Source organism: Pseudomonas corrugata, from assembly GCF_050920615.1.
Lineage (GTDB): Bacteria > Pseudomonadota > Gammaproteobacteria > Pseudomonadales > Pseudomonadaceae > Aquipseudomonas > Aquipseudomonas corrugata.
On the sequence record NZ_CP130434.1, the window covers coordinates 3,611,307 to 3,668,977 of the forward strand.

49 protein-coding genes and 2 pseudogenes (2 of these 51 cut by a window edge) are annotated in these 57,671 nt (G+C 59.3%); 25 read left to right on the plus strand and 26 right to left on the minus strand.

Annotated features, from left to right (window positions below; genetic code table 11):
- The 3 genes and pseudogenes from QZH45_RS16235 to QZH45_RS16245 all read left to right on the plus strand — a co-directional run.
- On the plus strand, window positions 1–1,287 hold the 3' portion of the coding sequence (locus QZH45_RS16235) for an FAD-dependent oxidoreductase (protein ID WP_432783448.1). 1,143 nt of this gene lie to the left of the window's left edge; the window shows 1,287 of its 2,430 coding nt (coding positions 1,144–2,430); its start codon lies off the left edge, out of view; it ends in the stop codon at window positions 1,285–1,287.
- Between the two features lie 60 nt (window positions 1,288–1,347).
- Entirely contained in the window at window positions 1,348–2,265 is a 918-nt protein-coding gene (gene folD, locus QZH45_RS16240) for a bifunctional methylenetetrahydrofolate dehydrogenase/methenyltetrahydrofolate cyclohydrolase FolD (protein WP_432783449.1), read from the plus strand.
- 321 nt (window positions 2,266–2,586) lie between these two features.
- Window positions 2,587–3,432 (plus strand): annotated as a pseudogene (locus QZH45_RS16245) (integrase); the annotation flags it as partial.
- Between the two features lie 543 nt (window positions 3,433–3,975).
- Here the strand turns inward: QZH45_RS16245 and QZH45_RS16250 are convergent.
- From QZH45_RS16250 to QZH45_RS16265, 4 genes are all read right to left on the minus strand, one after another.
- Window positions 3,976–5,052, minus strand: a complete 1,077-nt coding sequence (locus QZH45_RS16250; RefSeq protein WP_432783450.1) for a TniQ family protein — start codon at window positions 5,050–5,052, stop codon at window positions 3,976–3,978.
- An 82-nt stretch (window positions 5,053–5,134) separates the two neighbouring features.
- A complete protein-coding gene (locus tag QZH45_RS16255; protein ID WP_432783451.1) occupies window positions 5,135–6,058 on the minus strand; it encodes a hypothetical protein in 924 nt (307 codons plus the stop codon).
- Between the two features lie 125 nt (window positions 6,059–6,183).
- A complete protein-coding gene (locus QZH45_RS16260) occupies window positions 6,184–7,047 on the minus strand; it encodes a TniB family NTP-binding protein (RefSeq protein WP_432783452.1) in 864 nt (287 codons plus the stop codon).
- Window positions 7,044–8,861: a transposase gene (locus QZH45_RS16265; RefSeq protein WP_432783454.1), complete on the minus strand. Its 1,818-nt coding sequence runs from the start codon at window positions 8,859–8,861 to the stop codon at window positions 7,044–7,046. The genes QZH45_RS16260 and QZH45_RS16265 overlap by 4 nt, the downstream gene beginning before the upstream one ends.
- Window positions 8,862–9,181: 320 nt before the next feature.
- Between QZH45_RS16265 and QZH45_RS16270 the strand changes: the two genes are divergently transcribed.
- Window positions 9,182–9,589, plus strand: a complete 408-nt coding sequence (locus QZH45_RS16270) for a hypothetical protein (protein ID WP_053194004.1) — start codon at window positions 9,182–9,184, stop codon at window positions 9,587–9,589.
- A 71-nt stretch (window positions 9,590–9,660) separates the two neighbouring features.
- On the opposite strand, the gene QZH45_RS16275 is transcribed toward QZH45_RS16270, so the two are convergent.
- From QZH45_RS16275 to QZH45_RS16290, 4 genes are all read right to left on the minus strand, one after another.
- Window positions 9,661–9,876 (minus strand): hypothetical protein, encoded by a 216-nt coding sequence (locus QZH45_RS16275; protein ID WP_147460419.1) that lies wholly within the window; start codon window positions 9,874–9,876, stop codon window positions 9,661–9,663.
- Between the two features lie 347 nt (window positions 9,877–10,223).
- Complete coding sequence (locus QZH45_RS16280; RefSeq protein ID WP_053194006.1) at window positions 10,224–10,550, minus strand: AtuA-related protein; 327 nt, start codon at window positions 10,548–10,550, stop codon at window positions 10,224–10,226.
- Window positions 10,550–11,911, minus strand: coding sequence for an acyclic terpene utilization AtuA family protein (locus QZH45_RS16285; protein WP_053194007.1), 1,362 nt, complete (start codon window positions 11,909–11,911; stop codon window positions 10,550–10,552). The genes QZH45_RS16280 and QZH45_RS16285 overlap by 1 nt, the downstream gene beginning before the upstream one ends.
- Window positions 11,912–13,204, minus strand: a complete 1,293-nt coding sequence (locus QZH45_RS16290; protein ID WP_024777079.1) for a CitMHS family transporter — start codon at window positions 13,202–13,204, stop codon at window positions 11,912–11,914.
- 131 nt (window positions 13,205–13,335) lie between these two features.
- Between QZH45_RS16290 and QZH45_RS16295 the strand changes: the two genes are divergently transcribed.
- On the plus strand, window positions 13,336–14,232 hold the full coding sequence (locus tag QZH45_RS16295; protein WP_053194009.1) for a LysR family transcriptional regulator: 897 nt from the start codon (window positions 13,336–13,338) through the stop codon (window positions 14,230–14,232).
- 11 nt (window positions 14,233–14,243) lie between these two features.
- On the opposite strand, the gene QZH45_RS16300 is transcribed toward QZH45_RS16295, so the two are convergent.
- From QZH45_RS16300 to QZH45_RS16330, 7 genes and pseudogenes are all read right to left on the minus strand, one after another.
- Window positions 14,244–15,107, minus strand: coding sequence for a methyl-accepting chemotaxis protein (locus tag QZH45_RS16300; protein ID WP_392397810.1), 864 nt, complete (start codon window positions 15,105–15,107; stop codon window positions 14,244–14,246).
- Window positions 15,102–16,202 (minus strand): annotated as a pseudogene (locus QZH45_RS16305) (HAMP domain-containing protein); the annotation flags it as partial. The pseudogene QZH45_RS16305 and the gene QZH45_RS16300, both read right to left, overlap by 6 nt.
- A gap of 65 nt (window positions 16,203–16,267) precedes the next feature.
- Complete coding sequence (locus tag QZH45_RS16310; RefSeq protein ID WP_237140502.1) at window positions 16,268–18,664, minus strand: efflux RND transporter permease subunit; 2,397 nt, start codon at window positions 18,662–18,664, stop codon at window positions 16,268–16,270.
- A gap of 95 nt (window positions 18,665–18,759) precedes the next feature.
- On the minus strand, window positions 18,760–19,839 hold the full coding sequence (locus QZH45_RS16315; RefSeq protein WP_053194012.1) for a WD40/YVTN/BNR-like repeat-containing protein: 1,080 nt from the start codon (window positions 19,837–19,839) through the stop codon (window positions 18,760–18,762).
- A gap of 76 nt (window positions 19,840–19,915) precedes the next feature.
- Window positions 19,916–21,253 (minus strand): DUF1329 domain-containing protein, encoded by a 1,338-nt coding sequence (locus QZH45_RS16320; RefSeq protein ID WP_392397811.1) that lies wholly within the window; start codon window positions 21,251–21,253, stop codon window positions 19,916–19,918.
- Window positions 21,254–21,295: 42 nt separating this feature from the next.
- Window positions 21,296–22,942: a DUF1302 domain-containing protein gene (locus tag QZH45_RS16325; protein WP_055135056.1), complete on the minus strand. Its 1,647-nt coding sequence runs from the start codon at window positions 22,940–22,942 to the stop codon at window positions 21,296–21,298.
- A gap of 94 nt (window positions 22,943–23,036) precedes the next feature.
- Window positions 23,037–23,804 (minus strand): coniferyl-alcohol dehydrogenase, encoded by a 768-nt coding sequence (locus QZH45_RS16330; protein ID WP_024776432.1) that lies wholly within the window; start codon window positions 23,802–23,804, stop codon window positions 23,037–23,039.
- 275 nt (window positions 23,805–24,079) lie between these two features.
- Between QZH45_RS16330 and QZH45_RS16335 the strand changes: the two genes are divergently transcribed.
- A complete protein-coding gene (locus QZH45_RS16335) occupies window positions 24,080–25,903 on the plus strand; it encodes a sigma-54-dependent Fis family transcriptional regulator (RefSeq protein WP_024776431.1) in 1,824 nt (607 codons plus the stop codon).
- A gap of 125 nt (window positions 25,904–26,028) precedes the next feature.
- On the opposite strand, the gene QZH45_RS16340 is transcribed toward QZH45_RS16335, so the two are convergent.
- The 4 genes from QZH45_RS16340 to QZH45_RS16355 form a co-directional block, all read right to left on the minus strand.
- Window positions 26,029–26,691 carry a TetR/AcrR family transcriptional regulator gene (locus QZH45_RS16340; RefSeq protein ID WP_053194016.1) on the minus strand — a complete coding sequence of 221 codons (663 nt, stop codon included), beginning with the start codon at window positions 26,689–26,691 and terminating at the stop codon, window positions 26,029–26,031.
- 81 nt (window positions 26,692–26,772) lie between these two features.
- Window positions 26,773–27,708, minus strand: coding sequence for an alpha/beta hydrolase (locus tag QZH45_RS16345; protein WP_053194019.1), 936 nt, complete (start codon window positions 27,706–27,708; stop codon window positions 26,773–26,775).
- A 20-nt stretch (window positions 27,709–27,728) separates the two neighbouring features.
- The gene (locus tag QZH45_RS16350) at window positions 27,729–29,171 is read right to left on the minus strand and encodes a coniferyl aldehyde dehydrogenase (RefSeq protein ID WP_053194021.1); all 1,443 of its coding nucleotides are present in this window, start codon (window positions 29,169–29,171) and stop codon (window positions 27,729–27,731) included.
- A 340-nt stretch (window positions 29,172–29,511) separates the two neighbouring features.
- The gene (locus QZH45_RS16355) at window positions 29,512–30,753 is read right to left on the minus strand and encodes an OprD family porin (protein ID WP_053194023.1); all 1,242 of its coding nucleotides are present in this window, start codon (window positions 30,751–30,753) and stop codon (window positions 29,512–29,514) included.
- Between the two features lie 255 nt (window positions 30,754–31,008).
- Between QZH45_RS16355 and QZH45_RS16360 the strand changes: the two genes are divergently transcribed.
- The 11 genes from QZH45_RS16360 (at window position 31,009) to QZH45_RS16410 (ending at window position 41,794) form a co-directional block, all read left to right on the plus strand.
- Entirely contained in the window at window positions 31,009–31,956 is a 948-nt protein-coding gene (locus QZH45_RS16360) for a LysR family transcriptional regulator (protein WP_024776426.1), read from the plus strand.
- Window positions 31,957–32,047: 91 nt separating this feature from the next.
- The gene (locus QZH45_RS16365; RefSeq protein WP_024776425.1) at window positions 32,048–32,851 is read left to right on the plus strand and encodes a putative hydro-lyase; all 804 of its coding nucleotides are present in this window, start codon (window positions 32,048–32,050) and stop codon (window positions 32,849–32,851) included.
- Window positions 32,852–33,016: 165 nt separating this feature from the next.
- The gene (locus QZH45_RS16370; RefSeq protein WP_053194025.1) at window positions 33,017–33,556 is read left to right on the plus strand and encodes a hypothetical protein; all 540 of its coding nucleotides are present in this window, start codon (window positions 33,017–33,019) and stop codon (window positions 33,554–33,556) included.
- A 39-nt stretch (window positions 33,557–33,595) separates the two neighbouring features.
- Complete coding sequence (locus QZH45_RS16375; RefSeq protein ID WP_024776423.1) at window positions 33,596–34,516, plus strand: LysR family transcriptional regulator; 921 nt, start codon at window positions 33,596–33,598, stop codon at window positions 34,514–34,516.
- Between the two features lie 138 nt (window positions 34,517–34,654).
- Complete coding sequence (locus QZH45_RS16380) at window positions 34,655–35,416, plus strand: hypothetical protein (RefSeq protein WP_231995029.1); 762 nt, start codon at window positions 34,655–34,657, stop codon at window positions 35,414–35,416.
- Window positions 35,407–36,279, plus strand: a complete 873-nt coding sequence (locus QZH45_RS16385) for a fatty acid desaturase family protein (protein ID WP_053194027.1) — start codon at window positions 35,407–35,409, stop codon at window positions 36,277–36,279. The genes QZH45_RS16380 and QZH45_RS16385 overlap by 10 nt, the downstream gene beginning before the upstream one ends.
- A 3-nt stretch (window positions 36,280–36,282) precedes the next feature.
- Entirely contained in the window at window positions 36,283–37,038 is a 756-nt protein-coding gene (locus tag QZH45_RS16390) for a metal-dependent hydrolase (protein ID WP_053194029.1), read from the plus strand.
- Between the two features lie 96 nt (window positions 37,039–37,134).
- On the plus strand, window positions 37,135–38,514 hold the full coding sequence (locus QZH45_RS16395) for a UDP-glucose dehydrogenase family protein (protein ID WP_053194030.1): 1,380 nt from the start codon (window positions 37,135–37,137) through the stop codon (window positions 38,512–38,514).
- Between the two features lie 175 nt (window positions 38,515–38,689).
- Entirely contained in the window at window positions 38,690–39,397 is a 708-nt protein-coding gene (locus QZH45_RS16400; RefSeq protein WP_024776418.1) for an HPP family protein, read from the plus strand.
- 134 nt (window positions 39,398–39,531) lie between these two features.
- Complete coding sequence (locus tag QZH45_RS16405; protein WP_024776417.1) at window positions 39,532–40,638, plus strand: enoyl-CoA hydratase/isomerase family protein; 1,107 nt, start codon at window positions 39,532–39,534, stop codon at window positions 40,636–40,638.
- 4 nt (window positions 40,639–40,642) lie between these two features.
- Window positions 40,643–41,794: an acyl-CoA dehydrogenase family protein gene (locus QZH45_RS16410; protein ID WP_024776416.1), complete on the plus strand. Its 1,152-nt coding sequence runs from the start codon at window positions 40,643–40,645 to the stop codon at window positions 41,792–41,794.
- Window positions 41,795–41,972: 178 nt separating this feature from the next.
- On the opposite strand, the gene QZH45_RS16415 is transcribed toward QZH45_RS16410, so the two are convergent.
- Window positions 41,973–42,899, minus strand: coding sequence for a Gfo/Idh/MocA family protein (locus QZH45_RS16415; protein ID WP_024776415.1), 927 nt, complete (start codon window positions 42,897–42,899; stop codon window positions 41,973–41,975).
- Between the two features lie 258 nt (window positions 42,900–43,157).
- Between QZH45_RS16415 and QZH45_RS16420 the strand changes: the two genes are divergently transcribed.
- From QZH45_RS16420 to QZH45_RS16430, 3 genes are all read left to right on the plus strand, one after another.
- Window positions 43,158–43,586 (plus strand): DUF2628 domain-containing protein, encoded by a 429-nt coding sequence (locus QZH45_RS16420; protein ID WP_024776414.1) that lies wholly within the window; start codon window positions 43,158–43,160, stop codon window positions 43,584–43,586.
- Window positions 43,587–43,842: 256 nt separating this feature from the next.
- Window positions 43,843–44,841, plus strand: coding sequence for a response regulator (locus QZH45_RS16425; protein WP_024776413.1), 999 nt, complete (start codon window positions 43,843–43,845; stop codon window positions 44,839–44,841).
- A 3-nt stretch (window positions 44,842–44,844) separates the two neighbouring features.
- The gene (locus QZH45_RS16430) at window positions 44,845–45,798 is read left to right on the plus strand and encodes a GGDEF domain-containing protein (protein WP_024776412.1); all 954 of its coding nucleotides are present in this window, start codon (window positions 44,845–44,847) and stop codon (window positions 45,796–45,798) included.
- Between the two features lie 4 nt (window positions 45,799–45,802).
- Here QZH45_RS16430 and QZH45_RS16435 read toward each other — a convergent pair whose 3' ends face one another.
- Window positions 45,803–46,672 (minus strand): LysR family transcriptional regulator, encoded by an 870-nt coding sequence (locus QZH45_RS16435; protein WP_024776411.1) that lies wholly within the window; start codon window positions 46,670–46,672, stop codon window positions 45,803–45,805.
- Between the two features lie 115 nt (window positions 46,673–46,787).
- On the opposite strand from QZH45_RS16435, the gene QZH45_RS16440 reads away from it, so the two are divergent.
- Window positions 46,788–47,396 (plus strand): LysE family translocator, encoded by a 609-nt coding sequence (locus tag QZH45_RS16440; RefSeq protein ID WP_024776410.1) that lies wholly within the window; start codon window positions 46,788–46,790, stop codon window positions 47,394–47,396.
- Between the two features lie 137 nt (window positions 47,397–47,533).
- Here the strand turns inward: QZH45_RS16440 and QZH45_RS16445 are convergent, their stop codons facing one another.
- Entirely contained in the window at window positions 47,534–48,436 is a 903-nt protein-coding gene (locus QZH45_RS16445) for an MBL fold metallo-hydrolase (RefSeq protein WP_418323290.1), read from the minus strand.
- Window positions 48,437–48,793: 357 nt separating this feature from the next.
- On the opposite strand from QZH45_RS16445, the gene QZH45_RS16450 reads away from it, so the two are divergent.
- The 3 genes from QZH45_RS16450 to QZH45_RS16460 are packed head-to-tail and all read left to right on the plus strand — an operon-like array spanning window position 48,794 to window position 52,715.
- Window positions 48,794–49,267, plus strand: coding sequence for a (2Fe-2S)-binding protein (locus tag QZH45_RS16450; protein ID WP_053194039.1), 474 nt, complete (start codon window positions 48,794–48,796; stop codon window positions 49,265–49,267).
- Window positions 49,268–49,279: 12 nt separating this feature from the next.
- A complete protein-coding gene (locus QZH45_RS16455) occupies window positions 49,280–51,517 on the plus strand; it encodes a xanthine dehydrogenase family protein molybdopterin-binding subunit (protein ID WP_069018226.1) in 2,238 nt (745 codons plus the stop codon).
- A gap of 49 nt (window positions 51,518–51,566) precedes the next feature.
- Entirely contained in the window at window positions 51,567–52,715 is a 1,149-nt protein-coding gene (locus QZH45_RS16460) for a MalY/PatB family protein (RefSeq protein ID WP_024776406.1), read from the plus strand.
- 139 nt (window positions 52,716–52,854) lie between these two features.
- Here QZH45_RS16460 and QZH45_RS16465 read toward each other — a convergent pair whose 3' ends face one another.
- Both QZH45_RS16465 and QZH45_RS16470 read right to left on the minus strand, forming a co-directional pair.
- Window positions 52,855–53,259, minus strand: a complete 405-nt coding sequence (locus tag QZH45_RS16465) for a VOC family protein (RefSeq protein ID WP_024776405.1) — start codon at window positions 53,257–53,259, stop codon at window positions 52,855–52,857.
- Window positions 53,260–53,465: 206 nt separating this feature from the next.
- Window positions 53,466–53,966 (minus strand): CinA family protein, encoded by a 501-nt coding sequence (locus QZH45_RS16470; RefSeq protein ID WP_053194044.1) that lies wholly within the window; start codon window positions 53,964–53,966, stop codon window positions 53,466–53,468.
- A gap of 167 nt (window positions 53,967–54,133) precedes the next feature.
- Here QZH45_RS16470 and QZH45_RS16475 point away from each other — a divergent pair, with 167 nt between their 5' ends.
- Window positions 54,134–54,745: a Yip1 family protein gene (locus tag QZH45_RS16475; protein ID WP_053194046.1), complete on the plus strand. Its 612-nt coding sequence runs from the start codon at window positions 54,134–54,136 to the stop codon at window positions 54,743–54,745.
- 63 nt (window positions 54,746–54,808) lie between these two features.
- On the opposite strand, the gene ligD is transcribed toward QZH45_RS16475, so the two are convergent.
- Together ligD and QZH45_RS16485 are read right to left on the minus strand one after the other, a co-directional pair.
- A complete protein-coding gene (ligD, locus tag QZH45_RS16480; RefSeq protein ID WP_055136074.1) occupies window positions 54,809–57,406 on the minus strand; it encodes a DNA ligase D in 2,598 nt (865 codons plus the stop codon).
- A protein-coding gene (locus QZH45_RS16485; RefSeq protein WP_055136075.1) for a carboxylate-amine ligase crosses the window boundary here: on the minus strand, window positions 57,403–57,671 show its 3' end. 895 nt of this gene lie beyond the right edge of the window; the window shows 269 of its 1,164 coding nt (coding positions 896–1,164); the start codon falls outside the window, past its right edge — the gene reads right to left on this strand; its stop codon occupies window positions 57,403–57,405. Before QZH45_RS16485 ends, ligD begins: the two co-directional genes overlap by 4 nt.

Here is a 57,671-nt window from a genome sequence, read left to right on the forward strand (position 1 = left end):
CGCTTTGGCAGCTACGCGAACCTTTCCTACACCGTCACCAAATCGCTTGAGCTGTACGCCAACGAATACCAACTAAGTTGCCCGAACGAATACGCGATGCGCCCGGCGTGTCGCGAGGTCAAGACCACGCCAATTTACGAAATCCTTAAACACAAGAATGCCGTGTTCGGCGCTTATTACGGCTGGGAGCGTGCCAGCTGGTTTGCACAATCTGCCAATGCCCCTGTCGAGAACTTCAGCTACAGCCGGGGCAATTGGGATGCCGCAGTTCGGTCGGAATGTGAAGCGGTGCAAAATCGCGTGGGTATCCTCGACCTGAGCGCCTTCACAAAATTCGAGATTTCTGGAAAGGATGCTCGCTCATTTCTGGATCGGATCAGCCCCAACCAGGTTCCTGCCAAATGTGGGGATGTAGCTCTCGCCCATGTACTTACCCCATCAGGAAGCGTGGCGTGGGAGTTCTCCATGACCCTCCTGGAAAGCGGCGCGTTTTACCTGATGTGCCCGGCGGCTTGTGAGCTGCTGATTGAAGATTGGCTGCGACAACGGGCAGCGAGATACGCGAATATCTCCATCGCGAATATCACCAGGGACTGGGGCACACTCATCCTGGCGGGCCCTAGAGCACGAGAAGTGCTTTCCAAACTCACCGACACCGATCTGAGTAATGAAGCATTCCCCTGGTTTACCGGCCAGGAGATCCAGGTCGTTGGCGCTCCCGTACGCGCGTTGCGGATGAACTTTGTCGGCGAATTGGGATGGGAACTCCACCATCCACTCCAACACCAGCAAGCACTTTACGAAGCACTCGTTTGGGCGGGTGAAGCGCATGGAATCGTCGACTTCGGGCTACGGGCGATGGACTCGATGCGCATCGAAAAGGGCTATCAAATCTGGGGCCGCGAACTGACAACAGAGTACTCGGCGCTGGCTGCCAACATGGGCTACTTCATCAAGACCGATAAGGGCGATTTTGAAGGGCGTGCGGCAGTGCTGGCAGAAAAAGAGAAGCCGAGTACCCATCGTCTCGTACTGATGGAAGTGCAAGCGGGCCTTGCTGATGCATTGGGTAGCGAGCCAATTTTCCATCAAGGGAAACTGGTAGGGCTTACGACATCAGGAGCCTTTGGTTATCGCGTTAATAAGAGTTTGGCCATGGGCTTTATCAAGCGCGAACTGGCGTCCCTGGATACTGAACTCACCATCACAATTCTGGGTGAAGAATGCTCCGCGAAAGTCATTCGTGGGTGCCTTTACGATCCTAAAGGCGAACGCCTTAAATCTTGATTATGCAGCTGCCTTCAAGAACGTGGAGGCAGCTTTCTGACCGCTAATGGGTAGGACGAAATGACCACTACACAACCTTTGGATAACGCGCCCAATGCAGAGGCCTCCATAATCGATGGGAAGGCGTTTGCCGAAATCTTGCGCAAGAATGTTGCCGTCGGTGCGAGGGCCTTCAGGGAGAAACGCGGCAGAGCACCAGGGCTGGCTGTCGTACTAGTCGGGAGCGATCCTGCCAGCCAGGTTTACGTGAAAACCAAAATGAAAAAGGCGCTTGAGTCCGGGATTGACTCCTTCCCTCACCTACTCGAAAGCGACACGTCCGAAGCGGACCTGCTGAACCTGATCGATAAGCTGAACAATGACCGCTATGTGCACGGGATTTTGGTGCAGCTTCCGCTGCCCGCCCATATCGATGAATCGAAGGTTATTGCGGCCATAAATCCGGCCAAAGATGTCGACGGTTTCCATCCGATCAACGTGGGTCTGCTGGGTCAGGGTAAAGCCAAACTAATCCCCTGTACGCCTCTCGGATGCCTGATGATGTTGAAGGATCAGATCGGTGACCTCAGTGGCAAAAAAGCGGTAATTGTCGGCAGGTCTAACATCGTTGGAAAGCCAATGGCGAATTTGCTCTTGCAGGAAAACTGCACGGTCACGATTGTGCATTCCCGAACGCAAGATCTCATCGCTGAATGTCGTCAGGCCGACATCCTGGTGGTAGCGATTGGACGGGCGGAATTTATTGATGCAAGGTCGATCAAGCCCGGTGCTGTGGTCATTGACGTTGGCATCAACAGAGTCGAAAAGAATGGTGTTTCGGTACTGGTTGGTGACGTCGATTTCAACTCTGCCAAGGAAATCGCCGCGGCCATGACTCCTGTTCCAGGAGGCGTTGGTCCAATGACCGTAGCATGTTTGATGAGAAATACGCTGGCAGCGGCAGAGGCGATTGAAAGCAATGCTGCGGCTCGCTACTGATAGTGCGGAGCGCTCAGACTTGATCTGACAGTTAGCGGACCTCCAGTCGTGCCTGTCAGATCGAGCTTTGCTAATCACTGCTGTTTGCCAGACTCACCGTCCATCAAAAGAAGTCCTTACATCTCTGGTGCCACAGGCTGCTATCGGCCCAGAGTGTGTAAAAACGCCTACGCTTACGATATCTTGAAAATCGCACAGTTCCGCTCCAGCAATCCCAGATCCAGCTATATTAGGTCTGATAATAGAATGTTATCCGCCGTTATTTCCGAAGACGGAAATTTCAGTCTGATGAACGTACTGAATAACACCGATTAGTTAGCGCTGGTCGAGGCAACGCCGCTGGACCTGCAGCCCTTGGCGATTCATGCCCAGCAGGCTGCTGCGGCGTTCATCGCGGTCGGCACGGCGGCCAACACGTTACGCAGCTACCGCAGTGCCCTCGCCTACGGGTCGGCCTACCTGCAACTGCGTTATGGCCAAGCGCTGGGCGACGCACCTCTTCCCGCTACCCTGCCACTCCAATTCATCTTCGATCATTAGGCCTGTCCGCGAGAAAACTGTACGTGGGCGCACTTGCTGCCGCTGCCGCTGGCGATCGACGCCGCTCTGCTCACCGCCCGGGTTAAGGGCGGACTGGGGCACTAGCCTTCAACACAGTCAGTTACTTCCTTTCGGTGATCGGTAAATGGCATCGGCTCAACGGCTGGTACAATGCATGCGAGGAAACAGCGCTGAAAACCTTGCTGCGCGACGCGCCCAAGGCGCGCCAACGCGTGGTGGTGCACTAGAAAAGCGCGACGGTGCTCGAGCCGTCGCAGGTGCTGCTGTCCACCTGCGACGACGGCGCGCGTGATCGTGCCCTGCTCCTGCGGGCCTGGGGTGACGGCGGGCGCCGGCGTTCCGAGGTGGTGCCCACTGGATACCGACACTTTGTTGAACGCCTTGGGCTCGACCAAAACTGACACCGTCGGGGTGCGCCGCGAGAAGCCGTTGCGCGGGCCGGCGGCACACGCCCTTACCGCTTGGTTGGCCGCGGCACCAGCCACAGAGGACCTACTGTTTCGCCGGATGTATAAAGGTGGGAAGGTCTCCACTGGCGGTCTGTCGAGCGACCAAGTAGCGCGCATTGTTCAGCGCCGAGCGCAATTGGCCGGATTGGAAGGCGATTGAGCGGCGCACACTCTGCGCTCGGGCTCCGTGACCGAGGACGGCGCCAGGCCGGATCGCTGCTCAGCAACCGTGCTACTGAATTGCTGTCGGACAAAGACACTTCAGACACTGAGTAAATTGTCGGCGTCTCTAGTATAGAGCCCCCGCAGGTTATCCCGGAGCAGACGACGCACGTGGAGAGACGGCAATAGATGTAGAGGTTACAGCTCTGCCAGTTACAATATTTAGCCCACGTAATAAATCAGCTGTTTGGTCTCAGCACTTAAAACTGATTGAGCTGGCAATCGCCATGCATCGCGCCAATTGCAACATGAAACTTGACTACCACGCCGCAAAAAAATCAACAAGCGACACCAACCACTCCCCCCCGGACATCTATTCCCATAAAATCCCTCACCCAAATGTCAGGATATATACGCTATTTAATAACCGCCAACCATATATGATTAAATGAAAAGCATAATTACCTGATTTTTCAATCAAAAGCGGATATCTCAGTCTTGATGTACTTAAATCGCTGCACACCTCAGTAGAGGTAGATTAGTAACCTTCAGCGAACCTACTTTTCATAATATTCTCATAAGAAAAACTTCGGACATGTTTAGAAAGGCCGGCTAAAAATAACCGTATATGCCTAAGGAAGGCTTCCGAACTACCGCATAATTGATGACGTGCCAATATTTGAAAGTCCATAATCCACAACGCATGAAAGAGCTCACCTATTCCTTTGATATCTACGTCACGTATAGTAAATGGAACAATAAAGGAATCAGTAAAATCCGACAAGGACTGAGATGGTGAAACACCCAAGATTAGGCCAATCAAAAGAAGCGCAAATACTCTGGCGAACACATCACAATCTTCACAGCCTGCACGCAAGGCGGAATCTTGATCAGGAAACCTCGACAATGGCATTTTGTACTCTCTGAATCGTCCAATGCCGTAATACACGCCAGGCCTACGAGGATACAAAACATGATTAAATACAAAAGCACAAAAACTCAAGACGTCTACACTGTCAAACTTAATCTGAGACCCATAGATTTCCACGCGATCCTCTTTATGTGCACGTCTGATAAGATTCTGAGTTTTCAATGCGAAGCGTATAGCCTTACTGCCAATTGAATTATATACCAGCGGGAGTTGCAGATTCCTACAGGACTCATCATGCCGGCCCCACTCAGCCGAATTTGAAAAAGCTGACCAAGCTTTATCAAATTCAAAGTCCAATTGATCCATACGAGTCAATACGATTTTGTGTATTGGGCAAATGGGTGCATATAAATAACACCACGATTTTCTCCAGCAAGGTAGACCGCCTGCGACTATATCTGACTTCAAACATTCCAAGCAATATACTTGCCGCTCACGACAAGGTAACAGCCACATGCACTCCGGCCGGAAGTACCATATAAGCTGATTTGCATCAAACGAATACCTCGCAGCGAACTTGGCCAGCCCCATCACTGAAAAATCGTAGTCCCGCGTGGAATCAAAACACTCCATTACTTCATCAACGTGAATGGGACGAGGGAGATGTTGCTTCATTGATGCTCTATAAATCCAAGAGGAGAAGCATTCATCGGGTTCACATTTTGGATAGCCATTGATTTTCATGTCTCGAATACTCAATATAATCAATAACCAGGTGGTGATTTATCGAAAATAACACGGACTACATAATTGCCAAGTCGAACGCTCATAGCGTAATTATCCTTTTGATGCCAGGTTCAATTCGAACCTGAACTGAAATGGAACGTTCAAATCCATTCAAAAACAATCTAAAATTGTGAGGTATTTCATCCCCGACCGTGCCAAACAAACGGCCTACATCAAGATACTCCTGGACCGTGAATAGCTTTAAAAACTCATAACCAAACAAGTAAGGGTTGTTCGGAAATTCAACCCCAACTGAGCGAAGCTTTTTGATAACAAGAGCCATTTCACCATCGGGGATCAGGTCTAAGATCCAGCCGGCGATGAGCAACGCGATGAATCGCTCTCTGGGCAAACTTTCTCCAGGTCCCTCTAAAAGGATGTCGTAAAGTTCGGCATTTACAGAAGCATGTCGCCTTTTTTTGTACCCCGCCAAATAAATCGCGTATCCCGCTGGGTGATGAAACGTGAGCACCTTTAATGATAAAATATAGAGCGCCTCAAGAAAATTGCACAGCGAGCCAATACTGGTATTTCGACGATAATTTATTAGCCATCTGCACAGTCGATTGGCTACGCAAGCTCTCAACCGAAGAAATAACGGTGCATCCCATCGCTGGATGGATTTTTCCTGCTGGATGAACTCACTGAAACAGTTCCACGCTTTTGCCAGTGAGGGCCTAACGGAACCTATCGAAAGTTCTACCATGTGCTCAGCACAATTGATTGAGAAAGAATAGCACCAGCTTTTTCTCCAGCTAGGCAACCGTCCTTGAGCTATGTCTCTTTCAATACAAAGCGCACAAAAATGCAATCTATTTTTCCAAGGCGTAAAATCTTTAGCTGTAGGCTTGAAAAAAAGCCATGCCCTGTCCGCGTCTATCCGCAAGATCTGACACACTGAAGCAAAAAAAAATGAGGAACGATCAAAGTCTGGATCTTCGGTTAGTACGCGGTCCGGATTCAATAAATGGAAACCATGAACACTTTTGAGATACGCGTCTAATTCCGGCAAACATTTAGAGCAACGATACACCCAAGATGTGAATGTTTCGTCACACCCAGGCTTTATTAATCCAGAGAATATTCGCATCAGTACAACCAAGGGTTAGCAATCGTTTTAGACAATGCCTCTATATCGATATGTTCTTTTCCCGACTTTATAGTATATGCTGCAGCATTCTGGATCAGTTCAATCACACTATCCATCCTGCCGCCAGTTGCAATCAGAATCGCTTGCATTAATTCTTCTTGGTACAAAAATGAGGGCTCTCTCAAAGGAATCCATTCCTCCAGTTCAAACAAGAAGGATCTAAAATCAGGGGCTTCTTCCCAATCTTTCAACTGATACTGATAAAACCTGCGCTTGAATTCATTATTAAAATTCAACGCAGTCGATGCCGCCGCGGTTCCAAATGCAATTATAGAAACACCAAATTCTTGGCCTGAAAGCCGCTTTAGCATTGACAGCGTCAAACGCTGATCAGTTTTATTGCGTAGTAATGCATCGTGCAGTTCGTCGATTACAATTCCCCATTTGTTCCTTAACCTTATGACTTCGGAAATCTCCCTCGGCAAATCCAGCCCTGACTTTCCAAATGAAGGTGTATCAATCGGAAGCCCCATTGCCTTGGCCAGTTCCATGCGAAAGTTTTTCTTGGTTTTTATCTCTGGATCTTCCGCCATAGAAACATAGACCAATCCTTCAGATTTTTTTATTCGACTCTTCATCTGGTTAATGATTGCTGTCTTCCCTGACCCACCTTCACCAACAACTAATAAACACGGCGCACTGATTCGCCCTCTCGCGTCTCCCATATTATTTATCATCTTGAAGATAGTTTCGGCGGGCTCATAATCAACCCAAACACCACGTTGGATTAGGGCGATCCTAACGTCATTCGCCAAGTGCGCTAAATTCCGGCGATCAGCTCTCAGATGAGTGTACTCATTCATTTTTCCGTATCCTCATTTACTCTGAATCGCGTCGGCGGTTTCGAGTAATCGGGTTTTTCTTTCGCACTGGGCTTCTTTTCTACCGATCCTAATCCTTGAAATCTTTGATATTCAGCTTGCGCGGCTTGCTGTCGAAGCGCGTTCTTTTTCTTTATAGCGCTATTTTTACAGAGCGTTTGATTATCACGCCGAAGCCCTACTGCCAATGGATCGTCAAGTGTTCCCGCACGGACGGGACTGCTGTAGAATTTAGAAGCTCGATACTCTTCATAAGTTAAATCCATCTCCATTAAATTCGAATAGCCCACCTTAGAGTAAGAACCATCTATTTTTATCCATATTTGCCGCATGCTGAAAGGATCATATTTTATCTGAACATTTTTTTGCCCGTAAAACGGCTTAAGTATTGGATCCCAATATAGCTTGCCGAATAGTAAAACCCCTTCCGGTTGAATTGTACGACTTTCCTCTGGCATAAAACGTAATTTGAATTGTAAGGGGTCGTCCACCAATGGGGGGAAAGGTGTCATGCCAGTGGGTTTAAAATAATCTTCCCAAGCACGTTTTGGAGATTTTTTCAGTTCAGAGTGAATAGTTGAGTGGTAAATATTCACTTCACGTGCAAACCAGACCGAAAAATCATAGAAAGTCATTGTCGCATTTTTTTCACTATCTGCCCCGCGGCGCGCTACGGCGTTAGACATGGTCGTCCCTTTCAATAGATGAACTTTAGAGATCATTAAAGTCCCTATCAGACGCTCTACATGCCCGCCAAAATGTTTTTTGCCAATGGGCCGCAATTTATGTTTGATGCCGACCCCATTACATGCATGAACGAAATTATTAGCTGTGAATTCCGCTGCATTATCCATATGAAGGAGCCTTGGAACTCCAAAGAATGGGTACACGAGATCCCCTAGGCCCAAGCGCTGGAGATAATCAGTCTTTGGGAAGACGGCATGCGTCAATGTGCAAGCTACTGATAACGAAGATGGCACATGGAGACTGAGGTAATATCCGAGAATAACTCTGGTGTGCACATCAATAGCAATAGTTAACCACGGCCGTCCTATTACATGTAAGCGGTCGTTGGACAAGAGCATCACATCAACCAGCGTATGGTCCATCTGTACAAATTCTAACGGTGTGTGTGTTTTGAGTTTTCCGCGGTAGCTGCCGAATTTGTCTCTTGCCGCCTCCGCTCCTTCCTTCGCCCGGAATAACTCCTCAGTTGACAACAGCATATTGATACGTGACCTCAGCGTACCTCTGGAGGGCAACTTCAAGTTGCGTTCAACACATAGGTTTTCCAACTCTCGATAGACCTGGCTGTAGGTGCAACCTTTGCCTTGGAACGTCGCCACAGCTTTCTTAATAACTTCTTCTAATTGCTCACTGAGCAGACGAGCCCCCTTTTGCCTACCACGATTATGGATCAACAGCGAATACACACCGACGTCTTCGTCATGCTGTTTCATCAATTTATACAGATGTGGCTTTGTTACCCCCAGCTGAATCGCAGCATTCGACAGAGTAATTTGTCTATTCTTCAGTTTCGATATAGTTTCAAATCGACGCCCTGCTTCTGAAAGACGCTCTTCAGAGATACTCTCTAATACTTCATCATTTTCAATAGGCAAGCCAGCAGAATCAGCGCTCTTGATAAACTCTATACTTTCCAAATGGACAATTTCAACTGCACCAGAAGAACTATATCGAATTTTTAAACTTATAGAATCAACAGCATCGCAGACAATTGCCAATTTTCCGTTGGCGATTACCTGTAGTCCTTTCTTAATCGTCACTGCCGACATGACAGCACCAATTCGCGCGATAGGTTAATTTCAGTCTAGTTGAAAATGATAAATTTTCCTGTTTTTTACTTTTTATTATCATTTTTTAGTGGCAAATGTTCTAACTTGTTGTTTTTTATAGTTATGTACACCTATCATTTTTAACTGTTTTCGACAATTGCCCCAGCGCTCACCGATTCCGACCAAGACAACTGACGAAGCTATCCAATCCCTTGAGACGCACCTCACACACCACAAGCCCAGCGCTTGTCCAACGCGAAAGTCCGTGCAAGCCTTGGGCAGCATCTGGAATCGTTTCCCCTTTGTCTGGACCACTCATCATGCCGCGTCTCTTACCCTTGGCTTTATTCCTCCTGGCCAGCCAGGCCATGGCGCACCCAGCCCTGAAGGACACCGAGCTCTACACCGAAAAAGCCAGCGACTGCCAGGATGTCGACCTGGCTACCTGGCAGCACCCAGCTCGAACCGTACTGGAGAGAAACGGCATCAAGCTGGAACGGGTTCAGCTATGTAATGGTGGGCGTTATCCGATCTTTCTGGGTGACGTCCCGTACGATCCTCAGGGTCAGACCAAGGATTTCTTTTACCCCTTGTATGAGCAACTGCGAAAGGCAAACGGCAAGTGGCCCTATGTACTGGTTGCCAGCAATTACGGCGAGATGGTGTACGTCAGCTATCCGGGGAGCGATTCGATCTCCCTGGCCTACGAAAACTTTGAGGCGCCTTAGCGCTGGCTGACTGCTCTTGGCAACGGTCTTATCCAGTCGCTGCCGTTCTACCCTGCCCCAGCCTATTGAATTCACTGGATTTTTGCTCGGGTGCATGCCGCTATCCAGACGTAAGCTTGCCAAGCTTGGTCTATAGATTTTCCATAGCCTTTAACCTCCCAGCATCGTAAAAGCGCCAACATAATGGCGTTATTTTTTCCATAATCATCGATATCTGAAAAAGTGACGTTTTCCCGACGGAAGGCATGGGTGCGCCATTGCTGGAGGTTCGAAGGAAGGATCATCATCCGCTTGTCATTGTTACTCGCTTAAGCCTTCCCGGGCTTAATGCAAGACACATCAATCGCATTGCTTCTATGGGAGCAACATCAGGATGATGACCGTTTACTTTATGGTTATGACCCTCTGCAGGGGCGACGAAGGCTGCGTGGATGTGCGAAAAACTGAGCCGACTTACCTCACTAAAGAGCTGTGCATGGCAAAAGCCAGGGACATAACACCTCGCAAAGGCGTGAAGTACAAATGTCGCAGCGAGCGGACGTGGGGGCCGAGCAAGGCACCCAGTGCCAATAGCTTGGACAGCGTTGTCTCGACCGACGTCAAGCAGCAGCCTTGAAGCGTGCAACAACCCGGCTCAACGGCTCGGTATATCCAAGTCCAGCAACGCCGCACCCAATGCCTTTCCATGGGCATCGAGTGCCAGCGAACGGGTAACACCACCGCGCAAGACACCGGGCAAGACGAAGTTCAGCGCGTGCACGCTAGGTAGCTCATAGCGTCGCACCGCCGGTCCTTGGATGGGCAGCAATTGAGCAAAATGTTCGGCCACCCGTTCCACCGTCAGCCATTCGCACAGACGTGGATAGTCTTCGGCATTGAAGGCGATCACGGAGATATTCGACGTATCGCCTTTGTCTCCCGTACGGGAATGGGCCAGGTCACGCAATTTAAGACGAGTCACTACACGTCCTCCAAATGAATCTGCACGCTGACAGCGTCCCGTGGCAGCAACAGCGACGCCACCGCCACCACTTGGCGCACCGATTTACTCGCTCCGCCGCCGCCGTAAGGACCGTTGGTGTAGAGGGTTTCCACTTCGTTTCCAATCCGCACGGCCTCGGCGCGATCGGTGCAACGGGCCGCGACCCGCAGGCGCACTTCCCAAGGCTCGCCGTCCAGTCGGGAACCCAACTCAGGGCCGTGCAAGGCATCGACGCCGATCAACTCTGCGCGGATTTCTTCATAGACCACGCCTGTCAGTTTCAAACGTTCCAGCACGATTTCCCGCGCCAATCTGCCTCGTGCCAAGGCTCCCGGTCCGCCATAGGACATCTGGCCTTCGCCGATCCAGCCGTCGAGATAACCCACTGACACTTTCAGCGATGAGGGGCGTTCCCGGCCATCGGCGCCCTGGACCTGTACCTGATTCGGTCCCTGGAGCGTAAACGACACCTCGGAAAAGTCCGCACTGACGTCTGGCGTGAGGTATGCGGCGGGGTCGTGCACTTCATAGATCATCTGTTCGGTGCAGGTCGCGGTATCGATGCGCCCGCCTGAGCCTGGGACTTTGCTGATCACTGCATGGCCCGTCGCGTCCACTTCGGCGAGGGGAAATCCCAGCCGCGCCAGGTCCGGCACATCCTTGAACCCAGGATCGGCAAAGTAGCCGCCACTGATCTGGCCTGCGCATTCGAGCAGATGGCCGACCAAGGTGCCGCGTCCTAATCGTGGCCAATCGTCCGTGGCCCAGCCGAACTCGAATATCTGTGGCGCGAGGAACAGCGACGGATCCGCCACTCGCCCAGTAATGACCACGTCAGCATCCGCCTTCAAGGCCTCGATGATGCCGTCCACGCCCAGGTACGCGTTGGCCGAAATCAGGCGTTCGCCCAATGAGGCCAGGGTGATGCCGTTGTCCAGTGTTTGCGTCGGATCGCCGAGCAGTGTGGTCAGCACATCGTCACCCGTTACGGCGACCACTTTGAGGCCCGACAAGCCAAGCTGCCCGGCAATGCGCCGCACTTCCCGCGCTGCGCCCAATGGGTTGGCAGCACCCATGTTGGTGATCACGCGCAAGCGCCGGCCCCGGCCATTGGCACCACGAGCGACAAAGGGCAGTACTCGACGCATGCGCTCGCTCAACAGTGGATCGAAGCCGGCCTGCGGATCGAGCAGACGCGCTTGCTGCGCCAGGGCAATGGTGCGTTCGGCCAGGCATTCGAACACCAGATAATCCAGCTCGCCGTGCTCGGCCAGCTCAATCGCCGGTTCGATGCGATCCCCGGAGTAACCGGCACCGGAGCCGATGCGTAAGGTTTTCATTCAAAAGACTCCAATGAGCAGCGCCGTCACCGTCATCAGCACCGAGGCGGCGAACAGATAAGGAATGGTGAAACGTTGATGATCGGCCAGTTCGACCTTGCAAAGTCCCACCAGCAAGAAGGTCGCCGGGGTCAGTGGGCTGACCGGGAAGCCGGTGGTGTGTACGCCCAGCAGGGACGCCTGGGCCACATGCAGCGGATCGACACCCAGGGCTCGGCCGACTTCGGCCACCACCGGCATTACGCCAAAATAGAAGGAATCGGGATCGAACAGCAGGCTCAGCGGCATGGAGATGAACCCCACGACCATCGGAATCAACTTGCCGTGCCCGGCAGGAATCTGTGCCACCGCCACCTCGGCCATGGCCTTGAGCATGCCGCTGCCTTGCATGATGCCGGTGAAGACCCCGGCAGCCAGGAGAATGCTGGCCATTGTCAGGGCGGTTTTCGCATGGGCGTCGATGCGTGCCCGTTGGGCGTCGACGTTGGGATAGTTGATGCACAGCGCCAGCACCGTGCCGAGCATGAACATCACCACCGGATCGACCACGCCAGCAATCATCACCCCCATCACCACCACGGTCAGGATCAGATTGACCCAGAACAGCCGTGGCTTGCGCAAAGCGCTCTCGGCCTCGGACAGAACCCGCTGCGGTATCACCTCCACCCCTGCCCCGGCGCCCAACCCCAGACGCTTTTCTTCGCGACGACCGAGGAACCAAGCGCAAGCAAAGACGAACGCCAGACCGATGATCTGCACCGGAATCAGCGGCTGGAACAAGTCGGCCACCGGCACGTGCAAGGCGGCCGATGAACGCAGCACCGGGCCGGTCCATGGCAGGAAGTTGACCCCGGCCGCCATTGCCGTGACGCAAGCCAGAATGCGTTTATCCATGCCCAGGCGCATGTACAACGGCAGCATGGCCGGAATGGTCACCAGGAACGTCACCGCACCGGAACCGTCCAGGTGCACCAGCAGCGCCAGCAGCGCGGTACCCATGACGATGCGCGTCGGACGGGTGCCGACGCGTTTCAAGATGCGGTCAATGATCGGGTCAAGCATGCCGGCGTCAGTCATGACGCCAAAGAACAGAATCGCGAACACGAACATCCCGACCACCGGGGCGACGTTCTTGATACCGGTGATGATGAACGCGCTGGTTTGCAGGCCAAAACCACCGATCAGTGCGGCGATGATCGGCAATGCGATCAGTGCAACCAGGGGGGACAGGCGTTTACTCATCACGCAGATGAGCAGACAGAGAATGGTGACGACACCGAGTATGGCGAGCATAGGTAGGTCCTGTTCGGCACTTCTGTCCGCCGTGGCGATGAAATGCGCTGTTGTTGTTTTCACCGAGTATTGGAATTGCCGTTATTCTTTGTAAATTGAAATGTTCGGCTGCCTGTATTCGGAAAAACAAAATGAAGAACTCGATCCAGCACATCCGCGCCTTCCTGGCCGTGGCGCAAACCGGCAATTTTGCCAAGGCTGCCGCGATGCTGAACCTCTCGCCTTCGGCCCTGACCGTACAGATTCAACAGTTGGAGGATTGGCTCGGCGTCGCGCTGCTCGAACGCAGCCCGCGTCATGTGGCGTTGACCAACGCCGGACAGAACAACCTGCTGCCCATGGAGAAACTGCTGCTGGACCTGGACAACATTGTCAGCGCTTCTCGGGACCTGGCAGCGTTGCGTCGAGGCGTGGTTACCATCGCCGCCCTGCCCTCGCTCTGCGCCGGTGCGCTACCGCCGCTGTTGAAACAGTTCCGTGAGAAATTTCCCGGGATAGAGGTACGCCTGCGGGACGTGGTGGCGCGCCGGATCGACACGTTGGTGCGCGACGGCGATGTGGATTTCGGCCTTGGGGTGCGGGCAAGGACGAGCCATGGGTTGGAATTTCAACCGGTGCTGGAGGATCGGTTGTGCCTGTTCATTCCAGCCGACCACCCCCTGGCCCGTCGACGTACGGTCAAGCTAAGCGAGTTGACGACGCAACCGATCATTCTTACTGGGCGCGACAGCAGCGTACGAGAGTTGGTGGAGCAGCTGTTCGCCGATGCCAACCTCCCACTCTTGCCGGGCCTCGAAGCCAATTACATGTCGACGGTCCTGGCGCTGGTGCGCCAGGGGCTGGGCGCAAGCCTGCTACCGGAGTCCGCGGACGAAGGTCGGGAGGAACTGGTCAAGATCCCCATGGATCATCCCGGCGTTACTCGCCAGATCGGCTTGATCACCCGCCAGAGCCAGACAATGGCGCCGGCAGCCGAGCAATTCATCGAGATGTCCAAAGGTTTTTTTGAGGAGATGGCGAGAGCCTGAGCAACCTGGCTTCAGGTCCGGAACTGGGCAACGGCCTCCCGCAGCTCGTGCTCCAGCCCGGCCAGATCTCCGCAAGCCTGGACCACTTGCTGATTCACCCCGACACAACGCTCGGCCTCATTGCGCACCTGCATGACATTGCGGCTGACCTCCTCGGCCACGATGCTCTGCTGCTCGGCGCTGGCGGCGTTCTGTTGGTTCATCTGCTCGATCAGCGACACCGCTCCAGTAATGCCGCCCAAGGCTGTGCTCACCTGATCAGCCAGGGTGACGGTATCCACCATCAGGCGCGCGCAGCCCTGGATCTGTCCGACGCTGTGTTGCGACAGATGCTGCAGTCCGACAATCAGCGTCTCGATCTCGCTGGTCGAGTCACGGGTTCGCCGTGCCAGCGCCCGCACCTCATCGGCGACCACGGCAAACCCCCGGCCCTGCTCTCCCGCCCGAGCGGCTTCGATGGCCGCGTTGAGTGCCAGCAGGTTGGTTTGTTCGGCAATTGAAGCAATCACGTCGGCGACCGTGCCGATGGTCTCTACCTGCCGCTGCAAGGACTCGATGGCTTGCTCGGAAAGTGCCATCTCCGCTGCCAGGCGATGGATCTGCTGGCTCGCCAGCTGCACGACCTGCTCACCACTGCGTGCCTGATGGTCGGCTTCGCCGGCGGCCTGGGAGGCCTGTTCGGCGTTGTGCGCCACTTGCGCAACCGTGCTGCTCATTTGCTGCATGGCGGTGGCTGCGTGTTCTGTCTCGACCCTTTGGCGTTGGGCCGCCCCGCTACTTTGGGCGCTGGCTGTGCTCAGGGTCCGGGTCGTTTGCCCCAATCCCTCGACACTCAGCCCGATACGCGCTACCAGCCGACGCAGATTGGTCGTCATCTCTCCAACCGCCGCCTTCAACTGACCCAGCTCATCCCTGCGCTTCGTGATGCCTTCGACCGCGTCACTCAGATCGCCCTGTGCAATCCGCCGGGCAATCTGCAGCGCCTCGCGTAGAGGGGCGACAATCAGATGGCGGATAACCAGAGATGCCAGCAACGCCAGGACAACGATAATCACCGCTCCCATTGCTTGCAGGCGCATCATCGAACTGCCCCGCTCGCCCATCTGCAATTGTCGATCGGCGGCGGCTTGTTCGACCTGGGTAAGCACGGCCTGGGCCTGGGAATCCATCTGCCCGGCCGTTTGCCTGCTCAGCGTCCGACTGTCCCGATAGCGCTGGAATGCCTTGCGATATTCGACCAGCGCCGCCCGTGCCGCCGCCAGGGACTCTTCGGAGTTCTCATCCACCCGGCCCTGGAGCAGCTCCAGCGCGTCACTCATTTCCTCCACTGTCTCGGTCCAGCCCTGGAGCGCCTCTGCTGCGCCCTCTTCCACATAGCGAAACTCCCGGTTGCGGGTGATCAGCAATTTTCGTTGCAGCGCCGAGGCCTGTTCGGCGAGGCTCAGCGGATCCCCTTCCAGAGCCTGGCCGCTGTTCAGTACACCGCGGATCTGGTCGTACATATCCAGTTCGACGGCCTCGAACTGCAGGCGGGCCTGTTCCGCCTGCTCCTGCATATGACGCAACGCATCCACCGCCAGGCGCTGATGATCGATGAAGTGTGCGAACTGACCTGCATAGCTATCGACGGATTGCTGCATGGCGGTCAGTACCGCCACATCCTCCCTCGATGCGCCGGTCTTCACTTTATCGAGTTGAGTGCCCAGTGCCTGAATCAAATCCCGGACCTGGCGCATTGCCGAAGGTTCGGGATCAAGTGCATAGGCTTTCTCAGCATTGCGCATCTGCAGCGTCAGGCGATTGATCTCCACCATGGCGCCGACCTGCCGACTGTGTGCCAATAGACTAGCGCTGGCATACAAGCCCTGGGCGATGGCGACCACCGCGAGCAAGGACACCAGGCCGAAACCGAGCAGCAGCTTCTGCCCCACCGAACAGTCGGCGAGCAGCCGGGCAGTTTTCTTCAGCATTATTCTTATCCTTATGCCTGAAGCAGATTGAGAGCACGCCTGAACACGGTCGCTGAATGACCCCGTCAGCCCTCCTCGACCGCCTGCAACGCGCCGCAGGCCTCAGGCTTTTTTGCGAACAACCTCTGCGGCAACAGGAAGTGAGCCAGCGCCGGTAACAGGATCAGGGCACCGAGCATGTTCACCAGGAACATGAACGCCAACAGGATGCCCATGTCGGCCTGAAACTTGATCGGTGACCAGGCCCAAGTCGCCACCGCGATGGCCAGGGTGATGCCGGTCAGCAGTACCACCTTGCCGGTGAACAACAAGGCGCGGTAATACGCCTCGGACAGCGAGGCGCCGGCACGCATGTGCGCCAGGATGATGCTCAACACATAGAGCGCGTAGTCGACACCGATGCCTACGCCGAGGGCGATCACCGGCAACGTCGCCACCTTGACGCCCATGCCGAGGCCAACCATCAGCGCCTCGCACAGGATCGACGTGAGTACCAGCGGCAGCACCGCGGCCAGTACCGCGCGCCAGGAGCGAAAGGTCACCCAGCACAGCAGGATCACCGCGCCGTAAACCCAGAACAGCATCTCGTGCATGGCCTTCTTCACCACGATATTGGTCGCTGCCTCGATCCCGGCGCTGCCGGCGGCCAGCATGAACTTCACCTCCGGCAGTTTCTGTTGCGCAATGAACGCTTCGCTGGTCTGCACCACTCGCTCCAGGGTGTCGGCCTTGTGGTCGGCCAGATACACGTAGAGCGAAAGCAGCGAACAGCCCTGGTTGAACAGTTCGCGTGGTGCCCGAGTCTGCACGGCGCCGAGGGCACCGTCGTTGGGGATCAACTCGTACCACTTGAAATTGCCCTCATTGTAACCGGCGGCAGCGACTTTACTCAGGGCAGCCATGGAGTTGGTGGATTCCACACCTGGCAACTGCTCCAGTTGCCAGGCCAGCGAATCGACCGCGGCCAGTGTCGGATAGCGTGTGCATTGGTCCTCCGGGGTTTTCACCATGACCACGAAGATGTCCGAACTGGCCGCGTAGTTTTGCGTCATGAACGCTGCATCACGGTTGTAGCGCGAGTCTGGTCGCAGCTCCGGGGCACCGGGATCCAGATCGCCGATCTTCAGGTGCAGGCTGACGGCAAACCCGCCTACCGCCAGGGCCACGCCGACCAGGCAGGCGGCAACGGCCCAGGAGCGTCGGGTAAAGAGGTCGAGAAAACTCCACAGCGGGTGCTTGACGTTCGCGGTCAACTCAGCGGTTTCCGCCCGCAGGCTGCGGGCAGCGGCCTTGGCACCGACGCCGATGTAGCTGAGCAGGATCGGCAGCAGGATCAGGTTGGTGAAGATCAGCACCGCCACGCCAATGCTGGCGGTGATCGCCAGGTCCTGGATCACCTGGATCTTGATCACGATCAGCACGGCGAAACCCACCGCATCGCAGAGCAGCGCGGTCATGCCGGCGGCGAACAGACGGCGGAAGGTGTAGCGTGCCGCGACGACCCGGTGGGTGCCACGGCCGATGTCCTGCATGATCCCGTTCATTTTCTGCGCACCGTGGCTCATGCCGATGGCGAATACCAGGAACGGAACCAGCGCCGAGTATGGGTCCAGATCGTAGCCGAGGGTGGCGAGCAGGCCGATCTGCCAGAGCACCGCCACCAGGGAGCAGAGCACCACCAATGCCGTGCTGCGTGCACAGCGGGTGTACCAATAGAGCACTGCCACGGTCACCAGCACGGCAACCGCGAAGAACAGCAAGACTTGCCCCAGCCCGGCGATCAGGTCACCGATGATCTTGGTGAAACCGGTGATGTGGATCTGGATACGCTCGTTCTGGTACTTGTCGCGCAAGGCTTCCAGTTGCCGTGAAAACTCACCGGCATCCAGTGCCTTGCCAGTCGCCGGGTTGATTTCCAGCAGCGGCACGAAAATCACACTGGACTGGAAGTTGCCGGCCACCAATTGGCCGATCTCACCGGAACGGGCAACGTTGGTCCGCACCTCATCCAGGCTGGCCGGCGAACCGTCGTAGCTGTCCGGAATCACCGTGCCGCCATCCAGGCCGTCCTCGGTCACGGCGGTCCAGCGCGTGGTCGGCGTCCACAGAGACTTCATGTAAGGCTTGTCGACACCTGGCAGCAGGTAGATCTCGTCGTTGAGCTTGGCGAGAGTATCGAGGTAATCCTTGTTGAAAATAGTGCCTTGCTTGACCGCCACGGCGACGCGGATCGAGTTGCCGAGGCCGCTCAACTCACTGCGCTGTTCGAGAAAGTTGGCCACGTAGGGATGGGAGGTCGGGATGGTCTTCTCGAAACTGGCATTGAGGCCGATCTTGCTGGCCTGATAACCCAGCACCAGGGTCACCAGCAGGCAGAGCAGCATGACCCAGGGCCGGTGGTTGAAGATCGCCCGCTCGCCGAGGTTGCCGGAACGCGGATCGAAATCCTCCAGGCGAGCCATCACCACTTGCTGTTCGAGGGAGGAATTATGGTCGTTCACATCGGACTCCAAATACGGCCGCATGGGCTGTGCAAATAGCGCTCTGGCAAGTAGGTTCAGCGCTGCGCCGAGGCAAGGGCTGGCTCGAGGCGGGTCAGCCCGCCCAGGCCGACGCAGATCAAGCTGCCATCGGGGGCCGCCACCAGACCGGCGATCGAGGTGCCGGTCGGACCGGAAAGATGCCGCAAGCGGCTTCCCCGACCGGAACTGAGCAGCAGGTCACCGGCCTGGCTGGCCAGGACCAGCGCTCCGTCCTTCAGTTGGGTGCCGGCGGACAAAGCCACCTCCAGGCCGGTTTCGATACGCCGCCAACTGTTCCCCTGGTCACCCGACCAGAAGGCGTTGCCGCGCAGGCCGAAGGCGATCAACTCGCCGCTGGCACTGCCTTGCAGACCAAAGAAACTGCCTTCATAGGGGGATTCGAGCGACTGGAAGCTGCGACCGTTGTCTTTGGAGCGCAGTAACAGACCCCGCTCACCGACGATGAACAGTTCGCCACCCATCGCCCGGATGCCATAGAGGTTGAGCCCCTCGGGGTTGTCCACCTGCTGCATCCATGGTTTCCAGGTTCCACCACCGTCCACGGTATGCAGGATCAGGCCATAGGCACCGACTACGTAGCCGTTGCGACGGTCGCTGAAGTACAGGTCGAGAAACGGCTTGTCCGGCCCGTCCGCGACCAGCCGTTCGGCGTCTTCGATACGCTGGGTGTCGTCGCCCTGTTGCGCGTCAACCAGCGCCAACTGCGCCGCAGCGACGCCATCGAGTTGCTTGACCCAGGTTTCGCCACCGTTGGTGCTGTGCAGCACCACGCCCATATGGCCGACGGCCCAGCCCTGCTCGTCATCGACGAACTGCACCGCCGTCAGGCTGACACTGACCGGCACCCGGGCCTGGCGCCAGCTCTTGCCGGAATCGTCAGAGAGCAGGACGATGCCGCGCTCGCCGACCGCCACGAGCCGTTCGCCTGCGCGAGTCACCGCCAGCAACGCGGCGTGCGTTGCCTTGGCACTTTGCAGTGCCGTCTGGTCGAGCAAGGCAATTCGTGGGCTGGCCGTTGTCCAGCCCGACATCAGCAAGACCGTCAGCGCCAGGACCACCGACGACGCCCGCCTGAGTGAAAAGTTACCGATCATATCCGCTCCAGCCACCACTCAAGAGTTATCCAAACCGAACGCGCCAGTGCCAGGGCTCCGGCGCGTTGGCAACGGCTCAACGCGAACTGTCGTTGGCCATGGCGTCAGGCGTGAAGAATGAAGATGGCGGACGCGGATAGCTCTGGTACTGGATATCCAGGTCGTTGGCGGCCGAGTTCAGGAAGTAGGCGCCGGTCTCCAGGTTGTAGCTGCCCCACGACATCTGTGCGGTGAGCGCCGGCATTTCCGGTGCCAACAGGGTCAGCGAGTAGTTGGTGCGACCCAATTTGCCCTGGGCGTCGTAACCGTCCACCAGCAGCACTTGCCAGGAGTCCTCGTCCACGTAATAGGTGCGTTTCGGCACCACGTGACGCTTGCCGTCCTTGAGCGTGGCGCTCACTACCCAGACCCGGTGTTTCTCCCAGCGCACCAGGTCCGGATTGAGGAAATTCGGCTTGACCAGATCATCGCTCTTCGCCGCGGCCGCACGGTTGTTGTTGTAGGGCACGAGCAACTCTTTCTTGCCTATCAGCTTTAGGTCGTGACGGTCGGTCGGGCCGAAGACCATGAAGGCCTCGTCGAAGAAGCCCACGCCCGAGGTGACGAAGTCCGGCGTGTCATAGGCGATGTTCGGTGCGCGCCGTACTCGACGCTGGCCGACCAGGTACTGCCAGGCGGCGCGTTTGCCGGGGTCCATGTCCCAGTGGGTCATCAGGCCCTCGCCGGCCTTGGACGAGGGCAGTTCCGTGGCCAGCTTGCCGATCAGGAACTTGCCGCCGAAGGTTTCGAGACTGCCGTCCTTGAAGTAATAAGGGCTCTGATACCAGAAACGTGCCCGGGTGGCCTGGATCTTCTTGCCGCCGGCGGTCATCAGCCAAGTGTCGAACGGTGAGTAAAAGGTATCGGCCCCCTGCCAGGACAGGCGGTAGTTCCACAGCACCTCGGCCCCGTTCTGTGGCAACGGGAATGGGATGCCGCCATAGGCACCGCTGACTTTTTCCGAGTCCACGTCAAGGGTGGCACGGGTCGCGTTCTTCAGCGTGTTGTCATACACCCATTGCGGTGCGGCGGCGCTGCGGTGAGTCGGATAGACGTCCAGGCGATAGCCCGGGTATTTCTGTAGCAAGGCTTTAGCGCCGTCGGACAGCTGGTCGGCGTACTGCGCCATGTTGGCCGCGCTGACCGAGTACAACGGCTTGTCGGCGGCAAACGGGTCGGCACGCTTGTCGCCGTTCTTGTAGCCCGCCGGTGCTGTCGTATAGCCGCCGGTCCACGCCGGAATGCTGCCGTCCTTGTTGCCCGCGCGCTCGGCGCCCATGGGGGTGAGGTCAGTATTGAGCCGCGCGGCCTGGTCGGGGGAAACCGCCGCCTGCACCACGCCGGCACTCAGCAAGGCAATGGCCAGGGCCGACATACGCAAGGAAAATTGGCTTTGCATAGGGGATGAAACCTCTTATTAGAATGTGGTTTTCACGTACATGGAGACGAAGTCACGGTCGGCCAGCGATTGCGCATAGCTGAAGTTGCCCGCCTCGTTCAGCCCTGCCGCAGCCTTGCCGAAGAAGTTCACGTAGTTGATGCCGAAGTCCCAGCGCTGCAGGTAAGTGGCCTTGAGCCCTACGCTCCAGTCACCGGCGTGGGAATTGCCGAAACCGCCCTTGCTGACGGCGGACGAGCGACCATCGAGGCCCACGCCGAAACCCACCGGTACGCTCACGTCGAGACCGTCGGCCACTTGGAAGTAAGTCGGTTCAGCCAGTACCCGCAGAGCAGTGGCATCCCGGGTGGTGTTGGGGTCCAATGCACCTGGGTTGTCAGTCACGCTGAGGGTGCGGTTCCAGGCCAGTTCGGCAAGTACCGAGCCACCGTCCCAAAGCGCGCCGGGCGACAGCAGGTAGATCGTCGACAGGTTCACATGCGCGGTCTTGCCTTTGGCGTAGAGCGCATCACCGTTGTTGTCCGCCGCGGTGCCCGGTGTCACCACCTGCAGATTGCTGACCAGCGGTGCATTCCAGCGCACCGAAGTTTCCCCGGCGAAGTTGAACGGGCCATAAGCCGTGGAGAAGCTGGCGCCGACAGTCTTGATGTCTTCGGCGTAGACCTGGCGGTAGGAACTCAGGATCGGCAAGCCAGTGGCGGCGGCCGCCGCACCGTCCAGGTAGGCGTACAACGCGCTCGGCGTCTTGTCGTGATACTGGGCGGCGTAGAAACCGAGTTCCAGTTCGGTGTCTTCGGGCTTGAAGCGCAGTTGCAGGCCGCCCTGCCCCGAGTTCTTCGCCTCGATATCGGAAGCATGGACGGTGGTGTTGCCAAACACCTCGGTCCAGTCCCCTGCCCCCTTGCCAATACCATCGTTGTCGCTGAGGTAGCTGCCCGCCCCTGGCACGTTGGAACGCTCCCACTCGAACTGGTAGTAGGCCCCGACGGACAACTGCGGGTTGATCTGCAACTGGCCGGACACTTGATTGACCGGACGCAGGATTTCCTTGAACTGGGTCCCTGGTACGCTGAGCAGCTTGACGACGTCGGTTGGCCCTTGTGCGGCGGCGATGCCGTTGCTGCCGTAGAACAGGCTCTCGCCATAGATCAGGCTATGCCGGCCCAGGCGTACGGTGCCCTGGCTCGCATCGCCGACATCACCGCGCAGAAACACGAAGGCATCCAGCAATTCGGCGTCGCGCCCGTGGAGTTCGCGGGTATCGCTGAGGAAATGCGGATTCGCGCTGTCGTCGGTGTCCTTGTTGTAGATATCGTCATACCAGGCCGCCCCGCTGACGCGCAGCCCGTAATTTTCCCGATTCAGGTCCATTTCGCTGAACAGGTCCAGTCGGTTGGAGACCAGGCCGCGACTGAAATTCTTGTCGCCCTGGCCCTGGATCGAAGGGTACAAGCCGCCCGCCGTGGAGGCGTTGGTCAAGTGGTCGTCGGCACCTTGCAGGCGCCAGGCCTGGCTGTACTTGATGGTGTTGTCCCAGCGCAGGCGCCAGTCACTGTCGCCCAGATCTATCTGTGCGGCCTGGGCCTGGGCGGCCAGCCCGGCGAGGCACACCGAGAGTGCCAGGGTGGAACGCTTGAAGCCCGGATAGCATCGAGTGTTGTGCATGGTGTTCCTCATTGTTCTTGTTGTGTGGAAACGTGTTGTCTGGAAAGCGACCGGCAATGAGCTGCCCGCCAATGTGCAGGCGATGGTTCCTCGTTCAGATGTAGGTGGAGGCCAGCCCGCCATCGACAGGCAGGTTGACGCCATTGATCCAGCGGGATTCGTCTGCACTCAGGAAGGCGATGGCAGCCGCCACCTCATCGGCATAGGCCGGACGCTTCATGCGATGAGCATCGGCCTCGACGCGTTCCTGGCCGAGCATGCTGACGAAATCACCCAGGATGGGCGTGAACACCGGGCCCGGCGCCACGCTGTTCATGCGTACCGAGGACTGCAGGAACCAGGGCTGGGCCTGCACATAGTTCCAGACGATCAGGGCTTCTTTGAAATACTGGTAGCAGCTCTCCTGGGGCACCGGGTGCTGAGCCAACCAGGCTTGCCCCTGGAAAAAACTTTCAGTGCGGGCCAGGGCTTTATGCAGCTCTAACCGCTGTGGCCACTGCGCACCGAGGATCGAGGCCACGTTGACGATGCTGCCTCCGGCTCGGATCCGGGGCAGGACCGCGGCGCAAAGGTGACGCAGGCCGAGGTAATTGACCTGGGCCACCAACTGCGGATCGGCTGTTCCTGGCACCCCGGCGATGTTGCACAAGCCGTCGATCTGTTCCGGCAACCGTCGCACGGCGGCATCGATGGCCTCGGGGTGACTGAGGTCGGCCTGGACAAAGTCATCCAGGCTCAGGTTGGGCTCGTTGCGATCCATGCCGATCACGATGGCCCCGTGGGCACGCAGGGTTCGGGCTGTCTCGGCGCCGATGCCCGAAGAGACTCCGGTCACGACGATCCTTTTGCTGGTCAGCTTCATACGGGTTTCCCGATTCGTGCTCGTACTGCCTCCCATGAAAGCGGGCAGCCAAGTCATATTGTTATTGCCGAACTAGTTATGCTCGGTAACTAGTTGTAGCAAGCGATATGCCATCTAACGGCAATGACAGGGCAACCGCTCAAGCTCGCGGCATACAGACATTCTTGGTGAATATCGACGTGAGACAGGGGGAGTCGGGGGCTGAAAAAAGTGATGATTTCAGCAATTTCATGCTGCACTATGCAGATTATGATTACTCATATTAAGGATTTCCGATGGCAGACAAGCTGATCTCCCTGGCCGAGCTCTCCAGCGGAGTCCGAAAGAAACCCGTGCGCGGCGCGAGCGAACAATTGCCTCCCGACACGGCCCCCACACTGCAGGATCTGACCGAATGCCTGATGTTCAGCCCCGGCGACGGTCGTATCTGGCTCAATGGCGCACGCATGCTGCTGATGCACAGCAGCGGCGTTGGCGCGCTTCGTCGGGAGATGATTGAAAGCATGGGCCTGGCCCGCGCCCGCGGCATTCTGCTGCGCACCGGCTACCACTGCGGTGCGCGGGATGCGGCACTGATCAAGGAGCGCTTCCCCGAGGCCGACTTCCTGGCGCTGTTCGCGGCCGGTCCGATCATCCATGCCATCGAAGGCGCGGTTAAAGTCGAGCCCGTGCATTTCGAATTCGATATGAACCTGGGCACCTATTACGGCGAATTCCTCTGGCACCACTCCAGCGAGGATGACGAGCACATCGCCCAGTTTGGCATCGGTACCGAGCCGGCCTGCTGGATGCAGACCGGCTATGCCACTGGATATACCTCGGCAATGGTTGGTCGATTGATCCTCTACCGCGAGGTCGAATGCCGTTCCACCGGTTCAAGCATCTGCCGGCTGATCGGTAAACCCGCGGAAGAATGGGACGATGCGGAAGAGGACCTGGCCGCCCTGAAAGCGGAACCCTTCGTCAGCAGCGGCGGACGTAGCACGGTGGCTCCCGACCCTGGCGGCAAGGGCGTATTACCGCCCGGTCTGCAAGCCGATCCGCAACCGACCCAGGACGGCGACATGGTCGGTATCTCCTCGGCCTTCAACGCTGCCTGCCACATGCTGCGCCGGGTCGCACCGACCCAGGCGACCGTGCTGTTCACCGGCGAATCCGGCGTCGGCAAGGAAATGTTCGCACGCATGCTGCACCGCATCAGCCCGCGGCACGATGCGCCTTTTGTCGCGATCAACTGCGCCGCCATTCCGGAAAACCTGATGGAGTCGGAGCTGTTTGGCGTCGAGCGCGGGGCCTTCACCGGGGCGACCCAATCCCGCGCCGGGCGTTTCGAGCGAGCCGATGGCGGCACCCTGTTTCTCGACGAAATCGCCACTCTCAGCCTGGTCGCCCAAGGCAAGCTGCTGCGGGCCTTGCAGGAAGGTGAGATCGAGCGGGTCGGCGGCAGCCGAACCTTGAAAGTCGATGTTCGAGTGGTCGCTGCGACCAACGTCGACCTGCGCGCCGCCGCCCAGCGCGGCGAGTTTCGCGAGGACTTGTTCTTCCGTCTGAATGTCTTCCCGATCCACCTGCCGCCCCTGCGCGAGCGCAAGGAAGACATCCCGTTGCTGATGACTCACTTCCTGCACCGCTTCACCCGTCATCATGGCCGGCAGATAAGCGGCTTCACCCCGCGCACGGCCGACACCCTGCTTGCCTATGACTTTCCGGGCAACATCCGCGAGCTGCAAAACCTGGTGGAGCGAGGCGTGATCAGTGCGCCGGATGGCGGGGCCATCGACCTGGCCCACCTGTTCACCAGTGGCGAGCGGCTGGCCCAGCCGATGTTCTCCATTGGCACCCGCGGCCAACTGGCGGCCGCCCCGAATGACCCGGCCACCCCTGCGCCTGTCGCGCCTGCCCATGCTGGCAATGAGGCGATCCAGGCCCTGTTCGGCGGCAAGGACCTGAGTCGGCTGTCACTGCAGGAAATTGAAGAAACGATGATCGACCATTGTCTGGCCGAGGTGAAAGGCAATGTTTCCGAGGCGGCACGCCGGCTTGGGTTGACCCGTGCTCAGCTGTCGTATCGGCTGTCGCGGCGGTCGGCGGGGGATTAAGGATCCATGGCGAGAGTATCTGTGGGAGCCAGGCTTGCCCGCGATGAAGTTAACGCGGTTTGTCCTGAAACCGAGGCGCCTTCATCGCGGGCAAGCCTGGCTCCTACAGTTCTCTTGCCAAAGGCTCATACCGACTCTGATTCGCGCTGGATGAAGCAACGCCCAAACATGTCGAGGGCCACGTCGACCCGTTGGCCGATCTGCTCGTCGGACCAGCTCTGCTGAACCCCAAGGGTGAACAGCTTGAGCGGTTGCGAGATCAACAGCGCATCGATCAGTTCGACCGCCGGTTCGACATCCCCACGTGCCAAGAGCCCCTTGCCCGCTGCCTTTTCCAACCAGCTGCGCAACAGACCCAGGCAGCGCTCGGCGCCCTCCTGGTACCAGATCCTGGCGATGTCCGGAGCTGTCTCGCGCCCTTGCGCGGCCATCAAGTAGAGCCCCAGCGCCAACGGCGACAGGGTCAGGCGCGCCCATAGGGTCAGGTACATGCGCAGTTCGCTGAGCAGGTCTTCGGCGCAGTCGATTCCGCTTTCCAACAGCAGCTCGAGGGTCGACAAGTCCCGGGCCACCAATTGTGAAAGCAGCGCTTCCTTGCTCGCCACCAGCAGGTACAAGGTTTTCTTCGAAATGCCCGCGGCGCGGGCGATGGCATCCATGGTGACGTTGGCAAAGTTGCCACTGCCGAGTATCTGCGCCGCCGCATCGAGCAACAGACTCATCTGCTCCTCGCGGCTGCGCACCGGCGGACGACCGCGCCTGACGGCCTGTGGAGTGGTTTCAGGCATGAGGGGCATCCTGGTTAGCGTTGATCAAACATGCACATGTTACCTGTGGCGAGGGGATTTATCCCCTCGCCACAGGGGGAGTCAGTGATTCTCGACCAGCATGCTATCGGCCTCCACCCGCCCCCCCTCGAAAGCCCCGCGCAATGCATCCTCGATGAACTGCCATGCCTCATCCGCAGAAGCATCCGGTCCCAGATGAGTAAACATGTGATCGCAGCCGGGGAACATTTTCTCGTTCACCGTAACGCCGGCCTGACGCAGTTTCTCTCCATAGGCCTCGCCTTCGGCGCGCAGGATATCGTACTCGGCAGTGATCAATGTGGCGGCAGGCAGGCCTCGCAATGCCTCGACCGGCGCCAGCAATGGCGAGACGAGGGGATCGCGGGCCTGTGCCGGATCGCTCAGGTAACACCGGTTGAAAAAACGCATCAGCCCCGGACCGAGTAACGGTTTGTCGAGGGTCGAACGCTTCAGTTCGGGAGCCTGGGAGACATCCAGCGCCGCATAGTCGATGATCTGGTGCACCAGCCGCAGGCGCTGGTGCCCTCGCGCCAGGATAGCCAGACCGGCGGCCAGGTTGCCGCCAGCGCTGTGCCCTCCGACGGCGATGCGCTGCGGATCGATACCCAGCGTCGCGCCCTGCTCTGCCAGCCACTCCAACACCTCGAAGCTCTGGCGCAAACCCGCCGGAAAGGGATGCTCGGGAGCCAGGACGTAATCCAGGTTGACCACCAGGCAACCCAGGTTGTGAGCCAGACGGCGGCAGTAGCTGTCGTCGTGTTCCGGCACCCCGGCGACAAATCCACCGCCATGCAGGTTCAGATACACCGGCAGGCGTTCCCCGGGCGGCACATCGGGCCAGTAGAACAAGGCTCGCGCAGCCCCCCAGGTCGTCGGGATGTACTGCTCGTCGACCGAACGCAACGGATAGCGTGCCGGGTCGTAGACGAACTTGGGCTTCATGCGCTTGGCAAGGGCGCGCAGCAGCTTGGCCTTGAGCGTTTGCAACAGGTTCATGGTCAGATCTCCCGGGTGGCTCAGTTGGCCGTCAGCAAGTGGTCAAGCAGGCCATGGATCATCGGGCCGTAGGGAGCGCGCATTGCCAGGTTGGACTCACCGATAGCGCTCTGCACAACCACCGCCTTGGCGTGGCTGAATGTTCGGAAACCATAGACGCCATGATAGGCCCCCATGCCGGAGTGACCGACCCCGCCAAAGGGCAGTGCCTCGAACAGCACATGGCTCATCACGTCATTGATCACAACGCCGCCCGAGGTTGTCCGCTCCAGCACGTCGCGGCGCTCATCGGCGTCTTCGCCGAAATAGTAGGCCGCCAACGGCCGAGGCTGCCCGTTGACGTAGTCGATGGCTGTGGCGAAGTCGCGATAGGTCTTGATCGGCAGCAACGGTCCGAAGATTTCCTCGCGCAGTACCTGCATCTGCTCACTGGGATCGAGCACCAGAGTCGGGGCGATCTTGCGGATCTCGCGGTCGCTCAGGTCTTCTTGAGCGGGGTTGATCTCCACCAGTCTGGCCCCCTTGGCCTCGGCATCGGCGAGATAGTCCCGCAGACGGTCGAAATTGCGCGGGTTGATGATTGACGTGTAGTCAGCATTGCTGCGCAGGGACGGGTACATGGCGCTGACGAAGCGTATGGCCTCGCTGACGAAATCCTCCAGGCACTCTTCCGGCAGCAACACATAGTCCGGAGCCAGGCATATCTGCCCGGCGTTGAAGGTCTTCACCGTCAGGACCCGCTGCACCACGGTAGCCAGGTCGGCGCTACGGGAGACCAGCACCGGCGACTTGCCGCCCAACTCCAGGGTCACCGGCACCAGATTGTCCGAGGCGGCACGCATGATATGCCGGGCCACTGACGTGCCACCGGTAAAGATCAGATGATCAAAGGGTTGCGCGCTGAACAGCGCTCCCACCTGCGCATCGCCCAGTACCGTGCAGAGCTCGCGCTCGTCGAAATATCGGGCAATCAGCTCATCCAGCAGAGCCGAAGTACGCGGCGTCAGCTCCGAGGGCTTGAGCATGGCCCGGTTCCCGGCAGCGAGAATACTTGCCAGCGGCCCGAAGGCCAACACGATGGGGAAATTCCACGGACTGATCACCCCCACCACGCCCAACGGCTGGTAGTCGACCCGCGCTTCGCAACCTGGGAACGGAGCCGGCTGCGTCTCCGACTGCATCCACTCGGCCAGGTGCTCGCGGCAATGCTTGAGGCTCGCCACCGAGCCGGCGATATCCGACAGCAGGGTCTGTTCGCGACTGCGGTTGCCGAAGTCCGCAGACACCGCCGCGACGATGGCTTCACGGTTATCCAGCAGCAGGGCAATCGCCCGGTCGAGTCGGTCACGGCGCAACTCCAGGCTCGCGGGCCCATCGTCCACGTGGGCCTGCTTCATCCGTGCAAGAGCGCTAGCAAGTTGTTCGGCGGGGGGCATTGTAGCGGGGCGACCGAGAATACTCATGACATGGGTTCCTGCTGGTTAAATTGTTATTAGCCAGTACTAATACCGGACAAGCTGGCACCTCTGCCGGCTCGCACGATGGAGTATGACAAAAAACAAAATAAAGGAAACCCATGGGTTTCCTTATTTTCAGCAGGCGGACGAATGGCTTTTAATGCCCATAAACATGGGGTTCATCTCTAAAGGATGGTCATGCCGCGCAAAGGTGACTTCGAGCATGACTGTTTTCTGAGAATCCTTATCTACGACTTAAAAGCGTGCCCCCGCGAAGAATTGATTATATTTACTAACATTACCCTGGCGCCGCTCATTTGAGCAGCGCCTTGCTGTGGCCCTCTGCTTACCAAAGCGCCATCGTATAACTGACAATCAACCGGTTCTCATCCAGGTCATTGCCAAAGTTCGATCGCACCGAGGCGTTGCGCCATTTCAATCCCAACCCTTTCAACGAGCCGTCCTGCACCACGTAGGCAATGTCGGTGTCGCGTTCCCACTCCTTGCCCTCCCCCGGCGCAGCACGTTGCACGTTATCACCGGAAATGTAGCGACTCATGAACGTCAGACCAGGAACACCGAGGGCGGCGAAATTGTAGTCATAGCGCGCTTGCCAGGAGCGCTCGTCGATATTGGCGAAGTCGCCGATCTGGACGAAGTTGACCAGGTACGGGTCGCTGCGACTGATGTACGGGAAAGGGTCGTCGCCACTCATGCGCTGGTAGCCCAGGCCTAATGCATGACCACCAAGACTGTAGGTAAACAGCGCGCCAAAGGCCTGGTTGTCGATGTTGCGGAAGTTGCCGTCCTCGCTGCTGCGCGAATAGCGCACGTCGCTTTTGAGTGCCTGGCCGGCCCCCAGGTCCAGGGTATGGACGAATCCGAAATAATTCTGCTGGTAAATGTCCTGCAGCTTTCCATAACGGTATTGCGCCGTAAGGTTCGGCAGGAACTGATAGTCCGCTCCGGCGAACTGGAACTTGTCACTGGTGCCGCCGATGCGGTTGGCGGTCATGTCCTGGTAATCAGTGGAGTCGACGACGTTGATCTGGGTGATCTGCCCACCGGTCAGCTTCAAACGATCGATTTCCTGCACATTCAGCAGCCCCCCCTTGAACGTCGCCGGCAGCAGCCGCGTATCGTTGGAGCTCACCACCGGATCCTTGATCTGCAGCGTTCCCGCCTTGAGGGTGCTGTTGGACACTCGCATCTTGGCGGTCAGACCCAGTTCACCGTAGCGGTCTTGAGACCCTCCGGACAAGTCCGCCGGCAACAGGTTGGTACCCGCCGTGCCGCCACCCGAATCCAGCTTGAAACCGGCCATCCCCAAGGCATCCAGGCCGAAACCGACGGTGCCGGCGGTGTAGCCCGACTCGATCCGTACCAGGAAGCCCTGGGCCCACTCCTCGGCCTTGTCCCGTGAACCTTCCTGGCGAAAGTCGCGGTTGAAGTAGAAGTTGCGCGCCTCCAGGGTGCCTTTGCTGTCGGCGATGAAATCCGCATGGGCGGCGGGCATGCCGATCAGGCTCAAGCCAAGTACCGTACCGATTGGGGCGTATCTGCGTGGGGAGTATCTGAAATGTTGCATGCGTGCTCCTTTTATCGGCGCGAGCGAACCCTCTCGGGGGGCTTTGCGGGCGCCTCGTTATTCTTGTGTGAAGACGTTGTCGTTGGGACACGAGCGCAGCGACCTGCGTCGTCGGAGTGGATTCTTCGCGCCGCGCCTCGAAAGCGTCAAACGGGAAAAAAGGCAGATCGGGTATAAGAAAATTTGATGCATCCATCGGCCGGATCTGGAGTAACAATTGCAATCATAAGAACCACAAGCACCAAGAGAGCCGTCATGAACCTCAAGTTTCTCGAAACCTTCGTATGGGTTGCCCGGCTGCAGAGCTTCAGCCTGACCGCCGAAAAGATGTTCAGCACCCAGGCCGCGATCTCCGCCCGGATCGCATCACTGGAGGACGAGTTGGGCCAGCGCCTGTTCGTGCGAGATTCCCGGGGTGTATCGCTGACGCCCGAAGGCTTCAAGGTGCTCAATTACGCCGAGCAGATGCTCGAGGTCCAGCGTGCGCTTAAGCAGTCGCTGGACACCGGCAGTGAGCAGCAAGGACTGGTGCGCATCGGTGTGATGGATACGGTGATCCACACCTGGCTGAGCCCGTTGATGTCAATGCTGATGCAGGCCTTTCCGGCGGTGGAAATCGAAATCACCGCCGACGCTGCACGTAATCTGTGCGAACAGTTGCAGAAGGGTTACCTGGACATCGCTTTCCAGACCGACCTGGTCCGCCACGAAAGCGTGCGCAACCTCGAATTGGGGCACTACCCCATGCATTGGATCGCCGCCAGTCATTCGATCTATGCCCGCCCGTATGCTTCGCTGGCCGAGATGGCGAGTGAACGCATCATCACCTTCGTCAAGCAGTCACGCCCCCATCAGGATGTACTCAACCTGCTGTATGCCCAGGGGGTCAACACGCCACGGGTCAGTTGCGTCAACTCCGTGTCGGCCATGACGCGGTTGATTCGTGACGGTTTCGGTATCGGCGCCCTGCCTGCAGCCTTGGTGGCCAAGCCCCTGGCGAGCGGCGAGTTGATCCAGTTGGAGCCGGGCACGTCCCTGCCCCAGTTGAACGTCGTTGCTTCCTGGCGCGCGGGCGTGGGACTGGAGCTGATCGAAAGCATCGTCCAGATGAGTCGCCAAGTGGTCGGTCAATATGCCCTTGATGTCGGTCCTCAACGCATGGTGGCGGCGCCAGGTCTGAACAGCCTGCTCGCCCTCGAATAACTTTTATTTGTCACGGGGTAGCAACATTCCTTGTTGGACGCCATTGCCCGGGTTTTCTAAAAAGAACGGACGAACCCACGGAGAAACCTTGATGTCCCTCCCAGCCCTGTCTTTTGAACAACTGCAGCAGTACGACCCCCTTGCCCTGCGCCAGCGCATCGCTGCCGGCCAGTACCAGGGGCACACCAGTGGCTTGGGCAGGGGCCGGGTACAAGCCAATATCGTGATCCTGTCCGGCGATTGGGCCAACGAGTTCCTGCGCTACTGCACTCTCAATCGCCAGGCCTGCCCGATACTGGATGTGACCGAACCCGGGGACCCGTACTTCCGCAACCTGGGCAACGCCATCGATATCCGCCACGAAGTGCCTCGCTACCGGGTCTTCCGTGACGGCGAGTTGAGCGAAGAGCCGCGGGACATCGAGCATCTCTGGCAGGACGACATGGTCGCCTTCGCCCTGGGCTGTTCATTTTCTTTCGAACAACCACTGCTGGAAGCCGGCATTCGGCTGCGACACATTGATCTGGGCCGTAACATCGCCATGTTCCGGACCAACATCGACACTCGCCCCACCGCCCGGCTCTCCGGCAAAATGGTCGTGACCATGCGGCCGATGAAAGCCGCCGCCGCGATCCAGGCGATCCAGATCACCGGTCGCATGCCCAATGTCCATGGTGCTCCAGTGCACATCGGCGACCCTTCGCTGATCGGCATCCAATCCCTGGGCAGACCGGATTACGGCGACGCCGTGCCAGTCGAGGCGGATGAGATCCCGGTGTTCTGGGCCTGCGGCGTGACCCCGCAATCGGTGGTCCAGGCCTCCCGTCCCCCGCTTTGCATCACCCACGCACCGGGTTGCATGCTGGTGACGGATTTGTGGAATAGTGCTTTGTAGAGAACGAACAAGGCTCCTCGGTCAAGCCACCCATCCTGTGGGAGCGAGCCTGCTCGCGATAACGGTGTGTCAGGCACCGTCGATGTTAACCCTGCCGCCGCCATCGAGAGCAGGCTCGCTCACACAGGGTTTTGCGTGGCACTTTCAATCAGACATGGATACCCGATGAACACGGCCCAACGATCGATCCAACAGTACATCAATGCCAAGGACAGCAACCGCCCCCACCTGCTGGACCAGGCCTTCACCGCCGATGCCACGCTGGACATGGTCGTGCGCACCGGCTCGATTTCTTTTCCGGGGCACGTGGAAAGCCGCGAGGCCATTGGCGATGTCCTGGTCAGGCGTTTTGGCCAGACCTTCGAAAACGTCTATACGTTTTGCCTGAGCGCCCCGCCTTCCGGGAATGCCGAGGCATTCCAGTGCACGTGGCTGGTGGCGATGTCGGACAAGCACAGCAGCGAGGTCAGGGTCGGTTGTGGGCTGTATGACTGGCAGTTCGAGCCTGAGTCCAATCTGGCCGAGGGACTGACGATCACCATCGAGCATATGGTGACGTTGCCGGCAACCGATCTGGCGCCGGTCATGGCGTGGGTCTCGGCGCAGGACTATCCGTGGTGCGCCGTTCGCGCGCTCATGAACAGCGTGCCGGATACCGCGGGGCTTGAAGCGGTGCTCCAGTATGTGGCGGCCCAAACGCAGTAATCCACTCATTGCCAATCTCAGTACCGGAGAGCCGCCAACGTGAATATCAAGTTTCTGGAAACCTTTGTCTGGGTCGCTCGCCTGAAGAGTTTCCGGCTCACGGCGGAGAAACTGTTCACCACCCAGGCGTCCATTTCCAGCCGTATCGCGGCCCTGGAAGACGAGATGGGCGTGCGGCTGTTCGTGCGCGACTCCAAAGGAGTGTCGCTGACCTCCGAAGGGCAACGGGTGCTGGAGTATGCCGAGCGCATCATGGACACCATGCAAAGCATGAAAGCCGTGATCAAGGATCCGCGCCAGGTACGCGGCAGGATCCGCATAGGCGCCATGGATACGGTCATCCACACTTGGCTCAGCCCGCTGGTGACGCGCCTGATGGAATGCTATCCGGCCCTGGAAATCGAACTGTCGGCCGACACGGCGAGCAATCTGTGTTCCCAGTTGGAAAAAGGCTACCAGGACATTATTTTTCAGACCGATATCCTGCGTCTGGACAGCGTGCGCAATGCACTCTTGACCCGTTATCCGATGCATTGGGTGGTGCGCACCGGCTCTATCTATGACCGGCAATACGCCTCGCTGGAGGATCTGTCCCAGGAGCGTATCGTGACGTTTTCACGCAACTCGCGGCCCCACCAGGACATCCTCAACCTGCTGCACTCGGCGAACATCGTGTCACCGCGCATCAACTGCGTGAACTCGGCCTCGGCCATCACCCGCCTGGTTCGTGACGGCTTCGGCATCGGCGCCATGCCGGCGGCGTTGGTACAGGGCGAACTGGCCCACGGCACATTAACCCTGGTGACCGGCGTACCGCTGCCCTCGGTGATGGACATCGTTGCCAGTTGGCGCACCGGCGCGGGCATGGAGCGGGTGGAAGACATCGTCAGCCTGACCCGGGAGGTGGTGGGTGAGTTCGTCGCCGCTCTGCCGGTAGAGTGCCGTCTGGACGCACAGTAGGCGTCCCTGGCCTCTGTGGGAGCGAGCCTGCTCGCGATAGCGGTGTATCAGTCAACCTCGTCATCATAGCTTCACACCGATGGCCTACCGTGTGCGCCGATTGCTCCAGTCCCCTTCAATCGGTGAGTCGCTTACCTGATGCAAGCCCTCCTGAAAAAAACAAGAAATCAAGCCACCAACGCCGCGCCAGCAAACCTGCAACCAGCCCATGACGATGAGATCGATGTCCGGTTCCTGACGTCTACCGATCTCCCTGCGCTGCTGGAGCTCGAGCAAAGGAAATGGACCGACGACCAGCGTGCCGATGCGGTCATGCTGGCGAGTCGAATTGCTGCCTTCCCCACCTTGAGTGTCGGTGCATTCTGCGTCCATACCGGCGCCGCGTTGGCCTCGTTGTTCATGAAACCCACCCGGCACGACGTCATCCACCGCTGCTCGACGTGGGAAGACTGTGCCAGACGACAGCACGGCGATGAGTCCGCAGCGACCGGCACGTTGTTCGGCATCAGCCTGAGCAGCATCGACCCGAAAGCCGCGAACGCCATCTTCGAGTTCTTCTGGCCCTACGCACTCAAGCAGGGATGGTCGGACATCTACCTGGGCTCTCCCGTCCCAGGCCTGCGGAGCTGGCGCTCGAAGAACCCCGATATCACGGTCGCGCAGTACGTGCGCAGTGAACGCCAGGGGCTGCCGCTGGACCCACAGCTGCGTTATTACTTCAAGAAAGGTTTTCGCCAGATAGTCGCGATCAAGGACAACTACTTCCCCCATGAGCCGTCGCTGGATGTCGGCGTGTTGATCCGGGGTAAAGTGCCGCTTTCCGGGCTTTCATTCATCTGGAGGCGAATGCCGTTGCCGTGGTTGCAACGCATGAAAAAACTGGTCTTCGTGTGCTTGTGAAGACCAGCCTTCCTGGCACCGGAACCAACCTGCCCAGCTATCTGTTCCTGGCACTGTGTATCGGGAATACGGCTGCACTCGCCTGGCTCGCAGGGGACGAAGCATTCGGATGGCTGGGGCTTGCGCCGTTGGTGATACTCCAGGCGGTCCTGATGATCGGTGTCCAGGAGATCAAGCACCAGGGCGTGCATCGTCAGTTCCTCGTCGGCACGCGCCTCAATGACGCCGCAGGAATGCTCGCAGCGGCGATGTCCGGCGCCAACTTCGTCGGCTACCGCTACTTTCATCTGGAGCATCACCGTAAGACCTGTCAGGCCGACGATCCCGAAGGACTCATGTATGAACAGTCATGGCGAACGCGCCTGATCTGCCTGCTGGGCCCCGTCGAGCAACTCTGGACGACCCTCTCCACCAATGCCATCTCCCGACGTTATGTCCCGCCTCGCGAAGTCTGGCGCTGGCGCCGGAACAACGCCTTGATCGTCCTGCTCCTTGCCGCGCTGGCAGTGGGGATCCATGAGGTGCCTCGCCAAGTCATATGCGCCTGGCTGATCCCCTACTGCCTGTTTGCCTGGCTGGATTTCTGGTTGACCCAGGCCGAGCACTACGGTGTAGCGATCTTGGCCCAGGGTTCGCGTCGTGCCCCGGCGGAGATCACGACGGACGTTTACCTGCCGACTTGGGTGTCCTGGCTCATCCTGCACCGCTCGCTGCATCGCACGCACCATGATGCGCCGGCGACCCGTTGGTTCCATGCCCTCGCCCGCTCGAAGGTGCTGGCTGAAACCCGGCCAGGCAGCGCGGTGGGGCTGTGCGCCTTTCTTGCCACCTGGATGCGTTTCGGTCCTCGACTCTGGAAGTAAGCCTTGGAAAATCAAAAGCAGGACGAGCCTTTGCCCTTCCAGCCCTTCTGGAACGACACGCCGATCAAGACCTATCTGTTCGATGCATTTTCAGTGCTGCTGCCCGCGGGTGAACAGTTTGTGATTTCGGTGGTGGAGTCAGCCGCCTCACAGCTGCAACAGACCTCGACACTGGCCGCCGAATCGCGCCGTTTCGTCGCCGAGGAGCGCGCCCACCAGCGAGCACACAGGCTCTACAACCAGCAACTGGAAAAACAGGGGTTCGAGGTCAGGAAGTACGAAATCAGCATCGAAAAGGACCTCGGGCATGCGCAATCGAAGTTGTCGCTCAATGCACAACTGGCCCTGGCTGCCGCGTTCGAGCATGTGACGGCGGTGATATCCGGGATCGCCTTGCGCCAGGGCGGCCTGCTCTCGGAAGGGGAGTCTTCGCAGACACGCCTGTGGCGCTGGCATTGCCGCGAAGAAGTGGCACACCAGCACGTCACCACGGACCTGTTGCAAGCGTTGGGCATTCCTTACTGGCAACGCATGTTCTGGTTCATGGTGGCATCGGCGCTGCTGGCGTTCGACGTGCTGCGCCATGTCCACGGTTTTGCCCGCTTCGACATCCGGCGTGGTCGGGTCAGCGGCGCACAAGTGCGACGAGCTGCAGCTCGCCTGTTGCTGCGCGATGGCGTGAACCTGGGCTTGTTGATCGCCGGGTGGATCGGCTACTGCTTGCCATTAAGATCCGGCGCGACTGCGAACTGTCAGTGAACTGCAATATTCCCGACTTATTCTGGGACCCATACGCCACGGTTCATCACGGATCGCGGGTCATGCGTGCCGGGAATTGCCCAGGGAGCCCACCAGATGAAAATAACGGTATTCGGAAGCGGTTACGTCGGGTTGGTGCAAGCCGCCGTGCTGGCCGAAGTGGGCCATGACGTGATCTGCATGGACATCGACGAGCAGAAGGTCGAAAGCCTGCGTCAAGGCCAGGTCAGCATCTACGAGCCGGGCCTGGCGCCATTGGTGCGTGAAGGGCTTGACGCTGGAAGACTGCATTTCACCAGCGATGAACGGCTCGCCGTGCAGCACGGGCAGGTGCTGTTCATCGCGGTAGGCACACCCTCCAGGGAAGATGGCTCGGCCGACCTGTGCCAGGTCATGGCGGTGGGTGAGGCAGTCGCCCGCCATCGCGAGCACCCGGTGCTGTTGGTGGAAAAGTCCACCGTACCGGTGGGTACCGGAGACGCCCTACGGGCACACATCGACAAATGCCTGATCAAGGCCGGTCGCTTGCTGCAATTCGATATCGCCTCCAACCCGGAGTTTCTCAAGGAAGGCTCGGCGGTCGCCGATTGCCGGCGCCCGGATCGTATCGTGATCGGCTGCGAGCGCGATGAGGTGCGGGAAACCATGCGAGACCTGTACGCGCCGTTCAATCGCAACCACGACAGGGTCCTGTTCATGGACCTGCGCAGCGCCGAGCTGACCAAATATGCCGCCAACGCGATGCTCGCGACCAAGATCAGCTTCATCAATCAGATTGCGGAACTGGCGGAGCACCTGGGGGCCGACATCGAAGCGGTGCGCCTGGGCATCGGTGCCGATTCACGCATCGGCTATCACTTCATCTACCCGGGCTGCGGCTATGGTGGCTCGTGCTTCCCCAAGGACATGCGTGCCCTGATCCACAGCGCCGAGCAAGTCCATTGCGCCAGCGATCTGCTGCAAGCGGTGGAAGCCATCAACGGACGTCAGAAGCACAAGCTGTTCGAGCGGATCAAGGCGTTCTACAACGGCGATCTTCGCGGCAAAACCTTCGCGCTGTGGGGGCTGGCCTTCAAGCCCAACACCGACGACATGCGCGATGCCCCGAGCCGCGTGCTCCTGGAGTCACTGTGGGCCGCCGGCGCTGCTGTCCGGGCGTTTGATCCGGAGGCAATGCAACAGACCCAGCAGCTCTACCCCAACGAGTCGAAACTCATGCTGATGGGCACTCCGGAGGCGGTCTTGCCGGGGGCCGATGCGCTGATCATCTGCACCGAGTGGCAGCCGTTCAAGGCACCGGACTTTGCGCTGATTCAGCAACGGCTCAAGGCCCCGGTGGTGTTCGATGGTCGCAATCTCTACGACCCGGAGCGCATGGCCGACAAAGGCTTCACCTACTTTCCGATGGGGCGCGGGCGGTCATGCGACTTGCCCATCGCACCGCAAGCCAGGTACCAGATCCCGCGAAGCGCTTGAGCACACCCTTACTTCAAAATAAATGATCTCAAACAGCATTAATATGAATTTGTAAGCGAGGATGACGAACGTCACACTGTGCATCGTTCCTTCCCCAATTGTTGGAACACTTAAAGGGCTTTCAGGGATTCTCCCGTAAGCCCCTTTTTTTGTTCGCTTTTCGGATCTGTACTCAATGCTTTCTCGCTGGTTCCCTGCTGCCGTCAATACCCGTCCCACCGAGTGGAGTCGTGCCGCCATCGGCATGGCCCTGGGGGTCATGTTCAGTGTCTGGCTTTGCGGCCAAGTGTATGGCCTCGAAGTGGCGCAACACTTGATCGGCCCCCTGGGGGCTTCGGCGGTACTGCTGTTCGCGGTGTCTTCGGGCGCCCTTGCCCAACCCTGGTCGATTTTTGGCGGTTACTTGTGCGCATCGGTCGTGGGGCTGCTGGTGGCCCACGTGCTGGGCCGCACGCTGGGCAGCGCCTGCCTGGCAGCCGGCATGGCACTGGTGTTGATGTGCTGGCTGCGCTGTATTCATCCGCCGGCCGGTGCACTGGCAGCGACGTTGGTGCTGGCGGATTCGTCCATTGTTGCCCTGGACTGGCAGGCCCTCGGCGCGGCCATGCTCGCAGGTTGCGCTCTGCTCGTCAGTGCGCTGGCTTACAACAACCTGACGCGGGTGCGCTATCCGAAGCGGGCCAGCGAGCCGGTTGCGATCATTCCGGCCGACCACCCCCCTGTGGACCGTCAGGCCATTACCGCCGAGGACCTGAAACTGGCTCTTGCGGAAATGGAAGCGTTCTTCGACGTAACCCCTGAAGATCTCGAACAATTGATCCATGCCAGCGAGCGCAATGCCAAGCGCCGCAGCATCACGGAGGTGCTGTCGGGTCGCGACTGAGCCTGTGGCTGCTATAAATATGCAGACAGGACCTGCACGTATACCGGTTGTGCGAGGCAATTTTGCACTGTTACGATCCCGACCGGATACGCGCGAAAAAATTCATAAAGAACAATAAAAGCAGGGAGTTAGCGATGACTGCTCAGGTTTCATCCCAAGCCACAGGGAGCGTCGAAGTCGTGGCCTGTGAGGTGTTGGTCGATGTTCGCAATCACATCGGCCATTTGACCCTGAACCGCCCCGCCGGCCTCAATGCCCTTACCCTGGGCATGGTGCGCAGCTTGCAACAACAACTCGATGCCTGGCTTCCCGACCCTCAGATCCATGCGGTGGTGTTGCGCGGCGCCGGAGACAGAGCGTTCTGTGCCGGTGGCGACATCCGGTCGCTCTACGACAGCCACAAGCAAGGCGACACGCTCCACGAAGACTTTTTCGTCGAGGAGTACGCCCTCGACCTGACGATTCACCATTACCGCAAACCCATTCTCGCCCTGATGGACGGTTTCGTCCTGGGCGGCGGCATGGGGCTGGCGCAGGGCGCGGATCTGCGGGTGGTGACCGAACGCAGCCGCCTGGGCATGCCCGAGGTCGGCATCGGCTACTTCCCGGATGTGGGCGGCAGTTATTTCCTGCCCCGTATTCCTGGCGAGCTGGGTATCTACCTGGGAGTCAGCGGTGCCCAGATAAAAGCGGCCGATGCGTTGTACTGCGGCCTGGCCGACTGGTACCTGGAAAGCCGCAAGCTCGCTCAACTCGATGAGCGTCTCGATCGGCTGGAATGGAGCGACATGCCGCTCAAGGACCTGCAGAGTCTGCTGGCGAAACTCGCCGTACAGCAACTGCCTGCCCCTCCGCTGGACGATCTGCGCCCGGCCATCGATCACTTCTTCGCCCTACCCGATGTACCGAGCATGGTCGAGCAATTGCGCCAAGTCACCGTCGCCAACAGCCATGAATGGGCGCTGCAAACCGCCGAGCTGCTGGAAACCCGTTCGCCCCTGGCCATGGCGGTCACCCTGGAGATGCTGCGACGTGGTCGCCACCTCAGCCTGGAAGAGTGTTTCGCCCTGGAGCTGCACCTGGACCGGCAATGGTTCGAACGCGGCGACCTGATCGAAGGCGTGCGCGCCCTGCTGATCGACAAAGACAAGAAGCCCCGCTGGAATCCGCCGACCCTGGATGCGCTGGACGCGAACCTGGTGGCGAGTTTCTTCGACGGCCTCGACGACCTCGGGAACTGAATCCATGCACGACCTCGAACTGACTGAAGAACAAGTGATGATCCGCGACATGGCCCGGGACTTTGCCCGCGGCGAAATCGCGCCCCATGCCCAGGCGTGGGAAAAGGCCGGGTGGATCGACGATGGCCTGGTGGCGAAGATGGGGGAACTGGGCCTGCTGGGCATGGTGGTGCCCGAGGAATGGGGCGGTACCTACGTCGACTACGTCGCCTACGCCCTGGCAGTGGAGGAAATCTCCGCAGGTGATGGCGCCACTGGCGCACTGATGAGTATCCACAACTCGGTGGGTTGCGGGCCGGTCCTCAATTTCGGTACCGATGAACAGAAACAGACATGGCTGGCCGACCTGGCGAGCGGACAGGCCATTGGCTGCTTCTGCCTGACCGAGCCCCAGGCCGGGTCCGAGGCCCACAACCTGCGTACCCGCGCCGAACTGCGGGACGGCCAGTGGGTCATCAACGGCGCCAAGCAGTTTGTCAGCAACGGCAAGCGGGCGAAGCTGGCCATCGTGTTCGCGGTGACGGACCCCGACCTGGGTAAAAAAGGCATCTCGGCCTTCCTGGTGCCGACCGATACACCGGGCTTCATCGTTGATCGTACCGAGCACAAGATGGGCATCCGCGCTTCGGACACCTGTGCGGTCACCTTGAACAACTGCAGCGTTCCCGAGGCCAACCTGCTGGGCACGCGTGGCAAAGGCCTGGCAATCGCCCTCTCCAACCTGGAAGGCGGCCGGATCGGCATCGCGGCCCAGGCCCTGGGCATCGCCCGAGCGGCGTTCGAGGCCGCCCTGGCCTACTCCCGGGATCGGGTGCAGTTCGACAAGCCGATCATCGAGCACCAGAGCATCGCCAACCTGCTGGCCGACATGCACACCCGCCTGAATGCCGCTCGCCTGCTCATCCTCCACGCAGCCCGCTTGCGCAGCGCTGGCAAACCCTGTCTTTCAGAGGCTTCCCAGGCGAAGCTGTTTGCCTCGGAAATGGCTGAGAAGGTCTGCTCCTCGGCAATGCAGATTCATGGCGGGTACGGTTATCTGGAAGACTATCCGGTGGAGCGCTACTACCGCGATGCACGGATTACCCAGATCTATGAAGGATCGAGCGAGATACAGCGGATGGTCATCGCCCGAGAGTTGAAAAACTACCTGGTTTGAAAGCATCGCGGGCAGGTTCGCTCCCACCTGGGATCGGTGGTCTACGCAATATCTGCATACACCACCTGCCCCCCTGTTGGACCGAGCCTGCTCGCGATAGCGTCGTACCTGTCACTGAACTACTGAAGGTGCCGCCGCCTTCGCGAGCAAGCCCGCTTCCACCGGGAATGCTACGCGATCAATCGTAGAACGGTTCAACCAACGTCCGGCTGCCGACAAAGAAACTATCCGCCACCAGCCGCAGCGGTTGCAGGTCCAGGTCGCTGGCCTTGTCAGCGATCAGCTGTTGGAAGTGTCGATACACGGCTGCGTACTCGCCCTCCTCCGAAACCGCCTGCCGCACGCCATCAATGCTCAACAGGGCGCCGCCGTTGTCCAGGCGCAAGGTGCCTTCGGCGCAGCGGATCTCGATGCTCCATAGTTCATCATGACCATGGTCGAAATCGAACTCCGCGCGGATGTCGAGGTGGCGCGCGTCCGACATCCGGATGCTCGCGGCGATGGGCGACTGGCAGTTGTCGGGAACGCGCAACTGCGCCGACTCGACAAACAGCGGCCGTGGCAACAGATGGGTCGCAATCGACAAGGCATTGATGCCGGGATCGAACACCCCCAGGCCACCCGGTTGCCAGATCCACGCCTGGCCCGGATGCCATTTGCGCACGTCTTCTTTCCAGTCGATCTTCACGCTTTGCAGGGTGCGGCTGGCCAGCCAGTCCCGGGCCGCTTCGATCCCGGGCGCGTAGCGCGAATGCCAGGCAAACAAGGCACTGACGCCCTGCCCCTCAGCCTGGCCGACCAACGCCATCGCTTCGCCAAGGGTAGCGCAAGGCGGTTTTTCCACCAGGACGTGTTTGCCGGCGGCCAAGGCCTGCTCCACCAGCGCGAATCGACCCTGCGGCGGAGTACAAAACGCAATCGCATCAACCTGGGGACCGCTGGCGAGCAGCTCGTCCAGGGACTTGAAATTCTCTACCCCGGCACAGGGCTGCCCTTGCGTGGCGACCGCCACCAGTTGAAACGCGGGATTGGCGTGGATGGCCGGGACATGTTGATCCTGGGCGATCTTGCCGTAGCCCACCAGACCGAGACGAATCGGTTGCATCTGGGACTCCTGATTTTTTGTATTTGTGATCGGCCAGCAAACTAGACGTAAATCGCGTGGCAGACAATGGGGCAGTGGAATTTCCTGCGAGTCATGACGCCCTCGTAGTCCTACGCGCAGTGAGAGTGATGCGCGTCACAGATCAAACGGGCGCCTGTTCCACCGAAGGGGCTTTTTTCCGCATAAACGCTTATAAAGCGCTCAGGAATTCGCGGAAGAACGTTTTACCACTGCATGGACCATCAAGGAGCCGTAAACATGAGCACCACCGAACACGTACAAGGCACTGGCAAATACAGCGCCAAATGGCAGGAACGCTTTAATTTCTTTGATACCTATGGCGCGCCGAACGACCCGCGACACAGGGAAGCTTTCAAGGCGCTGCCAGGCTTCAAGAAGAAAATGCTGATCAATGCCAACGTGATTGCCTTCTTCTTCGGCCCGATCTACCTGTTCGTCCTGGGGCTCTGGAAAAAGAACCTGGCCATGATCGGCATCATGCTCGGGATCAGTCTCGCAGTGAGCGTGATCTTCGGACTCATGGGCATGGAATCTCCCAGGGCGCTGGATTCGGGCATGAGCGCCGCCTTCTCGGTGATGTACGCGATCATGACCAACTACGCGTACTACCTGAAGGAAGTCAAAGGCGAGCAAAGCTGGAACCCGTTCGAAGGCATGCGCTTCTGATCGCAGGTTTCGGTCGCCCAAGAGCCCGCACCTCGTCATGAGCGTGCGGGTTTTCTGTTTCCGGGCCGCAGAGTTTCAGATGAATCCGTGTCATCGTCCCTGCGGCGAATATTCGTGTCGAACTTCCCGGATGATCGCTTGTTCAAAAAAAGGAAAGACCACTGGAGCTTCGGCGAGCTCTTAACCCTGGCGATTAGGTGGTCTTTGTAAGCCTATGGCATGATGCCCTAGTACTTTCCCTGATGAGAGGCTGGTTGTGTCAGAGATTCCCCTAGTGGTGTGTGATGACTCCAACATGGCCCGTAAGCAAGTGTTACGGGCATTGCCGGCGGACTGGTCAGTCTCCATTACCGAGGCCAGTAACGGTCGCCAGGCCATGGAGGCCATACGCAAGGGGCTGGGCCACGTGGTGCTGCTCGACCTGACCATGCCGGAGATGGATGGTTACCAGGTGCTGAGCGCCCTGCGCACCGAAGGATTGAAGGCGCAAGTCATCGTGATTTCCGGTGACGTCCAGGAAGAAGCAGTACGCCGCGTCAGCGAATTGGGCGCATTGGCGTTCCTGAAAAAACCTTTCGATGAAAACGAACTGCGCCAGACCCTCAGCAGACTGGGCCTGTTGACGAAGTCCGCGCAGACGCCACAGCAGCATCGCACCACAAGCAACACCGCCATTCATTTTCACGACGCGTTCCGCGAGACGGTCAACGTTGCCATTGGCCGGGCCGCCGCCCTGATCGCCAAGGTCCTGGGTGTCTTCGTGCAGTTGCCGGTGCCGAACGTGAACATTCTCGAAGTTGGTGAGTTGCACATGGCACTCGCCGATGCCGGCAGTTCCCAGCAGCTCACAGCCATCTGCCAGGGCTTTATCGGCAGTGGTATTGCCGGTGAAGCCCTGCTGATATTCCATGACTCGGAAGTCGCCGATATCGCGCAATTGATGCAGCGCCAGAGCGCCGATTATTCGGATCTGGAAATGGTGCTCGATCTTTCCAGCGTGCTGATCGGCGCGTGCCTTAGCAGCATTGCCGAGCAGATCGATGTGGTGTTTTCCCAAGGTCACCCGCAGGTGCTCGGCCAGCATGCGGCGATCGACGAGCTGATCCTGGTCAACCAGACCCGCTGGAAGAAAACCCTCGCCGTGGAAATCAGCTACAGCCTGGAAGGCCACGACATTCGCTTCGACCTGTTATTGCTGTTCACGGAAGACTCAATCGAGCGGTTGACCCACAAACTCGCCTACTTGATGAGCTGAGCCATGAACAATCCTGTTGATCTGAACGAATTCCACTGGTTGCTGGCGATTGTCCAGAGCATTGACGTCGGCGTGGTGGTACTTGACCGCGACTATCGGGTGCAGGTCTGGAATACGTTCATGGAGAACCGTTCCGGGGTCCAGCCGAAGGACGCCCATAATCAGCATTTCTTCAGCCTGTTTCCCGAAGTCGATCACCAATGGTTCAGTCGCAAGGTGGAAAGCGTCGCCGCCCTGGGCACACCCGCCTTCACCGTCTGGGAGCAACGTCCCTATCTGGTGCGGTTCAAGAACTACCAGCCGATCACCGGCCACGAGGAGTTCATGTTCCAGAACACCACCCTACTGCCCTTGCGCTCCCCTGACAGCAAAATCAATCATATCTGCCTGGTGATCTATGACGTCACCGACGTCGCCACCAACCGGCATCAGCTCCAGGCCGCCAACGCACAGTTGCAGCAACTGTCCAGCACCGATCGGCTGACCGGTCTGTATAACCGCGGACATTGGGAGGAGAACCTCAAGGCCACCTATGCCCGGCATCAGCGCTATGGCAACAATTCCAGCCTGGTCATGTTCGACATTGACCACTTCAAGCGCGTCAATGACACCTACGGTCACCAGGCCGGCGACAAGGTCATCGAGCAGGTCGCCGGCCTGGTCCGCGAGCATGTACGCGACTCCGATGTTGCCGGGCGTTATGGTGGCGAAGAGTTCGGCATAGTGCTCTCAGACACCGACAAGGCCGGTGCTCGGATGTTCGCCGAGCGCCTGCGCAAGGCCGTCGAAGAAATGGATGTGCCGTACGGTGACCAGGTCATCCGTTTCACCATCAGCCTGGGGGTGGCCGACTTGAGCCCGCCATCCAACAGCCACGCTGACCTGATCGCCTGGGCGGACGAGGCGTTGTACGCCTCCAAGAAAACCGGGCGCAATCGGGTGACGGTACACGAGTAACCAACTATGTAGCCTGCTGGCTCCTCAATGCACCGATGATGAAGGCGTGAAGGCTGTTCACTGCCTTCGAGCCCCGAGAGGCTCGACTCCGGAAGACCGAGACCTCCATCGGTTGTATGCCGCCCAGATCATGTTCGTTGCCGAGCACTTGCAATGAAGCCGGGACACTGCACTGGGTGATGGCGGCGATGGCAATCCCGCCTTCCACCGCCGCGACTTGGCCTGCGAGGCTGGAGCTGTTGTAGACCACCTTATACCGACGGCCTTGCAACGTTAACGAATTGACTGCGTTGCGCCGGGCCAGGCTGGCGCTTTCGTAGACCGCGATCGGTATGGGGTCGCGCCGCCAGAGCTCGAACTGAGGCGACCCCACCCACACCATGGGTTCCTTGAACAGAAAGGTGCCCCGTTGAGGAGAATCCCTGGAAACCAGCGCCAGGTCCAGGTCCCCACTCACCACCCGTGGAATCAAGGTTGTCGACTGCTCGCAATCCAGTTCTATTTCAACGCCCCCATAGCGGGGAGCGAAACGCTTGAGCACAGGCGTCAGGTACTTGGCCGCGTAATCCTCGGCAACGCCCAGCCGTATACGTCCGGTCAGCTCTTCGCCATGGAAAGCGGCCTGCGTCTCGGCATGCAGCGCCACCATGCGCCGTGCGTAGCCCAGGAGGGTCTGGCCGTCGAGGGTCAGCTGCAGATGCCGCGGGCCGCGACTCAACAACTGCCGCCCAAGCGCCGTTTCCAGCTTCTTCATCTGCATGCTCACGGCGGACTGCGACCTATGCACCTCAAGGGCCGCACCTGACAGCGAACCGGCGTCCACCACCGCAACAAAGCACTTGAGCCAGTCCATCTGCAAATCGCCGGAAGGCATGTTCACGACCTCTATTCGATAATCGAATGTCTAAGCCATGAATTATGCGCTTCCGTTGACCGGGTTTCACCACCAGGATGTGGAGAGCCGACGCTGCCTTTCACTGGAGAACATCATGCCCTTCGAGACCTGGCTGCTTTATCTGGTTACCTGCTGCGGCATTGCGGTGGTACCAGGGCCCAACGCGTTGCTGGTCCTGACCCACGGCGCGATTCATGGCAACCGCAAGACCCTATTCACCATCAGTGGCGGTGTGGCGGGATTCGTCGTGATGCTGTCGCTGTGTGCCCTCGGGCTGGGTGCATTGATCCAGGCTTCAGTGACCTGGTTCATGGTGTTGAAGATCGCCGGCGGGCTCTATCTCATCTGGCTGGGCCTGGGGTTGTGGCGGTCGGCGCCGGTTTCCCTGGACGTGGATGCCGTGACAGGATCCGGCCCCTGGTCGCTTTTCCGACAGGGCCTGTTGTCTGCGGTCTCGAATCCAAAGGCACTGTTGCTGTTCACTGCGTTTATCCCGCCCTTTCTTGATCCACACAGAAACCTGCTTGCCCAGACCGCCGTTATCGCGCTGACCTATGCCGTCGTGGAGTTCATTGTCGAGTACATCGTGGCCACGGCGGCGTATCGGGTCAGGCCATGGCTGGCCCGGGCCGGGCGTCGGTTCAACAAGGTATGCGGCGGTTTTTTCGTGGCATTCGGCTTGGTCTTGCCGGTCCATTCTTGATCCGGGGAACTATTCAAACGTCGCAGAGGGAAGGTTCACACCGATAATGACGCCTGACGCCGTGCCCATCCAACCCTCAGGCTGGACAGGCTGCAGGACACATCAAAAAGCGCCGGCGTCATGGATTCGACTACTGCTCAGTAGTCCCAGAAAGCCGCCACCCAGCGAAACGCGTCCCCCTCCACCGCGACCCTTCCCACCGACGGAAACGGCAAATGCGTGGCGACCAGCAGCTCGCCGCTCGCCGCCGCTTCCTGCATGAGCCGGACCCGAACGCGAACGGCTTCCTCGGGGTCATGTTCAAAACCGTTGTGCCAGTCAGGATGGTCGAATGCGACCGGAAACAACGCGTCGCCGGCGAAGGTCAGCCGTTCACCAGCGGACATCACATGAACCACGCTGTGCCCCGGAGTGTGTCCCCCCGTCAGCCTGGCGATCACACCCGGCGCGACCTCATGCTCGTGTTCGAACGTACGCAGTTTGCTGCCGTACACCTTCATGAACTCATCGGCAGTGGCCCGCAGGACGTCCGGCACCGGTGCCGGCATGGAGGTCAGGGTGAAATCGGGTGACGCCCAGAACGCAACCTCGGCGGCTGCAACGTGGATCCGCACGTCCGGACGCAGCCAGTTCTTCACCTCGTCGACCAGCAGCCCGCCGATGTGGTCCATGTGCATGTGGGTGATGACCACGTCGGTCACGGCCCCCAGATCGATACCGGCGGCCGCCAGTCGCTTCGGGAACTGCCCGGCGCGCGGAAAGCCGGGGAACTGCCCACCCAGCCCGGCATCGACGAGTATGGTTTGCTCGCCGCTGCGCACCACCAGCACGTTCAGCGCCCAATCGAACGCATCCGGGCCCAGGAACATGTCCTTGAACCATGCCGCGCGAGCCGCCGGATCGGCGTTGGTGGACATCGTAGTGGTCGGCAGCGGCAGTACGCCATCGCTCACCACCAGCACGTCGATCTCGCCGACCCGCACGGCGTAGCGCGAAGGAACAAGCTCTTCGACGTTCAACCCGGTTGGGGCCAAATGCATGCCCGACGCCGGTTGAGCGTGGTTGTTTTCTTCATCGTGAGTGCGGTAGTCCTGATGTGTTGTCATGGTCACTCTCCATAGATTTGAGGGCAGCAATCCGCTGTTCTCAGGACGAGAACGACGAAGCGCCTGGAGAATGAGTGTGCGATGCAACGCGCTGGGTCCGATACCGCACGCGGGTATAGCGCGCACCCACCTTAGGCTGATCGATCCAAACAGAAAGATAGGGAGGCTGGATGGAATAGCCCGCCGGCCAGTGCGCAGGATCGGGCAATCATCAGCCTGAATTGTGCAATGCGCTTATGGGATTCCTTCCTATAGTTGATCGGAGCCAAACCTTGCGGAGCAGGTCCCACCATGAGCGCCCTCAACATCAATGGCCGTGACTACACGGTCGACGTCGATCCTGGCACCCCTATTCTCTGGACATTGCGTGATACGTTGGGCATGACCGGCACGAAGTTCGGCTGCGGCGCAGCGCTGTGTGGCGCGTGCACGGTTCACCTGGACGGCCAGGCCATCCGCTCCTGCGTGACGCCTGTCGCCGCCGCCGAAGGCAGGAAAATCACCACCATCGAAGCCGCCACCGACGGCAGCGATCCGGTCGGCACGGCGGTGCATGAGGCCTGGGTCAAGCATGACGTCGCACAGTGTGGCTACTGTCAGAGCGGCCAGATCATGAGCGCGACCGCGTTCCTCAAGGCCCAACCCAAAGGCAAGCAACCCACCGCCGCCGAGATCGACTCGGCCATGGCCGGCAACATCTGCCGCTGCGGTACCTACGTCCGTATCCGTGCTGCCGTGGCCGATGCCGCCAAAGCCCTTGCCTGACCGGAGTGCGCCATGCTGAACGACATTTTTCCAGAGGAACTCCCTCGCACCCTGCAATCGATTCTCACCGACGACGACATGAACAGCTTCGCCGCACTCCCCCGGCGCAGCTTTCTCAAAATCGTCGGCATTGGCGGTCTGGCGTTGGGGGCATTCCCGCACTTGGCCCTGGCACAACAAGCAGGCGACGGCGCGCAAGCGCTCAAACCCACCCAGCAACCGTCGGCGTTCGTGCACATTGCGCCCAACGGCGAGGTAACGGTCACGATCAACCGCCTGGAGTTCGGCCAGGGTGTGCAGACCGGACTGCCCATGATTCTGGCCGAAGAGCTCGATGCCGACTGGAGCCTGGTGCGCACTCGCAATGGCAGCAACGACGCCGCTTATCAGGATCCGAGTTTCGGTATGCATATCACCGGCGGTTCCAACTCGATCAAGAATAGCTACACCCAGTATCGCGAACTGGGCGCCCGCGCTCGCGCCATGTTGCTCGCGGCAGCGGCCGCGCGCTGGAATGTCGATGTGGCGAGCCTCAGCACCCAGGCGGGCATGGTGCTTGGTGCCGGAGGCCGCAAAGCGAGTTACGGGGAACTCGCCGATGCGGCGATGGCATTGCCCGTGCCTGAAACAGTCACCCTCAAGAATCCTAAGGACTTCCGCATCATCGGCCAGGCCACGACGCGCATCGACGCCAAGGCCAAGAGCAGCGGCCGGCAGGAGTTCGGCATCGACATGCACCTGCCCGGACAACTCACCGCCGTGGTGGCCCGCCCGCCTGTATTCGGGGCTCGTATCGCTTCGCTGGATGACAGCGCGGCGCGTGCCACCCAAGGGGTGAAAGCCGTCCTGCGGGTGCCGCTGGACGGAGGGGCCGAGGGTGTGGCGGTGGTCGCAGAAGGCTATTGGCAGGCGAAAACGGGCCGTGATGCGCTCAAGCTGCAATGGGACACGTCCACCGTCGAAAAGGTGGACAGCGAACAGCAGCTGGCCCAGTACCGGGACCTGGCCAACCAGCCCGGCCCCCTTCATTTCGATGCCGACATGACGCCGCTTGCCACGGCTGCGCATCAACTGGAAGCCGAGTTCCTGTTTCCCTACCTCGCCCACGCGCCCATGGAACCGTTGAACTGCACTGTCCAGGTTTCCGGGGACCGCGCCCAGCTATGGGTCGGTACACAGTTCCCCGGTGGCGACGGCGTCGCGGCGGCACGGGTGTTGAATCTCAAACCTGAGCAGGTCCAGGTCAATGTGCAGACGGCGGGCGGTGGCTTTGGCCGGCGTGGCGTTCCCTCCGGCGACTTCGTTGTTCTCGCCTGCGAAGTCGCCAAGGCCGCGCGCACCGCCGGGCTCGATGCGCCCATTCGCACCCTGTGGAGCCGTGAAGATGACATCAAGGGCGGCTACTACCGCCCCATGCACCTGCACCGTGCGCGGATCGGTTTCGATGACAACGGCAACGTACTGGCCTGGGATCACGTGCTGGTCGGGCAATCGATCCTCGCCGACACGATGTTTGGCGCTCGGATGAAGAACGGTATCGACCCCACGGCCACGGAAGGTTTGCGCAACCCCTATCCGCTGCCGATGCGCCTGACGGTGCATCATCCCAAGCTCAACGTTCCGGTGCTGTGGTGGCGCAGCGTGGGATCCACCCATACAGCCTTTGTGATGGAGACATTGATCGATGAAATTGCCCGGACAACCCGGCAAGATCCAGTAGCCTACCGGATGAAGCTGTTTGCCGATCAAAACCCACGCCATCGCGCCGCGCTGCAACTGGCAGTGGACAAAAGTGGTTACGGCAAGAATCAGCTGCCCGAAGGCCAGGCCTGGGGCGTGGCGGTGCACGAGTCGTTCAGTTCGGTGGTGGCCTACGTGGTCCAGGCCTCGGTACAGAACGGTCGTGCGGTGCTGCATCAGGTGACCGCGGGCGTCCATTGCAACCTGGTCGTCAACCCGCGCAGCGTCGAGGCGCAGGTACAGGGTGCGGCCCTCATGGGCTTGTCCATGTGCCTGCCGGGCGGCGCCGTCACGTTGAAAAACGGCGTCGTGCAACAAAGCAACTTCGCCGACTTCAGCGTGCCGCGTATCACCGATACGCCGCAATTCTCGATTCACCTCGTGCCCAGCGCCGAACCACCCACAGGTATGGGGGAGCCCGGCCTGCCGGCATTGGCACCGGCCTTTGCGAATGCGGTGGCGAGCCTGACGGGTAAGCCGGTGCGTCAGTTGCCGTTCAACCTGACGTGACTGGGTTATCATGACCATCATTTCAATCCCCTGACCTGATGGAACCGTCATGACTTTCGATTTCGACCTCGTGTTCGAGCGCCACGGTACCGGCAGCACCAAGTGGAGTCGCTATCCGGCCGATGTGTTGCCGATGTGGGTAGCCGATATGGACTTCGCTGCCCCGCCCGTGGTCATCGATGCGCTGCGCAAGCGTCTCGAGCATCCGATGCTTGGCTACAGCGTGGCCCAGGACACCCTGCGCGCCGCTATCGTGGCTGATCTCTGGAACAAGTACGCCTGGCGCGTCGAGCCTCAGCAGATCGTCTTCCTGCCGGGTGTTGAGCCGGGTTTCAACATGGCTCTGCATGGGCTGGTGGAGCCGCAGCAGAATGTCGTGGTGCAGGTGCCCAACTACCCGCCGCTGCGCAATGCGCCGGACCACTGGCAGTTGAACAAGGTGGAATTGCCTTTCAACCCGGTCAACGGCGAATTCCACACGCCCCTGCCGGCGTTGCGCGAGGCCCTGCACGGTGGCGGTGCCCTGTTGCTGAGCAATCCCCACAACCCGCTGGGCAAGGTGTTCGGCCGGGACGAGCTCAAGGCCGTGGCGGATATCTGTCTGGAGCAGGATGCCTGGATCATCTCCGACGAGATCCATGCCGAGCTGTGTTTCGACGGCCGGGTGCACATTCCCACCGCCAGCCTGAGCCCGGAAATCGCCGAACGCACTATCACTCTGATGTCCGCCAGCAAGGCCTACAACATCGCCGGGTTGAAAACCTCGTTCGCCATCATCCAGAACGCCAAGGTGCGCGAACGGGTCAACAACGCCCGTGCCGGTATGGTCGACAGCGTCAATGCCCTGGGCCTCGAGGCGACCCGTGCGGCCTACAGCGAGGCCGGCCCGTGGCTCGAAGCGTTGAAGGTGTATCTGCAAGCCAACCGTGATTACCTGGTCAATGCGGTGCAGACCCGTCTGCCGGGCGTCGCCATGACCATCCCCCAAGGCACCTATCTGGCGTGGCTGGATTGCTCGGGATTGGGCTTGGACGACCCGCAAGCCTTCTTCCTCAATGAAGCCAAGGTAGGGCTCAGCGCAGGGCTGGATTTTGGCGACGACGCCCAACAGTTCGTGCGCCTGAACTTCGGCTGCCCTCGGGCCTTGCTGGAGGAAGGGATTGCACGGATGGAGAAGAGCCTGAAGGCTCGGCGCTGACTGTTGGAATAACCTACGTGGAGAGGGATTTATCTGTGGCGAGGGGATTTATCCCCGCTCGCTCGCCCAGGGTTCTCAGTGCTGGAAAAGCCGGGTTGCTACGCAACCCAACGGGGATAAATCCCCTCGCCACAAATGATTACTCATGCAGATCCGGCGCATACACAAAACACAGCTTGTTTCCCTCCGGGTCCCGGCAATAGGCGCCAAAGTAGCCCTCCGAGTACTGCGGCCTCGGGCCCGGCGGGCCTTCGTCGAAGCCGCCCATGGCGATGGCCAGGTCCCAGGCGGCGCGCACGGTTTGCGGTGAGTCGGCGGCGAAGCTGACCTGCATGCCATTGCCCCACGTAGCCGGCAAGCCGTTGAAGGGTTTTTGCACGAATACCTGGGGCCAACGCTTGCCGGGTTGATGCCAGCCTTCCCCAGGCGGTCCGGAATCGTTTTCGCTGTCCATGCGCACCAGTCCCAGGCAGCCCAGGACTGCATCATAGAAAGCAATCATCTTCGGCAAGTCTCGCGCACCGATCTGTATATGACTGAACAATTCTTTCTCCCCATTGAATAACGTATGGCCGTTGGAGAATGCCTGTTCTCCAACGTTGCCACGGGCAACTATTGGTCGACAGATGGAGCCGCATCCCGATTGTGGCAAGGGGACCTGTCCCCTCGCCACAAGAACTGCGCATATGAGCGCTGGCGAAAGCCTTCCGGAAAGCCTTCCGGCTCGGTGTGGTTGCTCATGGGACTGTCCTATCGACGCTCACCCGCCAGGGCACGCTGATGAAAGTGTCGCAGTTGCAGGAGCGCGTGTTCGGCGGCCCACAACTGCACCTGTCCGCGACCTCCGAAGAAGCGCTCCTGCCGGCTGAACAGCGCCCGTTTGCCATTCATCTCAAAGGCCCAGGCGAAGCACACGGTGCCTGCCGGGATGCCATCCATGTCGTCTGGTCCGAGGATACCGGTGGTGGCCACCGCCACGTTGGCATTGGCGTCGTGCAAAGCGCCGAGGGCCATTTCCTCGGCCACTTCACGACTGGTGAGGTTGAAGGCATCGATGGTGCGCGGGCTTACGCCTAACAGCCGTTGTTTCGCCTCGGGGGAATACACCACGTAACCGCTTTCGATCAGCGCACCGCTGCCCGGCACCTCCGCCAGCAGCGTGACGATCTGGCCGGCGGTACAGGATTCGGCCGTGGTCAGGCGCAAGTCATGGTCTCGCAGATAATCAACCAGGGAGTGGGCGACAGTCATGGTTCGAAGTCCTTCCGGGATGCTGATGGGTTGACCCCTGCCGCTTGGATTCATTCCCTCTGATCACCTTCCGACGCGCCTCGCCAAATAAATGAAACCGTCACTCAATACTGCGCCTCAAACCCATAAAGGCCTCACGCTGAGGCTGTGCCGATCAGGAGGTCGTCATGTCCGCATCTTTCGTCAAACTGCTCACGCATCCCGAATTCGCCTGGCAGGACATCCGCCAAGAAGAACAGACCCACCCTCGCCACTACCTCGGCCACTTGCTGTTGCTGGCCTTTATTCCGGCGGCGTGCCTGTTCCTCGGCACCACCTGGACCGGCTGGAGCCTGGCCGAGAACGAAACGGTACGGCTCACGGCCCCCAGCGCACTGCAACTGTGTGTGCTGCTGTACCTGACCATCGTCGTCGGCGTGGCCCTGATAGGCCTGTTCATTCGCTGGATGTCACGCACCTTCGAGGCGCGTCCGACATTGAATCAGTGCATCGGCTTTGCCGCTTATACCGCCACACCGTACTTCCTGGCCGGGCTTTGCGGGGTTTACCCCAGCCGCTGGCTGGCGGTAGCCGTATTGCTGGTGGCCTCGGCCTATTCGACCTACCTGCTGTTTATCGGCTTGCCCAAATTCATGAGCCTCAAAAAGGAACAGGGACTGTTGTACTCGGCGAGTGTCTGGGGTGTCGGGTTGCTGGTCCTGGTGACCATGCTGGTGGAGATGATTTTGCTGTGGTTCAACGTGTTGCAGCCGGAATACTTGCGGTTTCCGGTGGGGTGATCACGGGAGGGGCGAGCGACGCAGGCCCCATCTCCGCTCACACAATCCGTTTGACCCGTTGGATCATTTATCCGTTTTCTTCATGCCGATTCGCCGGCGCATATCGGCCGTGATGCTCTGGCGGGTTTTCTTCAGGTCGGCCCAAGGCTCGTGCCCCACTTCCGCAAGACGCTCATGAACGTTGTGTACATTCCACAGATTCGCCCCCTTGAGCTCCGCCACCTCATCCCGAAAGATGGGCACCGACACCGGCAGCCCCTCTCGGGTCCGGACGGCGTAGGCGCAGATGGTGGTGGCGCCCAAGCCATTGCGCAGGTAGTCGATGAAGATCCGCCCTACCCGATTCTTCGGCCCGGACACCGCAGAGAAACGATCCGGCAGCAGCTTTGCCATATGGCTGACAATGGCGTGGCTGAACCCCTTGACCTCGTCCCAGCCGAGTTTGCGCGTCAGCGGCACCACCACATGGATGCCCTTGCCGCCACTGGTCTTGAGGAATGCCTTGAGGCCCAGTTCATCGAGCACCGACAAGGTCAGCTGGGTCGCTTCGACCATGCTCTTCCAAGGCAACGCCGGGTCCGGGTCGAGGTCGAGGACGAAGCGATCCGGCTTGTCCAGATCCACGGTGGTGGCATTCCAGGTGTGCAACTCCACCGTACTCATCTGCACCGCACCGATGAGGGCTTCGGCGTTGTTGATGATCATCACCGGCTGCCCGGTCAGTGCCTTGTCCAGGCTGGTAATCCCGGGGATCGCCAGGCGCTCGGGATTCTTCTGGAAAAACAGCTCGCCGGCGATCCCGTCCGGCGCCCGAACCAGTGCTACCGGACGCTCGTACAGTTCCGGCAGAATGAACTCGGCAACGCCGGCGTAATATTCGGCCAGTTGCAGCTTGGTGGTACCGCTGGTGGCGTCGATGACCCGGTCAGGATGGGTGATCCGCACCTTGCCATCCATCGCCGGGATTTGAGTGCCCTTGGTTTTCGTCGCGGATTTGACCGGTTTTTTGCCGGCTTGTGCAGGCTTGTCCAGCGTTTTCGGACGCTCCTGAGTAATTTCCCTGGCTGGTTTATCACTGCGTAAACCATGGAACACCGCGTGGCGCACCGAACCTTCCTTGGTCATCTCGGCATACGCCACTTCGGCCAGCAACGTCGGCTTGAGCCAGTGCACGCCCTTGGCTTCGTAGCCGGTGGGCGGATTCACCACGGCAGCTTGCTTCGTCTCCAGGGGCAGCAACTGCTGGTGGATGTTCTTGAGGGTGGTCTCGTTGAACCCGGTGCCGACCTTGCCGGCGTAGCACAGCTCGCCGCTGTCGGCGTCATGCAACCCCAGCAGCAATGCACCGAAAGCACTGCGCGCGCCTTTGGGGTCGCTGAAACCGACCACCACGAACTCCTGGCGATTCTTGCATTTGAGCTTGATCCAGTCGCTGCTGCGCCGGGACACATAGGCACTGCCCGCGCGCTTGCCGATCAGCCCTTCCATTTGCATCCGGCAAGCGCTGTTGAGCAACGCTTCGGGGGTTTCCTCGAAGGCATCGGAGAAACGCAACAACGGACTCTCACTGCCTTCCAGCACTGCCGCCAATGCAGCCCGGCGTTGCTCTACCGGTACTTTGCGCAAGTCCATGCCATTGAGATAAGGCAGGTCGAACAGGTAATAAGCGATCTTGCCGCTGCTGCCGGCGTCGAAGGCGTTTTGCAGGGCCTGGAAATCCGGTACGCCCTGTTCGTTGACCACCACCATTTCTCCGTCGAGCCAGGCCGACTCAAGCCCGAGCCCGGCCAGGGCCTCGGCCTGGCTGGGCAACTTGTGGGTCCAGTCGTGGCCGTTGCGGGTAATCAGGCGAACGTCACCGTTCTCGATACGGGCCATGACCCGATAGCCGTCGAATTTGATTTCATAGAGCCATTCGCCGTCGGGGGCGCTTTCCACCAGGGTCGCCAGCTCCGGCTTGAGTGTCTCGGGAATCGGCACGGCCACCGCGCCGCTGAGGGTGGTTTTCGCGATTTTTTTCGATGACTTGGGCTTGGCGGCTTTGTCCGGCTGCTTCACCGCTTTGGCAGCAGCGGCTTTACCCCGGCGCTTGGGTGCGATGGTGCGATCGCTGAGCACGCTCTCCGGCTCGGCCTGCACTACGTCGTATTCACTCTCAGGACGAGCGGCGTCGTCCTGGTGTTTGATCAGGAACCACTGTTCCTGCTTGCCCGGCATGTGCGTACGCACCAGATTCCACAGGCCGGCCAGCTTCTCGCCTTGCAGCTCGAACTTGAGCCGGCCTTTCTCGTAGGCCTCATGGGGATCGCCCTGGGGAATCCACATGCCCCGATCCCAGACAATGACATCGCCGGCGCCATAATGACCTTCCGGAATGCTGCCCTCGAATGTTGCGTAATCCAATGGGTGATCTTCGACATGCACGGCAAGGCGCTTGGACTTGGGGTCCAGGCTCGGTCCCTTGGGCACCGCCCAGCTCTTCAGTGCGCCGTCCAGTTCCAGGCGGAAGTCGTAATGCAGGCGTGAAGCATCGTGTTTCTGAATGCAGAACTGCAAGGCGTGGGCGGTTTTCTTCGATTTGCGCGTGCGCTTCGCCGCCGGCTCCGGGGTGGCGGCGAAATCACGCATACGGTTGTATTCATCAAGGTTCTTGCTGGTCATCGGCCACCTGCGACTTGCTGTAGCGCCGGACCGGCCACCGGCAGCCCGGCAGTTTCCGATACCAATTGATCCACGACCCGACCCAGGGCCTGCACAGGTGTATCTCCCAGGAGCAAGCCTTGTTCGTAGAGGACCACTTGCCGGTCAGCACTGGTGCCTTCCTGCACGATGCGTCGCGCCTGCTTGAACACGTCGCAAACGCCCAGGGCGGCGGCCGTTTCACCAAAGGTCTGTTCGGCCAGGGTCAGCCATTCACCGATGAGCA

Coding starts and splice junctions, on each gene's coding strand:
- QZH45_RS16445 (WP_418323290.1), bottom strand. CDS start 48,436: ATGCATTTGGCCCCAACCGGGTTGAACGTCGAAGAGCTTGTTCCTTCG.
- QZH45_RS16330 (WP_024776432.1), bottom strand. CDS start 23,804: ATGAAGCTGACCAGCAAAAGGATCGTCGTGACCGGAGTCTCTTCGGGC.
- QZH45_RS16460 (WP_024776406.1), top strand. CDS start 51,567: ATGACTTTCGATTTCGACCTCGTGTTCGAGCGCCACGGTACCGGCAGC.
- QZH45_RS16295 (WP_053194009.1), top strand. CDS start 13,336: ATGAAGAACTCGATCCAGCACATCCGCGCCTTCCTGGCCGTGGCGCAA.
- QZH45_RS16420 (WP_024776414.1), top strand. CDS start 43,158: ATGAGCACCACCGAACACGTACAAGGCACTGGCAAATACAGCGCCAAA.
- QZH45_RS16430 (WP_024776412.1), top strand. CDS start 44,845: ATGAACAATCCTGTTGATCTGAACGAATTCCACTGGTTGCTGGCGATT.
- QZH45_RS16350 (WP_053194021.1), bottom strand. CDS start 29,171: ATGAGTATTCTCGGTCGCCCCGCTACAATGCCCCCCGCCGAACAACTT.
- QZH45_RS16400 (WP_024776418.1), top strand. CDS start 38,690: ATGCTTTCTCGCTGGTTCCCTGCTGCCGTCAATACCCGTCCCACCGAG.
- QZH45_RS16265 (WP_432783454.1), bottom strand. CDS start 8,861: ATGTCGGCAGTGACGATTAAGAAAGGACTACAGGTAATCGCCAACGGA.
- QZH45_RS16395 (WP_053194030.1), top strand. CDS start 37,135: ATGAAAATAACGGTATTCGGAAGCGGTTACGTCGGGTTGGTGCAAGCC.
- QZH45_RS16340 (WP_053194016.1), bottom strand. CDS start 26,691: ATGCCTGAAACCACTCCACAGGCCGTCAGGCGCGGTCGTCCGCCGGTG.
- QZH45_RS16290 (WP_024777079.1), bottom strand. CDS start 13,204: ATGCTCGCCATACTCGGTGTCGTCACCATTCTCTGTCTGCTCATCTGC.
- folD (WP_432783449.1), top strand. CDS start 1,348: ATGACCACTACACAACCTTTGGATAACGCGCCCAATGCAGAGGCCTCC.
- QZH45_RS16260 (WP_432783452.1), bottom strand. CDS start 7,047: ATGAATGAGTACACTCATCTGAGAGCTGATCGCCGGAATTTAGCGCAC.
- QZH45_RS16470 (WP_053194044.1), bottom strand. CDS start 53,966: ATGACTGTCGCCCACTCCCTGGTTGATTATCTGCGAGACCATGACTTG.
- QZH45_RS16365 (WP_024776425.1), top strand. CDS start 32,048: ATGTCCCTCCCAGCCCTGTCTTTTGAACAACTGCAGCAGTACGACCCC.
- QZH45_RS16325 (WP_055135056.1), bottom strand. CDS start 22,942: ATGCACAACACTCGATGCTATCCGGGCTTCAAGCGTTCCACCCTGGCA.
- QZH45_RS16475 (WP_053194046.1), top strand. CDS start 54,134: ATGTCCGCATCTTTCGTCAAACTGCTCACGCATCCCGAATTCGCCTGG.
- QZH45_RS16300 (WP_392397810.1), bottom strand. CDS start 15,107: ATGACGACCAATCTGCGTCGGCTGGTAGCGCGTATCGGGCTGAGTGTC.
- QZH45_RS16440 (WP_024776410.1), top strand. CDS start 46,788: ATGCCCTTCGAGACCTGGCTGCTTTATCTGGTTACCTGCTGCGGCATT.
- QZH45_RS16435 (WP_024776411.1), bottom strand. CDS start 46,672: ATGCCTTCCGGCGATTTGCAGATGGACTGGCTCAAGTGCTTTGTTGCG.
- QZH45_RS16320 (WP_392397811.1), bottom strand. CDS start 21,253: ATGTCGGCCCTGGCCATTGCCTTGCTGAGTGCCGGCGTGGTGCAGGCG.
- ligD (WP_055136074.1), bottom strand. CDS start 57,406: ATGACCAGCAAGAACCTTGATGAATACAACCGTATGCGTGATTTCGCC.
- QZH45_RS16450 (WP_053194039.1), top strand. CDS start 48,794: ATGAGCGCCCTCAACATCAATGGCCGTGACTACACGGTCGACGTCGAT.
- QZH45_RS16355 (WP_053194023.1), bottom strand. CDS start 30,753: ATGCAACATTTCAGATACTCCCCACGCAGATACGCCCCAATCGGTACG.
- QZH45_RS16270 (WP_053194004.1), top strand. CDS start 9,182: ATGCCGCGTCTCTTACCCTTGGCTTTATTCCTCCTGGCCAGCCAGGCC.
- QZH45_RS16250 (WP_432783450.1), bottom strand. CDS start 5,052: ATGAAAATCAATGGCTATCCAAAATGTGAACCCGATGAATGCTTCTCC.
- QZH45_RS16415 (WP_024776415.1), bottom strand. CDS start 42,899: ATGCAACCGATTCGTCTCGGTCTGGTGGGCTACGGCAAGATCGCCCAG.
- QZH45_RS16345 (WP_053194019.1), bottom strand. CDS start 27,708: ATGAACCTGTTGCAAACGCTCAAGGCCAAGCTGCTGCGCGCCCTTGCC.
- QZH45_RS16410 (WP_024776416.1), top strand. CDS start 40,643: ATGCACGACCTCGAACTGACTGAAGAACAAGTGATGATCCGCGACATG.
- QZH45_RS16310 (WP_237140502.1), bottom strand. CDS start 18,664: ATGGCTCGCCTGGAGGATTTCGATCCGCGTTCCGGCAACCTCGGCGAG.
- QZH45_RS16315 (WP_053194012.1), bottom strand. CDS start 19,839: ATGATCGGTAACTTTTCACTCAGGCGGGCGTCGTCGGTGGTCCTGGCG.
- QZH45_RS16370 (WP_053194025.1), top strand. CDS start 33,017: ATGAACACGGCCCAACGATCGATCCAACAGTACATCAATGCCAAGGAC.
- QZH45_RS16335 (WP_024776431.1), top strand. CDS start 24,080: ATGGCAGACAAGCTGATCTCCCTGGCCGAGCTCTCCAGCGGAGTCCGA.
- QZH45_RS16360 (WP_024776426.1), top strand. CDS start 31,009: ATGAACCTCAAGTTTCTCGAAACCTTCGTATGGGTTGCCCGGCTGCAG.
- QZH45_RS16285 (WP_053194007.1), bottom strand. CDS start 11,911: ATGAAAACCTTACGCATCGGCTCCGGTGCCGGTTACTCCGGGGATCGC.
- QZH45_RS16405 (WP_024776417.1), top strand. CDS start 39,532: ATGACTGCTCAGGTTTCATCCCAAGCCACAGGGAGCGTCGAAGTCGTG.
- QZH45_RS16380 (WP_231995029.1), top strand. CDS start 34,655: ATGCAAGCCCTCCTGAAAAAAACAAGAAATCAAGCCACCAACGCCGCG.
- QZH45_RS16275 (WP_147460419.1), bottom strand. CDS start 9,876: ATGATGATCCTTCCTTCGAACCTCCAGCAATGGCGCACCCATGCCTTC.
- QZH45_RS16455 (WP_069018226.1), top strand. CDS start 49,280: ATGCTGAACGACATTTTTCCAGAGGAACTCCCTCGCACCCTGCAATCG.